This window comes from Marinomonas hwangdonensis (genome assembly GCF_003721245.1).
GTDB classification, from domain to species: domain Bacteria; phylum Pseudomonadota; class Gammaproteobacteria; order Pseudomonadales; family Marinomonadaceae; genus Marinomonas; species Marinomonas hwangdonensis.
Map to the genome: position 1 here is coordinate 1 of NZ_RIZG01000007.1, position 57,671 is coordinate 57,671.

General features: G+C 45.1%; 52 protein-coding genes (1 of these 52 running past the window's edge). 37 read left to right on the top strand and 15 right to left on the bottom strand.

The window, feature by feature from the left end; translation table 11 throughout:
* Positions 1-556 precede the first annotated feature (556 nt).
* The 8 genes from EBI00_RS11715 to pssA all read left to right on the top strand — a co-directional run bounded on the left by EBI00_RS11715 (position 557) and on the right by pssA (position 8,980).
* Positions 557-1,540 carry a LacI family DNA-binding transcriptional regulator gene (locus tag EBI00_RS11715; RefSeq protein WP_123096122.1) on the top strand — a complete coding sequence of 328 codons (984 nt, stop codon included), beginning with the start codon at positions 557-559 and terminating at the stop codon, positions 1,538-1,540.
* Between the two features lie 2 nt (positions 1,541-1,542).
* Positions 1,543-2,814: an ABC transporter substrate-binding protein gene (locus tag EBI00_RS11720; protein ID WP_123096123.1), complete on the top strand. Its 1,272-nt coding sequence runs from the start codon at positions 1,543-1,545 to the stop codon at positions 2,812-2,814.
* Between the two features lie 62 nt (positions 2,815-2,876).
* Positions 2,877-3,752 (top strand): carbohydrate ABC transporter permease, encoded by an 876-nt coding sequence (locus EBI00_RS11725; protein ID WP_123096124.1) that lies wholly within the window; start codon positions 2,877-2,879, stop codon positions 3,750-3,752.
* 10 nt (positions 3,753-3,762) lie between these two features.
* Positions 3,763-4,587 (top strand): carbohydrate ABC transporter permease, encoded by an 825-nt coding sequence (locus EBI00_RS11730; RefSeq protein ID WP_123096125.1) that lies wholly within the window; start codon positions 3,763-3,765, stop codon positions 4,585-4,587.
* Positions 4,588-4,592: 5 nt separating this feature from the next.
* On the top strand, positions 4,593-6,005 hold the full coding sequence (locus EBI00_RS11735; RefSeq protein ID WP_123096126.1) for a glycoside hydrolase family 32 protein: 1,413 nt from the start codon (positions 4,593-4,595) through the stop codon (positions 6,003-6,005).
* A gap of 15 nt (positions 6,006-6,020) precedes the next feature.
* The gene (locus EBI00_RS11740) at positions 6,021-7,115 is read left to right on the top strand and encodes an ABC transporter ATP-binding protein (RefSeq protein ID WP_123096127.1); all 1,095 of its coding nucleotides are present in this window, start codon (positions 6,021-6,023) and stop codon (positions 7,113-7,115) included.
* Between the two features lie 200 nt (positions 7,116-7,315).
* Positions 7,316-7,525, top strand: a complete 210-nt coding sequence (locus EBI00_RS11745) for a hypothetical protein (protein ID WP_148039076.1) — start codon at positions 7,316-7,318, stop codon at positions 7,523-7,525.
* Positions 7,526-7,618: 93 nt separating this feature from the next.
* Positions 7,619-8,980, top strand: coding sequence for a CDP-diacylglycerol--serine O-phosphatidyltransferase (gene pssA / locus EBI00_RS11750; RefSeq protein ID WP_123096129.1), 1,362 nt, complete (start codon positions 7,619-7,621; stop codon positions 8,978-8,980).
* A 6-nt stretch (positions 8,981-8,986) separates the two neighbouring features.
* Here the strand turns inward: pssA and EBI00_RS11755 are convergent, their stop codons facing one another.
* The 4 genes from EBI00_RS11755 to EBI00_RS11770 form a co-directional block, all read right to left on the bottom strand.
* A complete protein-coding gene (locus EBI00_RS11755; protein ID WP_123096130.1) occupies positions 8,987-9,265 on the bottom strand; it encodes a hypothetical protein in 279 nt (92 codons plus the stop codon).
* Positions 9,266-9,267: 2 nt separating this feature from the next.
* The gene (locus tag EBI00_RS11760) at positions 9,268-11,073 is read right to left on the bottom strand and encodes a Na/Pi cotransporter family protein (protein ID WP_123096131.1); all 1,806 of its coding nucleotides are present in this window, start codon (positions 11,071-11,073) and stop codon (positions 9,268-9,270) included.
* A 150-nt stretch (positions 11,074-11,223) separates the two neighbouring features.
* Positions 11,224-12,327, bottom strand: a complete 1,104-nt coding sequence (locus EBI00_RS11765; RefSeq protein WP_123096132.1) for an ABC transporter ATP-binding protein — start codon at positions 12,325-12,327, stop codon at positions 11,224-11,226.
* A 17-nt stretch (positions 12,328-12,344) separates the two neighbouring features.
* Complete coding sequence (locus EBI00_RS11770) at positions 12,345-13,127, bottom strand: IclR family transcriptional regulator (RefSeq protein ID WP_123096133.1); 783 nt, start codon at positions 13,125-13,127, stop codon at positions 12,345-12,347.
* Positions 13,128-13,364: 237 nt separating this feature from the next.
* Between EBI00_RS11770 and EBI00_RS11775 the strand changes: the two genes are divergently transcribed.
* The 15 genes from EBI00_RS11775 (at position 13,365) to EBI00_RS11845 (ending at position 30,910) form a co-directional block, all read left to right on the top strand.
* The gene (locus EBI00_RS11775) at positions 13,365-14,240 is read left to right on the top strand and encodes a carbohydrate ABC transporter permease (RefSeq protein ID WP_123096134.1); all 876 of its coding nucleotides are present in this window, start codon (positions 13,365-13,367) and stop codon (positions 14,238-14,240) included.
* A complete protein-coding gene (locus EBI00_RS11780; protein ID WP_123096135.1) occupies positions 14,240-15,091 on the top strand; it encodes a carbohydrate ABC transporter permease in 852 nt (283 codons plus the stop codon). Before EBI00_RS11775 ends, EBI00_RS11780 begins: the two co-directional genes overlap by 1 nt.
* Positions 15,092-15,096: 5 nt before the next feature.
* On the top strand, positions 15,097-17,247 hold the full coding sequence (locus EBI00_RS11785) for an alpha-galactosidase (RefSeq protein ID WP_123096136.1): 2,151 nt from the start codon (positions 15,097-15,099) through the stop codon (positions 17,245-17,247).
* On the top strand, positions 17,248-18,984 hold the full coding sequence (locus EBI00_RS11790) for an IlvD/Edd family dehydratase (protein WP_123096137.1): 1,737 nt from the start codon (positions 17,248-17,250) through the stop codon (positions 18,982-18,984).
* On the top strand, positions 18,984-19,757 hold the full coding sequence (locus tag EBI00_RS11795; protein ID WP_123096138.1) for an SDR family NAD(P)-dependent oxidoreductase: 774 nt from the start codon (positions 18,984-18,986) through the stop codon (positions 19,755-19,757). The genes EBI00_RS11790 and EBI00_RS11795 overlap by 1 nt, the downstream gene beginning before the upstream one ends.
* Positions 19,757-20,743, top strand: a complete 987-nt coding sequence (locus tag EBI00_RS11800; protein WP_123096139.1) for a 2-dehydro-3-deoxygalactonokinase — start codon at positions 19,757-19,759, stop codon at positions 20,741-20,743. Before EBI00_RS11795 ends, EBI00_RS11800 begins: the two co-directional genes overlap by 1 nt.
* 1 nt (position 20,744) lies before the next feature.
* Entirely contained in the window at positions 20,745-21,383 is a 639-nt protein-coding gene (locus EBI00_RS11805; protein ID WP_241557025.1) for a 2-dehydro-3-deoxy-6-phosphogalactonate aldolase, read from the top strand.
* A 47-nt stretch (positions 21,384-21,430) separates the two neighbouring features.
* Positions 21,431-22,309: an SMP-30/gluconolactonase/LRE family protein gene (locus EBI00_RS11810; protein ID WP_123096140.1), complete on the top strand. Its 879-nt coding sequence runs from the start codon at positions 21,431-21,433 to the stop codon at positions 22,307-22,309.
* A 3-nt stretch (positions 22,310-22,312) separates the two neighbouring features.
* A complete protein-coding gene (locus tag EBI00_RS11815; RefSeq protein ID WP_123096141.1) occupies positions 22,313-24,283 on the top strand; it encodes a beta-galactosidase in 1,971 nt (656 codons plus the stop codon).
* 113 nt (positions 24,284-24,396) lie between these two features.
* A complete protein-coding gene (locus EBI00_RS11820) occupies positions 24,397-25,620 on the top strand; it encodes an ABC transporter substrate-binding protein (RefSeq protein ID WP_123096142.1) in 1,224 nt (407 codons plus the stop codon).
* 229 nt (positions 25,621-25,849) lie between these two features.
* A complete protein-coding gene (locus EBI00_RS11825; protein ID WP_123096143.1) occupies positions 25,850-27,403 on the top strand; it encodes an ABC transporter substrate-binding protein in 1,554 nt (517 codons plus the stop codon).
* Positions 27,400-28,335, top strand: coding sequence for an ABC transporter permease (locus tag EBI00_RS11830; RefSeq protein ID WP_123096144.1), 936 nt, complete (start codon positions 27,400-27,402; stop codon positions 28,333-28,335). Before EBI00_RS11825 ends, EBI00_RS11830 begins: the two co-directional genes overlap by 4 nt.
* Positions 28,332-29,120: an ABC transporter permease gene (locus EBI00_RS11835; RefSeq protein WP_123096145.1), complete on the top strand. Its 789-nt coding sequence runs from the start codon at positions 28,332-28,334 to the stop codon at positions 29,118-29,120. The genes EBI00_RS11830 and EBI00_RS11835 overlap by 4 nt, the downstream gene beginning before the upstream one ends.
* Positions 29,117-30,505, top strand: coding sequence for an ABC transporter ATP-binding protein (locus tag EBI00_RS11840; protein ID WP_123096146.1), 1,389 nt, complete (start codon positions 29,117-29,119; stop codon positions 30,503-30,505). Before EBI00_RS11835 ends, EBI00_RS11840 begins: the two co-directional genes overlap by 4 nt.
* Positions 30,506-30,658: 153 nt before the next feature.
* A complete protein-coding gene (locus EBI00_RS11845; RefSeq protein ID WP_123096147.1) occupies positions 30,659-30,910 on the top strand; it encodes a hypothetical protein in 252 nt (83 codons plus the stop codon).
* Positions 30,911-31,039: 129 nt separating this feature from the next.
* Here EBI00_RS11845 and leuA read toward each other — a convergent pair whose 3' ends face one another.
* On the bottom strand, positions 31,040-32,713 hold the full coding sequence (gene leuA / locus EBI00_RS11850) for a 2-isopropylmalate synthase (RefSeq protein ID WP_123096148.1): 1,674 nt from the start codon (positions 32,711-32,713) through the stop codon (positions 31,040-31,042).
* Positions 32,714-32,905: 192 nt separating this feature from the next.
* Here leuA and EBI00_RS11855 point away from each other — a divergent pair, with 192 nt between their 5' ends.
* Positions 32,906-33,379, top strand: coding sequence for an Lrp/AsnC family transcriptional regulator (locus EBI00_RS11855; protein WP_123096149.1), 474 nt, complete (start codon positions 32,906-32,908; stop codon positions 33,377-33,379).
* Positions 33,380-33,381: 2 nt separating this feature from the next.
* Here EBI00_RS11855 and EBI00_RS11860 read toward each other — a convergent pair whose 3' ends face one another.
* Genes EBI00_RS11860 through EBI00_RS11885 form a run of 6 tightly spaced genes read right to left on the bottom strand, consistent with a single transcriptional unit; the run spans position 33,382 to position 40,372 of the window.
* Positions 33,382-35,208, bottom strand: a complete 1,827-nt coding sequence (locus EBI00_RS11860; RefSeq protein ID WP_123096150.1) for a BatD family protein — start codon at positions 35,206-35,208, stop codon at positions 33,382-33,384.
* Positions 35,202-36,944, bottom strand: a complete 1,743-nt coding sequence (locus EBI00_RS11865; protein WP_123096151.1) for a vWA domain-containing protein — start codon at positions 36,942-36,944, stop codon at positions 35,202-35,204. The genes EBI00_RS11860 and EBI00_RS11865 overlap by 7 nt, the downstream gene beginning before the upstream one ends.
* The gene (locus tag EBI00_RS11870; protein WP_123096152.1) at positions 36,941-37,963 is read right to left on the bottom strand and encodes a vWA domain-containing protein; all 1,023 of its coding nucleotides are present in this window, start codon (positions 37,961-37,963) and stop codon (positions 36,941-36,943) included. The genes EBI00_RS11865 and EBI00_RS11870 overlap by 4 nt, the downstream gene beginning before the upstream one ends.
* Positions 37,956-38,444: a DUF4381 domain-containing protein gene (locus EBI00_RS11875; RefSeq protein WP_123096153.1), complete on the bottom strand. Its 489-nt coding sequence runs from the start codon at positions 38,442-38,444 to the stop codon at positions 37,956-37,958. Before EBI00_RS11875 ends, EBI00_RS11870 begins: the two co-directional genes overlap by 8 nt.
* Entirely contained in the window at positions 38,444-39,370 is a 927-nt protein-coding gene (locus tag EBI00_RS11880) for a DUF58 domain-containing protein (RefSeq protein ID WP_123096154.1), read from the bottom strand. The genes EBI00_RS11875 and EBI00_RS11880 overlap by 1 nt, the downstream gene beginning before the upstream one ends.
* Before the next feature lie 33 nt (positions 39,371-39,403).
* Positions 39,404-40,372: an AAA family ATPase gene (locus tag EBI00_RS11885; RefSeq protein ID WP_123096155.1), complete on the bottom strand. Its 969-nt coding sequence runs from the start codon at positions 40,370-40,372 to the stop codon at positions 39,404-39,406.
* Between the two features lie 129 nt (positions 40,373-40,501).
* On the opposite strand from EBI00_RS11885, the gene EBI00_RS11890 reads away from it, so the two are divergent.
* The 5 genes from EBI00_RS11890 (at position 40,502) to EBI00_RS11910 (ending at position 45,590) form a co-directional block, all read left to right on the top strand.
* Positions 40,502-40,723, top strand: coding sequence for a DUF2835 domain-containing protein (locus EBI00_RS11890; protein ID WP_123096156.1), 222 nt, complete (start codon positions 40,502-40,504; stop codon positions 40,721-40,723).
* Positions 40,724-40,834: 111 nt separating this feature from the next.
* Positions 40,835-41,875 (top strand): quinone-dependent dihydroorotate dehydrogenase, encoded by a 1,041-nt coding sequence (locus tag EBI00_RS11895; protein WP_123096157.1) that lies wholly within the window; start codon positions 40,835-40,837, stop codon positions 41,873-41,875.
* A gap of 124 nt (positions 41,876-41,999) precedes the next feature.
* On the top strand, positions 42,000-44,168 hold the full coding sequence (gene rlmKL / locus EBI00_RS11900; protein ID WP_123096158.1) for a bifunctional 23S rRNA (guanine(2069)-N(7))-methyltransferase RlmK/23S rRNA (guanine(2445)-N(2))-methyltransferase RlmL: 2,169 nt from the start codon (positions 42,000-42,002) through the stop codon (positions 44,166-44,168).
* Positions 44,169-44,266: 98 nt separating this feature from the next.
* Positions 44,267-45,124: a formyltetrahydrofolate deformylase gene (gene purU, locus EBI00_RS11905; protein ID WP_123096159.1), complete on the top strand. Its 858-nt coding sequence runs from the start codon at positions 44,267-44,269 to the stop codon at positions 45,122-45,124.
* 202 nt (positions 45,125-45,326) lie between these two features.
* A complete protein-coding gene (locus EBI00_RS11910; protein ID WP_241557026.1) occupies positions 45,327-45,590 on the top strand; it encodes a formyltetrahydrofolate deformylase in 264 nt (87 codons plus the stop codon).
* 166 nt (positions 45,591-45,756) lie between these two features.
* Here the strand turns inward: EBI00_RS11910 and EBI00_RS11915 are convergent, their stop codons facing one another.
* Positions 45,757-46,719: an integron integrase gene (locus tag EBI00_RS11915; protein ID WP_123096160.1), complete on the bottom strand. Its 963-nt coding sequence runs from the start codon at positions 46,717-46,719 to the stop codon at positions 45,757-45,759.
* 382 nt (positions 46,720-47,101) lie between these two features.
* Between EBI00_RS11915 and EBI00_RS11920 the strand changes: the two genes are divergently transcribed.
* From EBI00_RS11920 to EBI00_RS11930, 3 genes are all read left to right on the top strand, one after another.
* The gene (locus EBI00_RS11920) at positions 47,102-48,121 is read left to right on the top strand and encodes an IS110 family RNA-guided transposase (RefSeq protein ID WP_123096161.1); all 1,020 of its coding nucleotides are present in this window, start codon (positions 47,102-47,104) and stop codon (positions 48,119-48,121) included.
* A 270-nt stretch (positions 48,122-48,391) separates the two neighbouring features.
* Positions 48,392-49,096 carry a hypothetical protein gene (locus EBI00_RS11925; RefSeq protein ID WP_123096162.1) on the top strand — a complete coding sequence of 235 codons (705 nt, stop codon included), beginning with the start codon at positions 48,392-48,394 and terminating at the stop codon, positions 49,094-49,096.
* A gap of 138 nt (positions 49,097-49,234) precedes the next feature.
* Positions 49,235-49,837, top strand: a complete 603-nt coding sequence (locus EBI00_RS11930; protein WP_123096163.1) for a GIY-YIG nuclease family protein — start codon at positions 49,235-49,237, stop codon at positions 49,835-49,837.
* Position 49,838: 1 nt separating this feature from the next.
* On the opposite strand, the gene EBI00_RS11935 is transcribed toward EBI00_RS11930, so the two are convergent.
* Positions 49,839-50,960, bottom strand: a complete 1,122-nt coding sequence (locus EBI00_RS11935; RefSeq protein ID WP_123096164.1) for a DNA cytosine methyltransferase — start codon at positions 50,958-50,960, stop codon at positions 49,839-49,841.
* 480 nt (positions 50,961-51,440) lie between these two features.
* Between EBI00_RS11935 and EBI00_RS11945 the strand changes: the two genes are divergently transcribed.
* The gene (locus EBI00_RS11945; RefSeq protein WP_123096166.1) at positions 51,441-51,863 is read left to right on the top strand and encodes a hypothetical protein; all 423 of its coding nucleotides are present in this window, start codon (positions 51,441-51,443) and stop codon (positions 51,861-51,863) included.
* 110 nt (positions 51,864-51,973) lie between these two features.
* Positions 51,974-52,717: a hypothetical protein gene (locus tag EBI00_RS16060; RefSeq protein ID WP_174714924.1), complete on the top strand. Its 744-nt coding sequence runs from the start codon at positions 51,974-51,976 to the stop codon at positions 52,715-52,717.
* Between the two features lie 218 nt (positions 52,718-52,935).
* Here EBI00_RS16060 and EBI00_RS11950 read toward each other — a convergent pair whose 3' ends face one another.
* A complete protein-coding gene (locus EBI00_RS11950) occupies positions 52,936-53,823 on the bottom strand; it encodes an AraC family transcriptional regulator (protein ID WP_158600753.1) in 888 nt (295 codons plus the stop codon).
* Between the two features lie 171 nt (positions 53,824-53,994).
* Between EBI00_RS11950 and EBI00_RS11955 the strand changes: the two genes are divergently transcribed.
* Positions 53,995-54,906 carry an aldo/keto reductase gene (locus EBI00_RS11955; RefSeq protein ID WP_123096168.1) on the top strand — a complete coding sequence of 304 codons (912 nt, stop codon included), beginning with the start codon at positions 53,995-53,997 and terminating at the stop codon, positions 54,904-54,906.
* A 525-nt stretch (positions 54,907-55,431) separates the two neighbouring features.
* On the opposite strand, the gene EBI00_RS11960 is transcribed toward EBI00_RS11955, so the two are convergent.
* On the bottom strand, positions 55,432-56,502 hold the full coding sequence (locus EBI00_RS11960; RefSeq protein ID WP_123096169.1) for a DUF3549 family protein: 1,071 nt from the start codon (positions 56,500-56,502) through the stop codon (positions 55,432-55,434).
* Between the two features lie 126 nt (positions 56,503-56,628).
* On the opposite strand from EBI00_RS11960, the gene EBI00_RS11965 reads away from it, so the two are divergent.
* Entirely contained in the window at positions 56,629-56,970 is a 342-nt protein-coding gene (locus EBI00_RS11965) for a YqcC family protein (RefSeq protein WP_123096170.1), read from the top strand.
* Positions 56,967-57,671, top strand: the 5' portion of a protein-coding gene (locus EBI00_RS11970) for a DUF1853 family protein (RefSeq protein ID WP_123096171.1). It continues 159 nt past the right edge of the window; only the first 705 of its 864 coding nucleotides appear in the window; the start codon lies at positions 56,967-56,969; its stop codon lies beyond the right edge, outside the window. Before EBI00_RS11965 ends, EBI00_RS11970 begins: the two co-directional genes overlap by 4 nt.

The following is a 57,671-nucleotide window of genomic DNA, read 5'->3' on the forward strand; positions in this document are numbered from 1 at the left end:
ATAATCTGACTTAATCGCACGTTCCCTAGCTAGAATGTATTCTTGTCTAAGGAAGATGGCTATTAAGACAGACTGAGATAGTTTTGCTGACCCCATCCTACGAAGCCTTCTCTTCGATATGAAGCAAGTCCCTTTCGCAGACACTGAGTTGACTAGTAAGCGCCGCAAGATCCTTCCCCACTTGTTGAAAAGGGATGCTGAGCTTCCATTCTAGAGTTCTCCTGTATCAATGCTTCACCAATCTGTTTAACGGCTAATGCAGCCTCAAGTTTCAGTTTTCATCGATGAATAGTTATGACGATGATGCAAAACAAGTCATCAGCCATAATGCAGGTTAAAAGCCTCCAGTGGCGGTCTGTAGGGACGTTTACGGTAATTTCTCAAATCAATGGCAGGTTTAAGGGCAAAGAAATGTAACAAAAATGCTTTGTTACATGCTTTTTTTCAGTGTTTTGCTGATTTTTTTGGGTTGTTCACCGTTATGCTTCTAATCAGGCTATACAATTTTAGCTAAGCGTTTTTATAATCTTTTAAATATAAAAAAAAAGGTGTTTTTATGTCCACGGTTCGAATTATTGCTCGTCATACTGGTTTTTCAATTGCGACCATTTCAAGAGCTATTAATGAACCGGATACAGTCTCGGTAGAAACGCTTGCCGTTGTTAGAAAGGCAATGCAAGAACTAAACTATGAAAAGAAGAAGAAAATCAAAAAAAAGAGCAATATTTTTGGTGTTATTTTTCCCAATATCTCTAATCCTTTTTTTTCGGAATTACTAGGGGTTCTAGAGAATGAGGCGTTTCATAATGGTCGATGCATTCTTTTTTTCAATAGCCGTCATAACCTACACCAAGAGAAAATCGCCTTTGCTGAGTGCAAAAGTCATGGGGTTGATGGGGTTTTTTTAGTGCCTCATACAACATCGCCAGAGTATTTAGAAACAATTAAAAACCTTTCATTTCCAACCGTGTTACTAACACAAACCTCTTCCATCCTTCCTAGCGTTGGTGTTGATCATATTGAAGGAGGGCGTTTAGTAGCAGATCACTTTTTTTCTTCTGGTCATATCAATATAGGGTATATAGGCCCAATTTCTAAGCAGGAAGGGAAGTATGTTGGCTTTATAAATAGACTTAATGAACTTGGTATTAATATTAGTGAAGAGTTCCAGTTCAATGCAGTGGAAGGTACTGTTCTAAAAGGATTTATTAATAGTTGTATAGATGAAAAGCAAAATTTAAAGATATCAGCCTTATTTTGTATGAATGATATGGTGGCGCAAAAGGTAATTGAAATATTGACAGAATCTGGATTCGTTATTCCAAGAGATCTTGTGGTTGTCGGTTTTGATAATACTTTTAGTTCAAGGATACTGGGGATAACAAGTGTTTCTCAGCCGATGCAAGAGATTGCACACGTTGGTTTTCAAGAAATGCTCAATTTAATAAAAGAAAATAAAAAATCTGAAAATTATTCTGCGCAATTATTATTGCCTAGATTGGTGCTGAGAGAAAGTTCTCTACAATTGAAAAGGAAATAAAAATGAAAAAAATAAAAATTCCATTATTAACCGGACTTCTAGCTTTAACTGCTCCTGATTTGCTACACGCGAAGCAAATAACGGCATGGGTAGTTGATGGTGAATCAGAACGCCAATATTTTGTACAAATGGAAAAGGATTTTAATGAAAAATTTGCAGGACAAGATGTTTCGCTAAAAATTCAACCTATACCTTCTTATGATGATGCAATCCGAGCTGCTTGGATGTCAAATGACTTACCTGATGTGGTAATGGTTGATGGTCCAAACATGGCCAACTACATTTGGTCAGGTATGTTACAACCTATCGGGAATATGCTGGATAAAGAGGTGATTGATCAAATTCTGCCCGGTGTCATAGCTCAAGGAACTTATAGTCCAGATAACAAGATCTATATGTTAAGCCAAGGTGATTCATCGGTTTTGTTGTGGGGAAATAAACAGTATTTAGACAAAGCGGGCATCGTTGTTCCTAAAACAATTGAGGATACTTGGGATTACGACCAATTTACTGAAGTGCTGAAAAAGTTGTCTAAAGTTGATGGCGTGAAATGGCCGCTTGATTTTAAATTAGGCTATGGTGGGGAATGGAATACTTATGGTTATTACCCCTTCATTAAATCCGCTGGTGGAGATATTATCGATCAAAAAACCTGGAAAGCAGACGGAACAATTAATAGTAAAGAAACCAAATCCGCTATTAATAAAATGAAAAGCTGGATAGATAATGGCTATGTTGTTCCTGCGACCGCTGGCGATAACCGTTTTTTTGGTGATAAAACAGCGGCTTTGTCTTGGGTAGGTAACTGGATGTGGCGTTCTCATTCGCAAGCATTGGGTGATGATCTTGTTTTAATTCCTGCACCTAAATTTGGTGAGCGTTCATATGCACCAAATGGCGGTTGGGGATGGGCTGTGCCATCTTCATCAGACAATACAAAAGATATTACTACTTTTTTGAACTTTGTGTTGTCGGCTGATCAAGTTGCGAAGTGGAGTACTGTTACTGGTTATATCCCTGCTCGTAGAGATTCAATAAAAATGACACCCATGTTTGCTGAAGGTGGTAAAGCTGAAATGTTAGCCTTGCAAGCACAAAAAATTGCAGTAGTACGCCCAGTACATCCTGCCTATCCGGTCATTACCAGTGAGTTTGGTAAAGCGCTAAAGAATATTTTCGAAGGCGCTGATATAGATACCGCATTAAACCGAGCTGCGATGGCGATTGATGATGATATCGAAGACAACATGAATTACCCACCATTTGATAAATAACATTTAAATTGTTGGCAATACTTTATTGCCAACTTCCTTTTTAAATTTCACGGACACTTATTATGAAAAGTTATAGACGCTTTTTACCTGAAGTGGGGATGTTATTGCCTGCAATTATATTAATGGTTGTTTTTATTTTCATTCCATTTTTCTTGTCAGGGTATTTTTCATTCACTAACGAGCGATTAATGCCGAGGCCGATTCCAACACAATGGATAGGGTTAAGAAATTACGAACGTATATTGGCCGATAGTGAATTTTGGATGTCAGTAAAAAATACACTGTATTTTGCTATTGTTGTTATTCCAATTCAATTGAGTTTGGCATTAGCGTCTGCAATTTTATTAAACAGTAAGCTTAAGTTTATTGCGGTCTTTAGAGGTATTACTATTTTACCAATACTGACCCCTATCACTGTTATTGTTGTCATTTGGGCTGCTATTTTTCAAACGCCAGATGGATTGTTAAATGGCATTTATCAATGGTTAACTGGCTCTTCTGATTACATTGATTGGTTAGGTGATGAAGCAATCGCAATGTTATCTATTGTTCTTTTATCAATTTGGGCTTCGTTTCCATTTCAAATGTTAATCTACTTAGCTGGTTTGCAAGAGATTCCAAAAGATCGCTATGAGGCAGCAGAGATTGATGGTTTTAATAAATGGCAGCAGTTTAGATATATCACTTTTCCTGGTTTGAGAAATACCAATATTTTTGTGGTCATCATTACCACAATTGGGGCATTAAGCCTGTTTACTCAAGTGAATATTTTAACTGGAGGTGGGCCAAATGGTTCTACCACAACCATTATTCAGTATATGTTTAGTAATGGTTTTTCATCTCAAAAAATTGGCTATGCTTCTGCAGTATCCGTCATATTTTTTATTGCAGTTGCCTCACTTGGTTTGCTTCAACGTCGTCTAATGAGAAATGAATAGGAATTGAAGAATGCAATATTTTAAATACTTTTTAGCATTTATACTGTCTATGTTTATTCTAATTCCATTAATGATGGCAGTAACAATTAGTTTAAACCCATCTAATACTGATATTTTGGCGAATATGGGGTCTTGGAAAAGTTTTATTCCTCAGGTGTTTTCTTTTGATAACTATCGTGCCGTTTGGTCAGATCCTTATCACCCTTTTGGTCTCTATCTCTTTAATACCTTTCTTATTACTTCAATATCATTAACCTTATCGTTGGTGGTTAACTCTTGTGCGGCTTTTTCGCTAGCATGGGGAGAGGGGAAATACCGGAAGTATATATTAGCTGCAATTATTTCTGTGCTAGCGATTCCCGGAGAGAGTTTAGTTTTACCGCAGTTATTAATGGTAAGTAAAGCCAACCTTGTTGATACCTATGCAGTACAAATTCTACCGGGACTTGCCAATGCGTTCTTTATATTCTTGTTTTATCAATTCTTCAGCAAGATACCAAAAGATCTCATTGACGCAGCAAGGGTGGATGGTTTTAGTCTATTTCAAACCTACCTGAAAATTGCTTTACCTTTATCAAAACCAGTGTGTGTCACTGTTTGTATTTTGCATTTTCTAGGTATTTGGAATAGTTATCTATGGCCCATTATGGTAACTCGTGGTCCAGAAGTTCGTCCATTATCTGTCGCTATGGCTGCATACTTTGGTAGTAATCAAACTCAATGGGGTAACGTTATGGCATTTGCTGTTTGCATGGCCATACCTGTCATTATCTTCTTTTTAATTATTCAGCGTCAATTTATCGCTAGTATTACTGGTTCATCTGTAAAAGGTTAATTTTAATGTCAAGTAAAAATGATTTATATAGACCCGCGATACATTTCTCTCCCGCCTTTGGTTGGCTAAATGATCCAAATGGTTTGGTTTATTCTGAGGGGCAATGGCATATGTTCTACCAGTATTATCCAATGGATACTATTTGGGGTCCAATGCACTGGGGACATGCAGTCAGTCAAAACTTGGTAACTTGGCAGCATTATCCGATTGCTTTGGCTCCTGATGAATTAGGTAATATGTTTTCGGGATCAGCGATTGTAGATAAAGCTAATACAAGTGGTCTTTTTCAGAAAGAATCTGAGGCTAATTTGGTGGCTTATTATACTGCAAGCTTGCCGAGCTCAGATACTTCATTGGCTGATTATCAGACGCAATGTTTAGCTTATAGTGATGATCAGGGTTTGAATTGGATAAAGTACGAGCAAAACCCTATTTTAAATAATCCTAAAATAGAGTGTTTCCGTGACCCGAAAGTATTTTGGTTTGATCAAGCTAAGCACTGGGTGATGGTGATTACCCATGGACAATCGATTGGTATTTATTACTCTCAAAATATGATCGACTGGGAATTAAGTTCAGATTTTGGTGCAGAAGAGGGGCACCATAGTAATGGACCATGGGAATGTCCTGACCTGTTTCCATTGACAGCGCAAAATGGCGTGACTAAATGGATAATGGTTGTCGGTATCGGCGACGGTTGTTATGCCCCTGGCTCTGGCACGCAATATTTTATTGGTGATTTCGATGGTAAAAATTTTACTAACGAAGCCCCTGCCGACAAAGTATTGTGGATGGACTATGGTCGAGATTATTACGCTACACAAAGTTGGTCTAATGCACCTGATAATAAAAGAATTGCTATTTCTTGGATGAGTAACTGGCGATATGCTCGTCAAACTGAAACAAAAACATTCCGTGGTATTATGACTTTACCAAGAGAATTTAGTTTGATTTGTAATGAAAGTGGCCATTATATTTTGAGGCAGTCATTTTGTGAGTCGGTATCTGATTTTTTCAATGAAACAATGCCAAATGATAATGTTGGTGTTTTTCGTGTGAAAGGCAAAATGATGCTTGAAATAGGCGAGGAAATTGAAATCAATTTATTTGAAGAAGATTGCCCTCAGTTTATATTCAAGAGGCTTGATGCGAAAACAATTTCTATTATTAATAATCGTCTTTATCTAGGCTCAGACAAAGTTATGGAAGATGAATTTCCACATAACTATACCTCAAATATCACTAATGAAAAGTTTGAAAATGGTCTTGAGATAATAGTTGATAAAGGCGCTGTTGAACTTCTTTTCGCTGATGGTACCTTTAGTATGACTCAACTTTATTTCCCCGATAAAATCGAAAATAAAATTCAAATAACTGGCTCTGGTCAATTTTCATCTATCACTGAAGATACCAAATAATATAAGAGTAATAATATGTCAAATTTGAAATTAAGTGGAATAAGTAAATCTTTCGATGGCATTAAAACCATTCATGATGTTGATCTAGATATTAAAGATGGTGAGTTTGTTGTCTTTGTTGGCCCATCCGGTTGTGGTAAATCTACATTATTAAGATTAATTGCCGGACTTGAAAAAGTTACCGAGGGCGAAATTAATATAGGAGGCAGAGTTGTTAATGATTTAGAGCCTTCTAAGCGTGGTATATCGATGGTGTTTCAATCCTATGCGCTGTATCCACACATGACAGTTCGACAAAATATGAGTGTTGGTCTTAAAGTTGCAGGTCTGAAGAAAAGTGAGATTGAAAGAAAAGTTAATGAAGCGGCTAAAATTTTACAATTAGACGATTTAATGGAGCGTAAGCCGGCACAATTATCTGGAGGTCAAAGACAGCGTGTTGCTATTGGGCGCTCTATTGTTCGTAATCCAGATGTATTCTTATTTGATGAACCGTTATCAAATTTGGATGCCGAGTTGCGTGTAAAGATGCGTTTAGAAATTACTGCATTGCATGAGCAACTTAAAAGTACAATGGTCTATGTTACTCATGATCAAGTTGAAGCCATGACCATGGCCGATAAAATCGTCGTACTAAAAGAGGGTAGAGTCGTGCAAGTTGGTTCTCCTCTGGAATTATACAATAATCCAGTTAATCAATTTGTTGGTGGTTTTATAGGCTCACCAAGAATGAATTTCATTGCTGCTTCTTTTCATAAACAAGAAGGTAAGAATATTACATTAAAAACAACGGCTGGTGAAAATGTTGACTTTGCCCTGGACACGGATACGACACTAAAAAATACTCCATTATCAATCGGTATTCGTCCTGAACATATTGCTTTAGGAAGTAAATACTCAGTCAAAATAAGACTGAAAATAAAGGCTATCGAATTGCTTGGAGGGACAAGTTATGTTCATGGAAGTCAAGAAAATGGCGAAGACTTGATTGTTGAAATAAAATCAGAAAATATGCTGGAACGTCATAAAGAATATGATTTTTCTTTTTGTCCATCACAATGCCATGTTTTCGACCATTTAGGTAACGTCATTAAACTTGTTAGAAATTAATTTCATTTAACTTAGGGCGTTAGCACCCAAGGAGAAGGGGTAGAAGGCATTACGGAAGATCCCGCCCCCCAATACCTTGGTAATCAGTTCGGTGCCGTCGTTTTCGAGTCGGTGGTTGGTATCGCGCTTGGGGCGCTTTCAAGCGCAGGAGCCGGAGATTAACCTTTGCCTGAGTCCGAGTATTGTTTTGTCAGCCATTGATGATTGATATACGGCAGCCGATTAAAGAGCAGTCAATTACTATTCCTATGATTACCGGTATTGGGCCAGATGTTGCGCCAGCGCCGCATTTTAAGTATCAAAAAATCATGACGTTCAAACGCTGGATTGAGCACGAAGTGAAGGCGATTGATTCGTCTTGGGCGACATATTTAAAAATGCATCCCGAGATGAGCGAGGTGACTGTCTAGTGTTTAAAGCCAATATGGATTATTTTTAGGAAAAACGGTGTTGAATTTGTTACAGTCTGTCGTTAGTCAAAAATAAGGTTGCGTCTCTGTATTATGCCCATTAGAAATTTAGTTGAATCACAGCCTACTTTTGCTCTTCATCCAGAACAGTTTCACGTTTTACCGTCCGCGCTTGGGTACCGTGATTATTTACTGAATGCTATTCGTGATGCGATATCCCGGGTTTATCTTGTGGCCTTGTATCTTGAAGATGATGAGGCGGGTAGGGCTGTTCTGACCGCCACCTATGAAGCCAAGCAGCGTAACCCTAAGCTAGATATAATTATTTGTGTTGATTGGCATCGTGCGCAACGGGGTCTCATCGGTTCAGAAAACCAGGGGATGGAAAAAGCGGCCGGCAACGCAGCTATGTATCAGGCTTTTGCGGAAAAATACGAGCACGCTATTCCTATTTATGGTGTACCTGTGCGTAACCGTGAGATTTTTGGTGTTTTGCATTTAAAAGGTTTTGTCATTGATGATACGGTGATTTACAGCGGTGCCAGTATCAACAATGTTTATTTGCACTATTTGGATCGCTACCGTTTTGATCGTTATCACGTCATTCAGGATGCGCCCTTGGCAAACAGTATGGTGGATTTTGTGCAAAATCAGATGCTGTGTCATGGTGCTGTGACCAATCTATCTCAGTCTCCTTTGCCAACGACCAGAGAGTTAAAGCCTGCAATCCGTGCGTTTCGTGCATCTTTAGGGCAGTCGTCTTACAGAAAAGTGGGTGTGCAGACAGAGGGTTCTCATCAGGGGGATATTCTGGTGACGCCATTAGTGGGCATTGGCAGGCGACACAATGCATTAAACCAACGTATTACAGATTTACTGGCTTCTTCGCAAAAAGAAATTGTGCTTTGTACGCCGTATTTTAACTTTCCTAAAGTCGTGTTGAGAGAAGTAAAGCGAGCCATAAAACGCGGTGTTAAGGTACACATTATTGTCGGTGATAAAACCGCGAACGATTTTTACCTCGCTCCTGATCAGCCTTTTAAAGCCATTGGGGGCTTGCCGTATTTATACGAGATAAATTTGCGTAAGTTTGCCATCGCCAATGAGTCTCATATTGCCACTGGGGGCTTGTCGATTCATTTATGGAAGCACGACCACCACAGTTATCACTTAAAGGGGCTTTGGGTAGATCAGCAGACCATGTTGCTGACAGGGAACAATGTCAATCCTAGAGCCTGGGTGTTGGATTTAGAAAATGGCTTGCTAATAGAAGACCCTAAACAGCGGTTGTTGGCTAAGTTCACTGCTGAGTTCGAGAACATTTATCAGCATACCCAGCGAATGACCTCTTCGGGTCAACTAGAGACCTTGCAGGATTACCCGGATAAGGCGCAAAGTCTGCTAAAGAAAGTCATTCGGTCACGGGCAGATCGCTTACTAAAGCGCATTTTGTAGCAGACATTATTTTTTCAAGCTGACTTTTAAGCTATTTAGTCGTTCTATGCCTTTTTTACGCTGCAGATGAATGACTAAAATCTTTTCTTCAAGCTCAGTAAACGCCTCTCCTTGGGGGAGGCTTTTGAGTTTTTCCTGCCAGTCTTTTTCTTTTGCCTTGAGTTGTTTTAGCAATTTTTTTAATGCGGCAATTTCTCGCTTTTTGCCCTGAATATTGTCATCAAAAAAAAGACTCAACTTGGCCAGTAGTGTTTTCGCTTTCATGGTCACCTCTGTAAGGCTCAATATTACTCTTTTGGCGATTCTGCCAATTGCTGAATTTCGGCGTCATTTAACTGCATGTGTTGGGTGGCACTGTGATGATGGTGAGTCAGCAACACCCTGACAGCTTGCAGTAAACTGTTGGCGATGTCATTGACATAGGTATCATCATTCATGATTGATGTCGCAACAGACGCGCTAATGCGTTGATGACGAATCATATCGTCCAGTTCATCGAGCAGGGTTTGGCTCATTTTCTCTTGGGACACTTTAAGAGCATCCAGCGATAACGCCATGACGTCAGATGATGAATGATCCGCTTGTTCTGTGAGTAAGCGCAATTCACGCAGCAGTTTGGCTAAGCGTAAGCGAATATGATCGTAGCGTTCCCTGATGGCCGGGTTCGTTGAGATGCCATAGCGTGATACGTTTTTGTGAAGGTGTTTCATGCCTTTCACGGCGACCACAATGTGGCGGCTGGCTAACCTGAGTGCATACAGGGCTTCACTGCTTTGATGGGGTGTTTCTCGTACCTGTGCTTTGCCGATAAAGCTGATGATCTCGCTGTGTAGGCTTTTGATTTTGTCTTCGTAGGCGTCATCGACGTCTAGCTGCACAATGCGACGAGTATTGTGAACCGCCTCAGTAAGAGACTCGTCTGAATCAATGGTTTTACGACTCAGACTTAACCCGTGGGCAAGCAAACCATAGGCATTGTCGAACAAATGCAGCACTTCTTTGTGAACGGCGGTCACAGCGGTTAATGGCGTTTGCAGCGCAGAAGCTTGTAGATAAAGTGGCTGCTCGATACTGGTCGGAGCGGAGCGAATGAATCGGATCAAAAAACGTTCGATGTAACTCATAAACGGCGCAAGCAAGAGCACTCCCATCACGTTGAATAAGGTGTGAAACAGCGCCAATTTGAGTAAGTAATCGTTGGGCGCGATGCCTAGCCCTTTCGCCAATAGGTCGACCAACATGATCAGGTAATCGATCAAAGCGATAGACACCACAGCCGTGACAATATTAAAAATAATATGCGCGCCCGCTAAACGGCGGCCACCTAAGTTGGCTGCGATGGCGCCGAGAATGGCAGTGATGGTGCTGCCGAGATTGGCACCGATGGCTAATGCGATGGCGTTTTCATAGGATACTTGACCGGCCGCGAGGGCAGAAATAATGATGAGCAAGGTGGCGTGGCTGGATTGCATAACCACGGTAATCAGCATACCGATGAGGGTAAAAATCAAGATGCCAAGTAAACCTTCAATACTGTATTGGCTAAGATCAAAACTGTTTTGAAAAGCGGCAAAGCCGTCTTTCATGTAATGAATTCCCAGAAATAAAAAACCAGTCCCCAATAATAAATAGCCACTTGCTTTGCGTAATTTGGGCTTTTGCATCACCAAAATAACACCAAAGATCAGCATCGGCATGGCATAAGCCGCAATATCGACCTTAAGACCTAAGCCCGCAATTAACCATGCGCCTGTGGTGGTGCCAATATTCGCTCCCATAATGATTCCAATACCGGCAACGAGGCTGATCAGTTCTGCACTGACGAAGGAGATGGTAATCAAAGACACCAGTGAACTGGATTGCATGAGCGTGGTGCTGGCCGCACCAAAACAAATACTCTTAAATTTGGTATTGGTGGACTTACGCAAAATGCCTTCTAGTGTCCCCCCAGTAAAGGCATTAAAGCCATTTTCGAGGCAGCTCATACCAAACATAAATAAAGCAATGCCAGCCGCGATCTCAACCAAGTCATTGCTCAGCCACAAGCCAACCGCCAACACCACCAAAACAACTGGGAACAACAAACGCCGCATGATTAACCACCCAAAAATACCTATCCTTTCATTCACTATAGCGGGTTGCTCAGTAATGGGTAAGGGGCGGGGAAGGCTTTTTGTTTTAAAACAGAGCAGCACATCAACAACATAGCGTTGAATGTGCTGCAAGTGACAGGAATGGGTGAGTTAGCGCACTGGCACTGGACGGTCAACAAGTGCATCGCCATTGCGATTAAATAAGTAGCAGTCGGCTTTTTTGATGCCCACTTCAACACTTTCCCCATGGCGGGTTAAGTTGGCGCCACTGACTTCAATAGTGAGTTTGTGACCTTTAAATTGTCCATATAAATAGGTTAGACCGCCTAGGTGCTCGGCCACATCGATATCAATTTTAAGCACTATGTCTGCGTCTTGAATGGTTTCTTTAACGTGCTCCGGACGAATCCCCAGTTTGACGGTTTCGTTTACCGATATTTTAGTGCCGTCTACTTCGAGTTCGATTTTTTGTCCTGCGATGTCAATGACGGCCACATCTTTGTTGTCGATACTGATGACTTTGCCATCTAAGAAATTCATCTTGGGGGAGCCGATGAAGCCTGCCACAAACTCATTGGCGGGATTGTGATAAAGCTCCAGGGGCGATCCCACTTGTTCCACATTGCCCGCGCGTAAGACGACGATTTTATCGGCGAGCGTCATGGCTTCCACTTGGTCGTGGGTAACATAAATCATGGTGGCTTTGAGGCGATTATGTAATTGGGCAATTTGAATGCGCATGTCGACGCGTAATTCAGCGTCTAAATTAGAGAGAGGCTCGTCAAATAAGAAGACTTCTGGCTGGCGTACTATGGCACGTCCAATGGCAACCCGTTGACGTTGGCCACCCGACAATTGTTTGGGTTTACGGTTCAAAAGCTCGTTTAATTGCAAAATATTCGACGCGTTAGCGACTTGCTCTTTGATTTTTTCCGGTGCGACGCCATTCATGCGAAGACCAAAGCTCATGTTTTCCTCGACGGTCATGTGCGGGTAGAGCGCGTAGGATTGAAATACCATGGCAACGCCGCGATCAGCGGGCGCGACCTTATTCATGTTGACGCCATTAATTTCCAATTTACCATCGGTAATGTCTTCAAGCCCTGCAATGAGTCGTAAAAGGGTGGACTTACCGCAACCAGATGGGCCCACAAACACCACAAACTCACCGTCTTGTAGATCTAAATTAACACCATGAATGGTTTCAATATCTTGAAACTGTTTGATGACGTTTGTTAGTTTTATCGTCGCCATAATGCACTTTCCTATGATTAGTTAGAGGCCATAGCCCCCATTCGGATGGATACTTTCTTACAAGCCTCTTTCACCAGTGCTTGAAAGTGTTGAAAACGCGCCTCGTCTACGCGAAATTTGGGTGCGGTAATACTAAGGGCCGCAATCGGTTCGTTTCTGTGATTGAGAATCACTGACGCGGCACATTGAATGCCTTCTTCATGTTCTTCTAAATCTAGGGAGACTTTACTCTCACGAATTTTTATCAAGGCGTCTCTTAGCATGGCTTCGTTTACCAGCGTGGTGTCTGTGTGTTTCACGAAGCTTTGTTCTTTGATGGCTGCGGCCAGTTGCTCTTCATTCAAAAACGCCATCATGGCTTTGCCAACACCCGTGCAATAAGCAGGACCTTTTTTGCCTACCGCAGAGAAAAGGCGCAAGCTTTTCTGGCTTTCTAGTTTATCGATGTAGATCACATCACCACGGTCTAACACCGCAAGGTGAATGGTCTCGCCTGTTTCATCCCATAGGTGTTTCATTTGATCGGCGGCGATGTCGCGCACATCAATTTTCGACCAAGCCTGATGGGCTAATTCCAATAGACCATATCCTGGATGGTAAAGCTGGGTGGCCTCGTCAAAGCGTACCAAGCCTCTTTCGGTTAAAGACATCAATGTGCGGTGGGCGGTTGCTTTGGGTAAATCGGTTTTTTCGACTAGCTCAGCAAAGCGCAATGGTACTGTCGCCACACAGACTTCTTGCAGAAGAGACAGCGCTTTGTCTAACGATGAGCCGCCGCTCTTGTTGTCTGGTTGTGTCATATTAAGGCGTCCTCTTTTTGTTAAGTTGTGTTTTAGCTTGCGTTTTTTCGTCGAATTTTTCAAACGACGTTTGTGTGTTTTCAAGGCAGAAAAAAGGGCCTGAGAAAATGTTCTGAATTGAGTATTGCAAAAAATGGAACTTTATTCCATTATTTTATTAAGTGAGTTGTCGGTTCTTAAAGTAAAACACTAAGCGTGGCAATTTTTACATTAATAAAAATAAGAGGTATGTAACCCATGCAGAAGTTGCATAGCAAACAGCAGCAATGGATGCCGGTTTTGTTTCTAGCGCCAGCCGTCATTATGTTTGTGGTCTACGTTATTTTTCCGATTCTCCAGAGCATCTGGTTGAGTTTTTATGAATGGGATGGGATCGGTGATAAAACCTTTATCGGTTTGAGTAACTATGTTGAGTTGTTTGATGACTATCAGTTTTGGATTGCCTTAAAAAACAATCTGTATTGGATGGTCTTTTTCATGCTGGCACCACCGATTGGGTTAGCCATTGCGCTTTTTTTAAATCAAAAAGTCATGGGCATCCGTCTTGTTAAGTCGATGTTTTTCTTCCCCTTTGTTATCTCACAAGTGGTCGTTGGCTTGGTGTTTTCTTGGTTCTACGATCCGTCATTTGGTTTGTTCAATAAAGCCATTGGCCTATTTGGTATGGAGCCAGTCGCGATACTGTCAGATGAGAATTGGGTGACCTTTGGCATCATAGTGGCGGGGCTGTGGCCGCAGATTGCGTATTGCATGATTTTGTATCTCACAGGCTTAAATAATCTTAATCCAGATCAAATTGAGGCGGCTCGTTTGGATGGCGCCTATGGTTGGAAAATGTTGCGCCACGTGATTCTTCCACAGCTACGCCCCGCGACGTTTATTGCCGTAGTGGTCACTGTAATTGGTGCATTGCGCAGTTTTGATTTGGTGGCGACCATGACCAGTGGTGGTCCGTTTGGTTCTTCCAGTGTCCTTGCCTACTTCATGTACGAACAGTCGATCTTTAACTATCGCGCAGGTTATGGCGCTGCGATAGCAACGGTTCTGTTTTTGATTATGAATGTTTACATTGCCTACTTTTTGTGGCGCATGCTGAAGAGTGAGAAAGCCTAATGTTTCCAACGCCTATAGAAAAAAGATCATTACCTTTTAATCTGTCTTACCGCGTGGCGATTTGGATTGCCTTATTGCTTTGGTTGTTGCCCTTGATTGCTGTGATGCTGACGTCAGCGCGTTCAACAGCCGATATCAATGCGGGTAATTATTGGGGAATACCCTCAGAGTGGATGTTGTTTGAGAACTACATGTTGGTGTTTACGGAAACACCGATGTTGCAGTATTTAATGAACTCCATCTTGATAACGCTGCCTGCGGTATTTGGTGCTGTTACCTTGTCGACATTGGCGGGTTATGCCCTTGCCAAGTTTAAATTTCGCGGAAATGTGGCGCTGTTTGCGGCGTTTATTGCCGGTAACTTCGTACCCTTTCAAATTCTGATGATTCCGGTGCGCGATTTAACCATCAGCATGGGTTTGTACGATACCGCAACAGGCTTGATTCTTTTCCATATCGCTTTTCAAACCGGCTTTTGTACCTTGTTTATGCGCAACTTTATTGTGGGTTTACCCGATGAGTTGATCGAAGCGGCGCGTGTGGAAGGGGTGAGCGAATGGCAAATTTTTTGGCACATCGTATTGCCATTGGTTCGTCCTGCGCTTGCGGCCCTGTCGGTACTGATTTTTACCTTTATCTGGAACGATTACTTCTGGGCGTTGGTGCTGGTGCAAAGCGATGAAGTGCGTCCGATTACCGCAGGGATCAGTGCGCTAAAAGGTCAATGGATGGCGTCTTGGCAGTTGATTGCGGCGGGCTCTATTGTGGCCGCTTTGCCTCCGGTTATTTTGTTCTTTGCCATGCAGAAACATTTTATTGCAGGCCTAACATTGGGCGCGACCAAGGGGTAAGAGTGATGTCTGACGAGTTAAACATGTTTTTTTATCGACAAGATTTACCAGAGCAAAACAAGACCTTGGTAATTACTTGCCCAAAACAGGGTGCGCCAGAATTGTTGTATTTTGGTGATGCTTTACCCAAAACGACCGATTTAAACAGCCTCTATTTGTCACAGCAGGCAGCCATACCGCAAGGCATGATGGATAAACCTACCCCTATGTCGCTGATTCCTGAAGCGGGCCGCGGTTGGTTGCAAACGCCAGGAGTGGAAGCCATGGCTGCAGATCGGCCAGCGTGGGCAGCTTGCTGGACATTAGTGGATGTGGAAGAGCAGCAAAATGGCTTTTTGATTCGCTTAGAAGACAAGGTTGCGCAGTTGTCGGTGGCTCTGAATATTGGCTTGTTGCCGTCTGGTCTATTACGTCAGCAGTTAACATTGAGCAACCACGGTCAAGCCGATGTCACGGTGCAACGTTTGGCTTGTACTTTACCCGTTGCCAGTAAATGTACTGAACGAATGGGATTTTATGGCCGCTGGTGTCAGGAGTTTCAGCAAGAGCGCAGTGATTGGTACGCCACTTGGTTGCAAGAAAACCGCAATGGTCGCAATTCTCAAGCGAACTTTCCGGCCGTTATTGTGGGTGAACAAGGCTTTGGTGAGCAACAGGGTGAGCTTGTTGGTGCGCATCTAGCGTGGAGCGGCAATCACAGATTAAAAGCTGATTACACCGCCGAAGGTCATCGCTATTTGCAAGCCGAAGTTTTGTATTTGCCGGGGGAAATCGTGCTGGCGACGAATGAGTCGATCACGACGCCAGAATTCTTAGCCGCACACAGTGCATCTGGTTTAAACATCATGAGCCAACAGTTTCATCAAGAAGCGCGTCATCGTTTGAAGTTAACTAAGCCTCGTCCTGTTCATCTCAATACTTGGGAAGCCTTTTACTTTGATCACGATATGACCAAGCTGAAAGCACTGGCGAAAGCCGCCGCTGAAGTAGGTGTCGAGCGTTATATTCTTGATGATGGTTGGTTCCGTGGTCGTCACCACGACAAAGCGGCGCTGGGTGATTGGTTTGTTGATGTCGGCAAATACCCAGAGGGTTTAATGCCCTTGATTCGTTATGTGAAAGACGACTTAGGTATGGAGTTTGGTTTGTGGTTTGAACCTGAAATGGTCAATCCAGACTCTGATCTATTCCGTGCGCATCCGGATTGGGCATTGCAGTTGCCTCAGTACGAACCTGCTTTGGCACGTAATCAATTGGTATTGAACTTAGCCAAACCAGACGCTTATCAATATATCCGTGAGCGCTTATTTGCCTTGTTTAGCGAATATCCGATTGATTATGTGAAATGGGATATGAACCGAGACTATACCCAACCAAGCGGTGATATTGCGCCACAGGCTCATGCGCAAGTTGACGCCTTGTATCGTTTGTTGAGCGAGCTCAATCAAACGTTTCCTAATATGGAAATTGAGAGCTGTTCGTCTGGCGGTGCGCGAGTGGATTTTGGCATTTTAAATTACACCAAACGTTTTTGGGCGTCAGATTGCAACGATGCCTTAGAGCGTCAAAGTATCCAACGCGGTTTTAGTTATTTTCTGCCACCAGAGGTAATGGGCTCTCATATTGGCCCAGACAAAAGCCATACCACCAGTCGAGTGCATGACGTGACCTTTCGAGCAGGAACCGCCATGTTGGGGCATTTGGGCATCGAATGGAATTTACTAGACGCTAATGAAGAGCAAAAAGTAACGATTGCCAATTGGCTCTCTCATTACAAGCAGTACCGAAGCGTGTTGCATAAAGGCAACAATTGGCGTTTGCCCAGTGCCGATGGCCGAGCACAAACCCAGTGGGCGTTGAGCCAAGATCGCCTGCAAGGCTTGGCTGTTTATAGTCAACTCGCCATGCCAAAACAAGCGCAAACCTTGCCTGTTTGCCTGCCGAATTTATTACCAGATCAACTCTACCGAGTAGAGGTTCTGGAACACAGCCCATTACCAGGCCATCTGATGAAAGTCTTGCCTGCGTGGTGGAAAAAAGACCTTATTTTAAACGGTGCGAGTTTGAGCCAAGTTGGCTTACAGCTGCCTATTTTTGACCCTGAATCTCTCGTATTGCTAGCGATTCAAGCCGTACCTTTGATGGAGAAACATTGAATGAGCGACAACAATAATAAAGATAAAAAACCATTACGCAGCCAACAATGGTACGGCAAGTTAGATAAAGACGGTTTTATTCATCGTAGTTGGATGAAAAACCAAGGTTTGCCAGATCACAGTTTTGATGGTCGCCCCATCATTGGTATTTGTAATTCATGGAGTGAATTGACGCCGTGTAATTCGCACCTTCGTGAATTGGCGGAATACGTAAAGCGTGGCGTGTGGGAAGCGGGCGGTGTGCCTTTAGAGTTTCCCGTGATGTCGCTGGGTGAAACTCAAATGAAGCCGACGGCCATGCTGTTCCGTAATTTGATGAGTATGGACGTGGAAGAGTCCATGCGCGCTTACGGCATGGACGGTGTTGTTTTGCTGGGCGGTTGTGACAAAACCACGCCAGCGCAATTAATGGGCGCGTGCTCAGTGGACTTACCGACTATCGTTGTGTCTTCTGGCCCAATGCTAAACGGTAAATATCGCGGTAAAGACATCGGCTCTGGCACCGATGTATGGAAATTCAGTGAAGCGGTCCGCGGTGGCAAAATGAGCCTTGATGCTTTCATGCGCGCGGAATCGGGCATGTCTCGTTCTCGTGGCACTTGTATGACCATGGGAACGGCGTCGACCATGTCGTGTCTGATTGAAGCTTTGGGCATGTCGTTACCAGAAAACGGTACCTTGCCAGCAGTAGATGCCCGCCGTCAGGCGTTGGCGCATATGACAGGCGCTCGCATTGTCGAGATGGTCAAAGAAGATCTAAAACCGTCGGATATTTTAACCAAGACTGCGTTTGAAAACGCCATTCGTGCCAATGCTGCCATTGGTGGTTCTACCAATGCGGTGGTGCATTTGTTGGCGATTGCGGGGCGTGTTGGTGTGGAGTTGACCTTAGAAGATTGGGATCGTATCGGGGCGGAAATTCCTTGCTTAGTGGATTTGATGCCATCGGGTCGATTCTTGATGGAAGACTTCCATTACGCGGGCGGTTTTCCAGCGTTAATTCAGCGCTTGAGCCATCTGTTTGATATGACTGCCAACACAGTGTGTGGCGCTACCTTGGGTGAGATTACCGAAGGCGCAGAGTGTTTCAACGAAGAGGTGATTCGTCCTCTTGATAAGCCATTACGAGCGAACGCGGGCATTGCGGTGTTACGCGGTAACTTGTCGCCACTAGGCGCGATTATTAAACCGAGCGCAGCGACACCGGCGTTGTTGCAACATACAGGCAAGGCCGTGGTGTTTGAAAACATCGAAGACTACAAAGCCCGTATCGATACGCCAGAGCTGGAAGTCGACAAAGATTCGATTCTGGTGCTGAAAGGCTGTGGACCAAAAGGTTATCCGGGTATGCCAGAAGTGGGCAACATGGCCTTGCCAAGTAAGTTGTTAGAACAAGGTATTACCGACATGGTGCGCATCAGTGATGCGCGCATGAGTGGCACGGCGTTTGGTACTGTGGTGCTGCATGTGGCGCCCGAATCGACTGTCGGCGGGCCGTTGGCCTTGGTTCAAAACGGCGATGAAATCACCCTTGATGTAGAAGGTCGTGGTTTGCATTTGCATATTTCTGATGAAGAAATGGCGCGTCGTAAAGCCGCATGGCAACCAGAAGAAAGTGAATATCACCGTGGCTATGCCAAATTATACATTGACCATGTTATGCAAGCGGATCAGGGAGCCGATCTAGACTTTCTTGTTGGCAACAGTGGCTCAAAAGTGAGCAGGGAGTCCCATTAATGACACATCATCAAAATAAAACGGTTTTTCCCAGTTTAGCAGGGCGTCATGCTCTGGTGAGCGGGGGAGCGTCTGGCATTGGCGAAGCCTTGGTGCGAGCGCTGGCTCAGCAAGGGTGTTTGGTGAGTTTTTTCGATATTGATCAAGTAGCAGGCGATAGCCTAGCAAAAGAGCTGAATGATCAAGGATTAAAAGCCCATTTTAATCTAGTGGATTTGACAGAAATAGACACGCTTCAAAACGTCATTGCGGAACGAATGGCGGATTGGGGCGCGATTCGTATCTTGGTAAACAATGCCGCTAATGATCAACGTCATACCTTACAAGACATGACGTCAGAGGCGTTTGACCAATGCATGTCAGTGAATTTAAAACACCATTTCTTTGCAGCTCAAGCGGTGGCGCCAGCCATGGCTGAAGCCGGTGGCGGAAGCATCATTAATATGAGTTCGAACTCTTGGATGTTGGGGCTGGCTGGTTATCCGGGCTATGTGACCGCAAAAGCCGGTATTTCAGGCTTAACCAAAGGCTTGGCCCGTGAGCTTGGTGGGCAGAAAATTCGTGTTAATACGGTACTGCCAGGCTGGGTGATGACGGAAAAGCAAAAGCGTCTGTGGCTGACCCCAGAAGCGGAAGCTGAGCTGATGACACAGCAAGCGCTGAAAGAAAAAATCGAACCAGAAGATGTCGCCGATTTAGTGTTGTTTTTGGGCGCAGATGACAGCCGAATGATCTCTGGACAAAGTTTGATTGTGGACGGAGGGCGTGTGTAATGACGCCATTAACTCCAGTTTCTCATACGGTTAGAGATCACCCCCGCTTTATTGCTGTTGATTGGGGAACGACCAATTTACGCGCTTTTTTGATGAATCAGGATGGCGATATTGAAGAGCAACGAGACAGTGATCGCGGCATGCTCAAGCTCGGCACAGCGGATTTTGAAACCGTTTTATCCGAGTTGTTAGGCGACTGGCTCACGTCTGATTTACCCATCTATATGGCGGGCATGGTGGGCAGCCGAGGTGGCTGGCAAGAAGTGCCATATCAGCAATGCCCAATCAAGTTGGATGATTTAGGTGACCACCTGGTGTGGTTGTCGACCTCATTGCCCAATCGTGTGGCTATCGTTCCTGGGTTGCAAGCCATTGGCATAGCGGGTCACCTTGATGTAATGCGTGGTGAAGAGACTCAGCTACTGGGCGCAATGGATTGGTTAGAGGCTGAAGGTCGCGGTAAAGATGCGCCGCTATTTTGCTTGCCAGGTACCCACTGTAAATGGGTACAGATTACCGATGGGCAGGTAGTGCAATTTTCTACCTCGATAACAGGTGAATTATTTGCACGATTGGATGATGAATCCAGTCTAGTAAAGGGCTTGCCTAAGTCGGATCAGCTGAATGAAAACGCCTTTAACAAAGGCGTGCTCGCCAGTCAGCAAGCAGGTGGTATTTTGCATCATTTGTTTAGTGCTCGTAGCCGTTTTGTTTGTGGCGAACTGAGGGCCGATGAGGTGCGAGACTACCTGTCTGGTGTGGTGATTGGTCATGATGTAAACGATGTGTTAGCGACGCAGGCCACATCAACAAGCCCCGTTTTGATTATTGGTAGTCAGGCGTTAAGTGAACGGTATGCTTTAGCCTTGTCTTCTCGAGGCCTTAACGCTGAGTTTTTAGCGGCGAACGAAGCCAGCATTCGGGGCTTAAAACGCCTAGCAAATCGTCAAAATACGTTGAAAAACCGTTCGGCTATAGGAGCTTAACATGATGACACACTCTTTTAATGCATTGATGCATGAATTCCCCATGGTCGCCATATTGCGTGGTGTTACACCAGATGAGGTGGTTGAGCATGCTCAAGTTTTGCTGAATGCTGGTTTTCGTTTGATTGAAGTGCCGCTTAATTCGCCCGATGCGTTTACCAGTATTCGCACATTGCAAGAACGCTTTGGCGATCAAGCCTTGATCGGTGCGGGCACTGTATTGACTATGCCTCAATTAACCGAACTGGTCGCCACTGGCGCTAAGCTGATGGTCTGTCCGCACACGGACGTCGAGCTGATTAAAGCGGCAAAAGTGGCTGGCTTGTACGCCATGCCGGGCTTTTTTACCGCGAGCGAAGCGTTCGCAGCACTGCATGCGGGCGCGGATGCGGTGAAACTCTTTCCGGCCGAAGCCTTACCAACGATCAATGTGGTGAAAGCCTTGGGCGCCGTGATTCCTGCCGAGACGTGGTTGTGTCCCGTTGGCGGCGTAACGCCAGATAACGTGAAAGAGTATTTGAATGTGGGTGCCCGTGGTTTTGGGCTGGGGTCCGCGTTGTATAAAAAAGGTCAGTCTGTAGAAACCACTCGTGCCAATGCAGAGGCCTTTATGGCCGCGTGGAAAGCGTATCAGAAATAAGGCTCTTATTAAGTTAAGTCGTTAAAACAGGTGGGAGAATAACAATAATGCATCAAATCAGTACGCAGCGCCATCAACTGGCCGAAGGGCCATTTTGGAGCCAGTCAGAGCAAGCCCTTTACTGGGTCGATATTCCGGCCTGCCAAGTGTGGCGTTGGCACCAAGCGTCAAATGAAACTCAACATTGGACTTTGCCGAAAAAAGTGTCCGCGGTATTTACCACGCAAAGTGATCGATTATTGGTGGCCTTGGCAGATTCCGTCGCGTACTTAGACAAGTCTACTGGCGAATTAGAGCCATTGTGTGATTTGGATACAGACATTCCTGGTAATCGCAGTAACGATGCGAAATGTGACCCTAATGGGGATCTTTGGGTAGGCACCATGGACGATGCCGAAGAGCAAGCATCGGGTCGACTCTGGAAAGTGACACCAGAGGGCAAGAAGACCTTGATGCTGGAAGGCATTGGTATTTCCAATACGTTGGCGTGGGATGAGTCTCGTGGACGGTTTTACTTTGGCGATTCCATGACGCGCAAGGTACATGCTTTTCCTTACCCGGAATTTTACGATGTGCGTAGCCAAAAACCGTTTTTTGCAGTGAAAGAAGGCATTGGTGCCGATGGTTCTTGCATCGATTCTGAAGGGTGTTTGTGGAACGCCAACTGGGATGGTTCGCGAGTGGTGCGCTACAACCCAGAAGGTGACGTATTACAAACCATTGAATTGCCTTTTTCAAAACCCACAAGCTGCGCATTGGGTGGCCCAGACGGCAATATCTTATTCATTACTTCTGCCAGCGTAGCTACCACTGAAGACGAATTGGCAGACAAACCTTTGTCTGGTCATGTGATTGCCATCGATTTAAACAGCGCAATGGGGCTGGATGTTACTGGTGCGCCAAGTCAGCCTTTTGCAGGAGCATAGAATATGAAATTAGGTGTATGTTATTACCCAGAACATTGGCCAAAAAGCCGTTGGGTTGAAGACGCTAAGCACATGCAGCGTATCGGTATTGAATTCGTGCGTATTGGTGAGTTCAGCTGGAGCAAAATCGAACCCACTCCTGGGGAATTTCATTGGGAATGGTTAGCAGAATCCTTGGATATTTTGCATGCCCATGGTTTGAAAGTCATTTTAGGAACGCCGACCGCGACACCACCAAAGTGGCTGGTGGATCGTCATCCATCGATGTTGGCGAAAGACGAGCAGGGCCGAGTACGTCACTTTGGTTCGCGTCGCCATTATACCTTTGCCAGCCTTGAGTACCGTGAAGAATGTCGTCGTATCGTTACTTTGATGGCACAACGATATGGTCAGCATCCGGCGGTAGCGTCTTGGCAAACCGATAATGAGTATGGCTGCCATAACACCATATTAAGTTATGCCGAAGCGGATTTGGCTGCGTTTCGTCTTTGGCTGGCAGAGAAATACGGAACAGTTGCCGCCTTGAATAAAGCCTGGGGCAATGTGTTTTGGAGCATGGATTATCGGTCTTTTGATGAAATTGAATTGCCAAACTTAACCGTGACCGAAGCCAACCCATCCCATCGTTTGGACTTTCAACGTTGTTGCTCAGATCAAGTGGTAGCCTTTAACAAGCTGCAAGTGGATATCTTGCGTGAGCATTCCACAGGCCGTGATTTAGTGCACAACTACATGGGATTCTTTACGGCATTTGATCACCACAAAGTGGGTCAAGATCTGGATGTGGCGAGTTGGGATACTTATCCGCTGGGCTTTTTGGATCAAGAAGCGATCTATACCGCAGAAGAAAAACACCAGTACATGCGCGTTGGGCATCCCGATTTTGGTGCTTTTCACCATGACTTATACCGTGGCTGTGGTAAAGGCCGCTTATGGATAATGGAGCAGCAGCCTGGCCCTGTGAACTGGGCGCCACATAATCCCACACCTGCCAATGGCGCTGTGCGCTTATGGACATGGGAAGCCTTTTCTCACGGTGCGGAATTGGTGTCGTATTTCCGCTGGCGTCAGGCGCCCTTTGGGCAAGAGCAAATGCACGCAGGATTGCTGCGCCCAGATGCCGAAGAAGCCGAAGCCGCTCAAGAAGCGCGTCAGGTTGCGGAGGAGGTGAAACGTTTATCGGCGTCTTTGGGGCTGGATGCAGACGAGTTAATGTCGCTTCCCAGCGCCGGAAAAGTGGCTTTAATGTTTGATTATGATGCCTGTTGGTCATTGGATATTCAGCCTCAGTCTCGTGCTTACCGCTACCTGTTTTGGTGCTACCGCATGTATGAAGCGCTACGTGAACTTGGATTATCAGTCGATATTATTCCAAGCAATGCCTCTTTAGATACCTACGAGCTACTTGTGTTACCTGCTCAAGCTCACATTTCTCCTGAGTTACATGACAGGTTAGGTGCGTATCAAGGCGTGCTGTTTGCGGGGCCAAGAACGGGGAGCAAAACCGACAGTTACCAAATACCTGAAAACCTTGCTCCGGGTCCATTGGCTAGTTTATTACCATTAACGGTAGAGCGAGTTGATGCCTTGCCTGAGCATACCCAGCCCGCCGTATCGGGTCGTTGGGGGGCAGGTAACCTCAAACACTGGCATGAACAGATAAAGACGACATTGCCGTGTTGGTTAAAAGATGACGGAGGGAATCCAGTGCTAATGGGAGAGGGTCGCCATTATTATCTTGGCTCTTGCATTGATACTGAGGTGTTAAAGGCCAGCTTGGCGAAGCTTGCTGAGATGGCGAATTTACCTACTTATTATTTGCCAAAAGGGGTACGCGTTCGGGAGCGAGGCAATGTCATTTTTGTCTTCAATTATGGGGTAAGTCCGGTATTTTTTGCGCCAGAAAACGCCGCGTTATTGATGGGTGACCCGATGATAAAAGCAGCGGGCGTTTCAATCTGGAAGAAAAACTAAATAAAGTGGAACTGAGTTTCTTTTATTGTGTTTTAGTGGTTGATAATTCGTCAAACTTGATTAATACTGAAACCCAGTTCCAATTAATAAAAAAGAAAAAGAGGGCTTACTAAATGAAAAAATTACAATCCATGTTGATAGGGGCAATGGCACTGGGTGCTGTCTCTATGGTGAACGCTGGAACCTTGGTGATTAATTCGGATCAAGCCGATCCAGCACCTAAAAAAGCGTTTGCTGAGATCATTGAAAAATTCGAAAGTGAAAACCCTGATATCACCGTCAAATACAATTTGTACGATAAAGAAGGCTACAAAACTGCGATTCGTAATTGGCTAGCGACAACGCCACCTGACATCGTTTTTTGGTACGCGGGTAACCGTATGAAAGCGTTTGTTGATCGCGGTTTATTTGAAGATGTCAGTGATATTTGGGACGAGCAAGAGCTGAAGGTAAACATGGCGTCAGCGGCGCCTGCCATGACCATTAATGACAAGCAGTGGGGCGTTCCATACACCTACTATCAATGGGGCATTTATTACCGCAAAGATATTTTTGACAACCTAGGGTTGGCTGAGCCTAAGACGTGGGAAGAATTTATAGCGGTAAACGACACCTTAAAAGCCAACGATATTGCACCCATTGCGATTGGTACTAAATACTTATGGACCGCAGCCGGTTGGTTTGACTATTTGAATTTGCGTACCAATGGCTTGGACTTTCATATCGATTTGATGGATGGCAAGATTCCTTATACCGATCCGCGTGTGCGCCAAACCTTCGAAAATTGGAAGGTGTTGATTGATAAAGGCCATTTTTTAGACAATCATGCGTCGTACTCTTGGCAAGAAGCACAGCCCTTTATGTACAACGGCAAAGCCGCTATGTACTTAATTGGTAACTTCATTGTGCCGAATTTCCCGAAAGAACTGGACGGTAAAATGGGTTTCTTCCAATTCCCACAGATAAATCCTTCAGTTGGTATGGCGGAAGATGCGCCGATGGACACCATTCATATTCCAGCCAAAGCGGCCAACAAAGAAGATGCGCGTAAGTTCTTGGCCTTTATGGCACGCGCGGACAACCAAACCTTGGTGAATGAAGCCTTGTTGCAGATCCCGCCACATGCCAAAGCCAAAGCGCCAGATGATTTCTTCTTAAACAAAGGCGTTGAAATGTTGAATAACGCTTCCGGTACCGCTCAATTTTATGACCGTGATACAGACCCCAGCATGGCACAGGAAGGCATGAAAGGTTTCCAAGAGTTTATGGTTAGACCTGAGCGTATGGATGCTATTTTGAAACGTTTAGAAGGCGTTAGACAGCGTGTGTTTAAATAATCACATTCTAATAGGCCACAATGCTTCTTTTTGATCTAACGCTTTAAGCGAATAGCCAATTAAGCAACTAGCAAAGTAAAAAAACCAGTTCAACCTTCGTTGAGCTGGTTTTTTTTTGGATTTTATACAGAGATTACTGGGGGTTAATGAAAGTTATTATCAAGTGATTGTCATGTGTATTTATTATGTTATATCATAACTTTTTGTCATAGTTGTGAGTGAGCAAATAATGATCTCTTGTGGTTTGAAGCGTGTTTTGTCCTGTGTGTTGGTGGTTGGGGCTTTGTCGAGTGGGGGAGCGATTGCGCAACCGACTCAGTCTAATACCTTGTCGATCAGTGCGGCGTTTGAATTTACCAGTTTAGACCCGTCTAAAAATGGTTTTATTTACAGCCGTATGCAGGTGTTGGAAACACTGCTGGATGTGGATGAAAAAGGGCTGTTGATTCCCGCGTTAGCTGAGCGTTGGGAGATCAGTGAAGACGCAAAAACCTGGTCTTTTCATTTACGGGAAGGGGTGCGTTTTCATGATGGTGCCTTGATGGACGCGGAGGCGGTCGTCAATAGCTTGTCTATTGCTCAAGCCAAACACGGTGCACTACGAAATGCGCCTATTGAAAGTATTCAAGCCGTTGATAAAAACACGCTAGTGATTCGCTTATCTCGGCCTTATACGCTTTTAGGGGCGGTATTAGCCAATTATGCCAACGGTATTGTGTCACCAGAAGGGTATGGTCAAGACGGTGAAGTGTTAGCTTTGTCTGCAACGGGGCCTTACCAGCTGCATCAGTTTGCTCCGCCACACAAATTGGTCGTGGAAAAATTTGACGATTATTGGGGAAAAAAAGCCACAATTCCCTATGCGAGCTATTTAACCGGTCACCGTGTTGAGAGCCGCGTGTTGCAGGCGCGCAGTGGTCAGGCAGATATCGTGTTTGGTTTAGACCCTGCCAGTATTCCTTCTCTGAAGCGTTTACCAAATTTAGCTCTGTATTCCAATGCGATTCCTCGAACCATTGTTTTGAAGGTAAACAGTGGTCACCCATTTTTAAACGATGTGAGTGCGCGTCAAGCCCTGAGCATGGCGATCAACCGTCAAGGGATTGCGAATGGCATATTGCGCACGCCCGGGTCGGAAGCCGAGCAGCTGATGCCAGCCTTTTTATCCAATTGGCACCTCAATCGTTTAGACAATGACAATCAAGCTCAGACAATTAAGCCAGATGCTTTATTGGCGTCATTAGGCTGGAAAAAGAATGCCCAGGGAATGCTGGAAAGAGACGGACAGGCGTTTGAGTTAACTCTGATCACCTATGCAGACCGTCCAGAGCTCACCACTGTCGCTACCGCCATCCAAGCTCAATGGCAGGCAATTGGTATCAGCACCAAGGTTCAGGTAACCAATTCCAGTGCCATTCCGATGGGCCATCAAGACGGCTCCTTAGAAGTGGCTTTAATGGCGCGTAACTACGGCTTCATTGCCGATCCGTTGGGGGTAATGTTGTCGGACTTTGGCGCTAACGGTGGCGGTGATTGGGGGGCAATGAATTGGAATAATGCGGAATTGAGCCAGCTTTTGTCATCGCTTGAGCACACAGCAGACCCCAAGCAATACCGAGACATTGCCCAGCGTAGTGCGCAATTGATCTATAACGAGCGTCCAATGATCCCTGTTACTTTTTATGTGCAGCAAACGTCGGTGAATAAGCGTGTCGCAGGCTTTCGATACGACCCTTTTGAGCGCAGTTTCTTTTTGAATGAAATGGAGTTTGTTAAGCCATGAAGGCCATGTTGTTAAAAAGAGCCTTGCAATTAGTGACCGTGGTTTGGGGTGTTGGCACCTTGACCTTCATCCTAATGCGTTCTTTGCCGGGAGACATGGCCTATCGGATCGCAGCGAGTCGTTATGGTCAAGACAATGTGAACTCAGAAGCAGCGGCTTTGGTTCGAGAAGAGTTGAGTTTGGATCAAGGCGCTTTTGCAGCGTATTGGCATTGGCTGCTGGATTTATTGCAACTGAACTTAGGTCATTCTTTGGTGAGCGGCGCCCCTGTTACTGAGATTGTGAACCATATGTTGGGACACTCACTGTTGCTGGCCTTGGCGGGTTTATTGGTGTCGATACTGATTGCGGTGCCAGTGGGTTTGTTGTGCGCTTGGCGAGGTAATCCGCTGGATTCGGTGTTCATGGGCTTGTCGAGCTTGATACGAGCCATTCCTGTGTTTGTGCTAGGTGTTGTATTTATCTTGTTGTTTGCTTTGCATTGGAATTGGTTTCCGGTGGCAGGATTTGGAACACCAGCGCATTTAGTGCTGCCTGCATTGACGTTGGCGCTGAGCTTAGCGGCGGTGTCAAATCGCGTGGTGAGGGATTCTGCTAAACACACTTTCCAAGCAGCATTTTATCAATTCTCCAAGGTCAAAGGTTTGTCTGCTTGGCAAACCTTTCGGCGGCATGGGGCGCGCAATATCGCCGTGCCTGTGGTGGCGTTTTTTGGTATTCAATTGGTGAGCATGATTGAAGGGATTGTGATGATTGAGTCTTTGTTTTCTTGGCCGGGAATTGGTCATGGGTTGGCTCACGCTATTTTTGCCCGAGACATTCCTGTCATACAGGGGGCGGCTTTGGTAATGGGGATCTTGTTTGTCGCCTTGAATACCTTGGTGGACATGCTGTGCTTGTGGATTGACCCAAGGGGAGTAAGACAGTCATGACGCGAACAATGACAAGATCTCAATGGGCGGGCTTGAGTGTATTGCTTGGCTTATTGGTGTTTTCTTTTATGGGGATGGTCTTCTCGCCGTATAGCATTTCTCAGCAGGATTTAAATGCCGTTTTAGACCCGCCTTCTATGGTTCATTGGCTTGGTACCGATCACTTTGGGCGCAGTATGTTTACGCGCATGGCGCACGCGGTGGGTTTGTCATTTGCCTTGGGTGTGTTGTGTGTGGTGACGTCTTCTTTACTAGGAACGGCCTTGGGCGTTTGGGCCGTCTGGGGGGGTAAAAAAGTCGATCATGCCTTAGGCGTGGTGGTCAATATTCTATTGGCCTTGCCTGGGTTAGTGGTCGTGCTTTTGTTTGCGGCTATTGTGCCAGGGTCGTTCTGGATACTGTATTTGGCGATCTCACTGGTGCAATGGGTGGAGTATTTTCGTGTGGTTCGCGCCATTACGCAAAATGTCATCGAAAGCCCAGCCAGACAGTCATCTCACATGATGGGTTTTGGTCGTTGGTATCAATTTAAACGCCATATTTGGCCAGCCATTGCCCCTTCTGTTTTTACCTTGGCGGCGTTTGGCGGTGCGAATGCCATTTTAACTATGGCGTCTTTGGGTTTTGTGTATGTGGGGATTCAACCGCCATTAGCCGAGTTGGGTCTGATGACAGTAGAATTATTTCCATTTTACAGTGATGCCCCTTGGTTATTGGCGCAACCCTTAGTTGTCATTGCCTTAATGGTATTTGGGTTTCATTTGTTGGCAGGGAAACGGGTATGAGTGTATTGCTAAAATTAACCGATGTGGCCGTGTATGTGGGTGACACTTGTTTGCTGGAGCCGATATCGCTTGAATTAAAACAAGGGGTACCGCTCACGATTTTAGGACAAACCGGTTCTGGTAAAAGCTTGTTAGCGCAAGCCGTTATGGGGTTGTTGCCTGCCACCTTGTCACTTCGAGGTGTGGTTGAGGTGTTTGGAAAACCACTGCCTCTCAGCGAACGCCAGTCATTATGGGGGCGAGAAATGGTTATGCTCCCCCAAGAACCTTGGCATGCGTTAGACCCGTTAATGAAAGGCATTCATCAGGTGGCTGAGGTATATCAGCACGTACAAGGCCAATCTTATCAGCAAGCCATGGCGGGTGCGGCGCAAGATTTACAGCAAGTAGGCTTAGCCGACAGTGCTCACAAACGGCCCGGTCAGTTATCCGGTGGTATGGCGCAGCGTTTGGCTATCTCGGCCGCAACGGCGGGCGGTGCTCATGTGATTTTGGCGGATGAGCCGACAAAAGGGCTGGATGTGTCTCGCCGTGACGGAATTGTGCGTTTGTTGCAGTCCCGTTCAGCACAGGGCAGCTTATTAACCATTACCCATGATGTGGCGATTGCTCGCCAGTTAGGTGGTGAACTGCTGGTGATGAAAGAAGGACGATTGGTTGAGCAGGGTAAGGCCGTTGAGGTGCTTGATCACCCACAAGACAGCTACACACAGGCACTGATCGCTGCGGAGCCTATCGCTTGGCGAGAGGTTGCGCGACCTTCTCGGGATCAGGCCGCAGAAACGGTTTTGATGGCAGAAAACATCGCCATTGCGCGAGGAGGGCGAACCTTGTTTGAAGGCGTGTCGTTTTCGGTTAAGAAAGGTGAAGTAGTTGGTGTGGTCGGTGACAGTGGCTGCGGTAAGTCTTCCTTGGGCGATGCGTTGCTGGGGCTGTTGCCAGTGTCGGCTGGAAAAATAACGCGATCGAATAACACAGCAAAACCCTATCAATGGCTAAAATTGTATCAAGACCCACCTTCTGCGTTTACTGCCAGTGTGTCATTGGGCACGTTATTAAACGATTTAGTCCGTTTGCATGGTATAGCGCAAGAGCGTATAGCGCCCTTGATGACGCGGTTGAATTTGCCTGAAACCCTGTTGCAGCGTTCGTGCTTGGAGGTGTCCGGCGGCGAATTGCAGCGTTTTGCTATTTTGCGTGCCTTGCTGCTGGATCCGGTGTTTTTGTTTGCGGATGAGCCAACGTCACGTTTGGACCCGATTACGGCAAAAGACGTGACCCATTTATTGGTTGAATTGGCGAGAGAAACGGGGTGCGCTGTGCTAATGGTGAGTCATGATCCTGACCTGGTGCAAAAAACCTGTGATCAAGTCATCGCTTTGTAATGTCTTAAAGGGGCACCATAAATAAGTGAACCGCTTTTCATCTGTTTATGGTGCTGCTAAATAGTCAAATACCGAGCACGGACTGTGCTTTGTGTTTCACTTTTTAGCCACCTGTGGTCTAATTTTTAAAGATAACTTTAATTAGGAAAGACCATGTCGCCAAAGATCTTATTTTCTGCTGCCTTGATTGGGCTAACGAGTTTTTTTGTTTCCACTAATGCGTTTGCCTTTGAGGACTATTGTACCCCTAAGCTAAACACCTACTTGGAAAGTGTACAAAAGACGGTGGATTCAAAGTATGTTGCTCAGCGTCAAAAAGACGTCGCACAAAAAATATTGGATAGAGTAAAAAACAGCCGTAATGACACGGAAGATTGTGTTTTATTGTCTAAGTTGTTGCCATAGTTTGCTATTCATTCAAGGCTCGTTGATCTGCTTTGTTGATTTCATAAGCAAAAAAAACCGAAAATGTGAATTTTCGGTTTTTTTATGTGCTTCTTGCGGATTAATTACGCAATAGCCGCATTTTTATCATCAAGCAACAGCGGCGTCTTTGTTTTCAGCAACTTTTTGGTTCACTGTGGCCAATAAAGCCTGAATAGACGCGGAAACAATATCGTAATCAATGGCAACACCGTTGTAACGATCACCGTCAATGTTGGCCTGAACATAGGCAATGGCTTGTGAGTTACTGCCCACTGTCAAGGCGTGTTCTTGATACTGAATAATGTCGACGCGCATATTAAAGTGGCTGCCTAGCGCCTCGCTGAATGCAGACAAAGCACCATTGCCATTGCCTTTAATGCTTAGCTTGCCATCTTCACCGATCAATTCCGCTTTGACTGTGTCCACGTCGTCTTTTGCAAGGTCATATTTGCCTAATTTGTAAGGCGTGTCCCCTGTCATAAAGTGGGTTTCGAATAAATTTTTCATCGATTCGGCATCCACAACACCACCGTCTTTTTCTGCAAATGCTTGCACGATTGGGCTGAATTCTACTTGCAACCAGCGAGGCAAAGCCAAACCGTATTCTTGCTCAAGAGTATAAGCGACACCGCCTTTACCGGACTGGCTGTTTACACGAATGACTTCTTGATAGCTGCGTCCCACATCGCGAGGGTCAATGGGCAAGTACGCCACATCCCAAGGTTTGTCGTCGGTTTGGTTAGCCAAACATTTTTTAATCGCATCTTGATGAGAGCCAGAGAAGGCGGTGAACACCAATTCGCCTGCGTAAGGGTGACGCGGGTGAACTTGTAACAAGGTGCAAGCTTGAACCACACTTATGATGCGGTCCATATCGCCCAACGCCAACTCTGGATCAATACCTTGGCTGTATATGTTCATCGCCATAGTGACGACGTCCATATTGCCTGTACGCTCGCCGTTACCTAGCAATGTGCCTTCGATACGGTCTGCGCCAGCCATAACGCCTAATTCTGCGGCCGCTACACCACAACCACGGTCATTGTGAGTGTGTAGGCTTACAATCATGCTGTCGCGCTGTTTAACATTGCGGCAGAAATATTCAATTTGGTCTGCATAACGGTTAGGAGTAGACACTTCTACGGTTGCAGGCAAGTTGATAATAATTTTGTTTTCAGGTGTGGGTTGCCATACATCGGCAACAGCATCTACCACTTCAATGGCGTAATCGATCTCTGTGCCTGTAAAGCTTTCTGGTGAATACTGAAAGACCCATTCTGTTTCTGGGTGCTTTTCGGCGTGTTCTTTGACGCATTTGGCGCCGTTCACTGCTATTTGTTTAATGCCTTCTTTGTCCATGCGGAAAACTTGTTCACGCTGTGTGGTGGACGTTGAGTTATACACGTGAACGATGGCTTTCTTAGCGCCTTTTAAAGACTCGTAAGTGCGAGCAATCAATTCAGGGCGCGCTTGAGTCAATACTTGAACGTAAACATCGTCTGGTACTTGGTCTTCTTCGATCAACCAACGAACAAAGTCAAAGTCCAACTGAGACGCCGCTGGGAAACCGACTTCGATTTCTTTGAAACCAACATCCACTAGTAGGGCAAAGAACTGTTTCTTTTGTTCCACTGTCATGGGTTCAACCAAGGCTTGGTTACCATCACGAAGGTCAACACTGGACCAGATTGGCGCTTTGGTAATGGTCTTGTCTGGCCAGGTGCGATTTTCAATAGCAACAGGCTTAAATGCTGTGTACTTAGTATGATCAAAAGAAGTCATGATCTTTCCCTTATTCTTTGATGGAGCCGATAAGCTCACGTTGTTATTTGGTTCACTTGGTTAAGTGACTTGCTATGACTCTATCATAGCGAATTTTATTGGGTAAAAGATTGCGTTTTTTATAGCAATTGCAATATTAATGGCATTAAATTGCGCAATACAAGTAAAAATTAGCGAAAGGGAGTGCCTGTTATGGGTTTAGATAAAATAGATTTGAGTATCTTGCGTGAATTACAGCAAGATTCTAGCTTAACTAATCAGGAGTTGGCAGATCGTGTCGGTTTGTCTGCCTCACCTTGCTTGCGTCGGGTAAAGGCGCTGGAGGAAAGCGGTGTGATTGATAAAAGTGTGACCTTGTTAAATCAAAACAAACTGGGGTTAAAGCTGACCGCGTTCATACAAATTAGTATGGACAGACACACTCCCGACCGCTTTGAACTGTTTGAATCGACCCTAGAGTCTTTCCCTGAGGTGAAATCTTGCAGCCTAGTCACGGGGCAGTCGGCGGATTATCTGCTTGAAGTTGTGGTGGAAGACATGGAGCGCTACCAGGAATTTCTCCTTGGTAAGCTGACTCGTATTCCAGGTGTTACCGGCGTGCATTCGAGCTTTTTATTGCGCAGAATCATCAGCCGAACATCTTTGCCCTTAGACCATCTGAAATAAGGTTAAAAATTCGGGTACAGAGTTTTCAGTTGGCTGGCTTGGGATGGCCTAGCTTGCCCACTGGTAAATTCTTCCAGTGCTTCTGCGAGTGGTTCTCCTTGCCATTCGTGAGCGGGATTGTTGGAGTACATCATGAGTTCCGCTTCCATCAGCAATTGAGTTATTTGCACGGACGTCAGGCGTTTTATGTCGTCTACACTGCGTATTTCCTCGTCGCCCCAGCGATGGCGAGCCCATTCCAGCAGAATGGGCCTTAGGGAATGAAGCTGGTTTTGCTGGCAACAGTCGACCAAGACTTGGTAAGCGCTGGTTTCATTTTGTGTACTGAGTGGCGCAAATTCTTGCAGGGTAGGGACCTGCGCTTCGTCTTCTACCGGGTCTTTTTTGCGTTTAAACCAGAGCAAAGACCAAACCCCTACCATCACAAGGGCAAAAAGAAACAATCCCGCCACCAAATAATGACGTAGTGAGAAGTCACCGCTGGACTGGGTTAGCGCAATGTCGACATTGGCCGGTGAGGGCATTGGTGTTTCTTCTGTTTCAAGTGGTTTTTTCGCCAACGAAATAGGCGCAACCGAACGTGGCTGGGCGGGAAGAGGTTGGTTAGTGACAGACGTTCTGTTGCTCGCGCTGTTATTTCCAGAGTTCGACGGTAAGGCGGCAATTGTCATCGCTTGCGTTGCACGCTTGGCGGTGCGCATGATTCTTTCTTCTGTATCCCAATAGATGATGTCGATTTCGGGTAAGGTCAAATTCCCTTCGGTGGTAGGCACGACTTCAATGGTTATGGTTTGAATGCCGGTGACACCACTGGCGTTTTTCTGCGTGTCGAATTTAGGGGGTTGAGGATACAGTTTGTAATCCCGTGTGCTGTTTAAACTCACGAGGGGGATTTGTTCTGGCAGAGCGCCTTTTGCTCTGATGTCGATTGTCCAAATCAGGGTATCACCGACTTTGGGCGTATCGCTGGTCGTGGTCAATTCTGTTGCGATACTGACGTCAGAGCTGGGCAGCCAATTATCGCCAGTGTAGCTGGCTGGGATAGGCAATACTTGAAGACGAAGTGGCTCGCTTTGCACCTTGATCATTCGGCGCCCTGTTGAGGTGTTGACCATGGCTTGAATACTTTGTGGTGGAATGGTTAACACACCGCTGCGCTGTGGAAAAACAAGGTAATCACGAGTGATGACTTGGTATTCTGTGCCGTTGACCGTTTGGTAGTCTACCTGATCGTCTATTAATCTCTCGATGACAAGGTCTGGATGAGACGGCACCGAACGATTGGCATTTTGTAATGACACTGAGGTAAAGAGCTGAACACTTAAAATCACTTCTTGTTGCAGATAAGGCTCTATTTCAGAGACATCCATGCGCATTAAAACAGGGGGATTACCGTTACTGTCCATCAATTGGGGCGCATTTCGGACCACTAAACGAATGGGCTGAGATTCATAATTACCAATTTTAATGGCCGGGATTTCCACGGTACCCACGGATTTAGGCATTAAAGACACAACCCAGAAATTTAGCGCCGTGCTGGTGCCTAGGTTAAAGCTAAACTGGCTGTTTTGACTTTTGCCTAATATTTCAAAATCGCGTTCTAACGGAGTTAGGTCTGGGCCATTTCCTGTATCTGAAAAATCCGCTCGCAATGTCAGCTGGACGACTTCGTTTTCCGTGACGGCGTTTTTATTCAGCGACGCGGTGACACTGGCCGCATAAAGCGTTGCTGATTGCGTGATAAAAAGCATTATCGTCAATAATGAAGCCAACAAGGCAGGCAGCCTGTTGGACGTTAGAAACGAAAATGAAGATTGCTTTCTTACCATGGGTTTTGCCCATCCTTCTGTGTATATCGATTGTCACTGCGTTTTTCTTGGTGTAAATGCCACAATTTACGCTGTAATAATAAGCCTGGATCGTCTTGAATTTGTCTTAGCCACTGATTCAACGCCTGTGCTTCTTCGTTGTTGAGCTGGGTGTTTTCAAGCTCGGCTGACGGTTGTTCATTTGCGTCTGGTGACTCGCCATTATCCTCAGGTGTTTTGGTGTTGTCTTGTTTTTCGTTCTTTTTATTGTCATTTTTTGCGTCAGTGTGTTCTTTGGCGTCATTTTGATCTGTGTTGTCGGATGAATTTTCTTGATTATCCGTTTGGTCTTGTGAATTTTGTTCTGACTTTTCTGCGTTATTTTCCTGTTGAGAGGCGTCGTTTTGTTTTTCTTGGTACTGTCTTAAGTAATCAAGGTTCTCTTGAGCGACGCTCAAGGAGGGATCTTGTTCTAAGGCTTTTTCATAGGCGCTTATTGCTTCTTGAACATTCCTCAACAGCGCAAGCGCATTGCCTAAGTTGTAATTATCGGCGGCGCTTCGCTCAATGCTCTGTAAGGCTTCCGCTGTGGTTGGGTAGTTTTCCAGAGCATAAGAAGACGCGGCTTTCCAGTTTGGTTGCTGGAAATATCGGTCGGCGGTTTGCCAATCTCCTTGATCAACGGCCTGTTGGCCTTTTTGGTCTTTTGTTTTGAACCAGTCGAGTGGCGATGCCTGCACTTTTTCTGAGGGCAGGGTGAATAAGGTAAGCATCATCATCAACAGCATGCCTTTTCTAAATTGAAAGGCCAGCCAAATAACAAAGGGCAGAGCAAACCAGTGGCCTTGCTCGATCCACTGAATGCTTTTGTTTTGTGCTTGTTGAATGCTCTGATTATCAAGCGATACATCCGTAATACGTGAGACATCATCAGGGCTTAAACGTCCCTGATAAAATCGGCCCCCAAGCGACTCTGTGAGGTTTGTCAGCTCTTGTAAGGGAGTAACGGGCAGTATATTACGGCCATTTTGTCGTAGAATTTGCCCATCAGGCAGGGTGATAATGGCGGGTGTTTCTGTGCCTACCGCGATAAGATCGAGTTGCGTGTTGCGATTTTTGAGTAAGGCCGGAATTTGGACTTTATCTTGCTCGCTGAGGTCGTCGGTGAAGACAATAAGATGCAGCGGAGAAGTATCGTCGTTACTGAGCGACAGCGCCGTTTCAATACCACTGCTCAAATCGCTGCCATACACGGGCATTATGATGGGCTCAAGAGCCAGCAGGAAGTGGGTGATTGTGTCTCTGTCTTGGCTAAAGGGGCTAATCACAAAACCTTCACCGGCAAAGGCAACCAAGGCAATGTCGCCTTCTTTGCTCTGGGTTAAAATGTCTCGCACGCTCTGTTTGAGTTGAGTTTGTCGATTAGGTTTGATGTCAGTGGCATACATAGACAAAGACTGGTCAACCACCATGACGGTTTTGCGGGTGTTCTCAAACTGAGTGCTTGGGGCTTTCGTCCAGCTAATACCAGCCAAGCCAAGACACAGCGATATCGCGACCGCTAACCCAAGCCATTTATTAAGGTGGCGGGTGGCGTCTTTATAGACAAGATGTTGTCGCAAATTTGGATCAATCAGCTTGTTTATGCGGTTGTTTACTAAAGGGTTCTTGTTCACGAACAGAGTCAATAACACAATGGCCGCAATCAATACCAACCAATAAGGGCGCGTAAAATGAATCAGGTCAAACAGCGTCATGATTGGCCCCTTTTCGTTAGGTCGGTGAGGCCTTTTCGGTTAAAAGAAAGGGCATTGCTAGCGAGCAGAGCCAGAGCTAAAAAGGCCAATGAGCCAAGCCCCAACCAATGGAATAAGCTGGTTAACGGTCTTTGCCAAATGTCTTCGGAAGGCGTGGGTTCTAAGGCATCTAGGGTTTGGTAAATAGCTCGTAACTCGTCCGTACTCTTTGCTCGAAAGTATTCTCCACCGGTTTGCGCCGCGATGTTTCTTAGTAAGGTTTCGTCTAGATCGCTGGATGGGTTAACGGCTTTTGGACCAAAGAAGCCTTGCACTATCATGCTGTCTGCGCCGATACCAATCGTATGTACCCGAACGTTTTGAGTCGCAGCAAACGCGGCGGCTTGCAGAGGTTGTACACGACCCGCGGTGTTGGCGCCATCCGTCATCAAAATCAATACCTTTTGGTCGGAGGGGCGATCTTCAAGGCGCTTGATGCCCAAACCAATTGCATCGCCAATGGCGGTCTGCTCCCCCGCAAAACCAATTTGTGTTTCTTGAACCAACTGGTTAATGGTTTTGGTGTCAAAGCTTAACGGTGCCTGCAAATAAGCTTTGGTACCAAACACAATAATACCAATACGATCACCGCGGCGTTCTTGAATAAAATCTGACAGCACCGATTTAGCGGCGTCCAGTCGATTGGCTGTTTGGTCGTTAAGTGTCATGTCGGTTACCTGCATGCTGCCAGACAAATCTAGAGCGATCAGTAGGTCGCGGCCAGACGGTGTCACTTTAGTGGGCTCTCCAAACCAAACGGGTCTGCTGATTGCCAGTATCAATAACACCCAAGCCATGAATAAGCACACATAAGACCAAGATAGGCGCCCCGACATCACCTTGTTGTCTTGATATTGAGCAAGCTGGGCACTATTGCCCCACCAAATACCTTCCCCTTTGGGTTTTGCGCTGGGTAAAAAGTACATGATGATGGGTGCAGGCAACAGAAGCAGAAACCAAGGCCAAGCGAGTTCAAGCATGGTGTTTCCTTATCCAATATCGGGTGGTTTTTAACATAGAGTCCCGTTGTTCGGGTGTCAGCGTTAGCTGCTGGCGGTAGATGCCATGAATAAAATCGTCGCCGAGTAGCGAAAATCGTTTTTTGGCCGGCATTTCTTGGTCCAGCGTTTCAAACAGTGTCTGGCTAGGTAGGGCGGCGACTTGCTGTTTTTCCTCGCTGATTAGGCAACGACGAACCATTTCATGGCAAAGTAAAATGCAGGCTTTGTCGCTGACGTCGTCGGTTTTCGTGAGGCTGGAGATAGACAACCCCGCCAAGGCTTCACGACGATAAGCGCGGGCTTTATGGCGGCGATTCACATACACCACAAGACCGATCAGGCACAAAATAAGAGCGGCAACGACCAACCAAGTCCACCATACCGGCGGCCACATAGGGATGTTTTCTGGTAACAAATACCCTTTGTTGGGCAAGTCTATTTGTGTTTGAACGGGGTCCATTAGTGCAATGCTCCTTGTGATAACAAGTAGCGAGCAATCTTCTCTGGCGATTCGGTTAAATCAAACAACTGATGGCGAATCCCCATACTGGCGAGTTTTTCTCGAAGCCGAGCGTTATCTGACAAAAACGCCGCTTTGGCCTGCTGCATGCTTTGTTGGCTAATGGTGATCTGTTGAATCCCCCGATGGCTGGCCATGGGGTATTGTCCTGGTGGTAAGTTATACGCGTTACTGTCGAAGATTTGCACCCAGTGAACTCGGTTGTGTTGGGCAAGTTGCATTAGGGCAGCGTCTTCTGAAGCGCTCCAGTGCTGTTTGTCCGTGAGTATGATGACATCCTTGTTGTGCGATTTACCGATCAGAGACGTGTTGGCGAGTTGCCCATTAGACCAAATGCTGTTTGGATTGCTGCCATCGGCACGGTGTTTCAGCTGTGAGGCCTCTTTCAGCTGGTTAAGTAGGGTGGGCAAGGTGCCTGATTTGTTACTCGCGTGTTCCTCGCGACCATAGGTCATACGATAGGATAAGGTGTCGCCTTTTTGCTTTGAGCGCCAAGCAATGATGCCCGCCAACTGAATAAAACGCGTAGAAATAAACGTATGACGAGTGCCAAAATACGCCGCGCTGGACAAATCCAATAAAAGCAAACGCTGATGATCGTTTTCTTGCGCATACAGCCTGGTATGAGCTTGGCCGGTTCGAGCGGTCACGCGCCAGTCGATGTGCCTTAAATCATCACTGGCCTGATAGGCGCGCAGCTCAAGCATTTCCATGCCGTGGCCTTTTTGTCGTGAGCGACGTTCGCCAGTCTGGAGAGCAAAGCGAATGGCCTTAGGCGCACGGCCCAAATGCTTGGCGTAGTTCGCCAACAAAGCCAGCTGTGCGTCGTCCAGCTCAGGAGAAGGAGGAGATAATAATGGGCTCATGGTGCTCTTTGCCTTATCTTATCAATGCTCAAGTTAAAGCGCCGGAACATGGCTAATTAATCGTTTTAATAAATCGTCGACGGATAACCCCGCTGCTTGCGCTTCAAACGTGGTAATGATGCGATGACGCAATACGGGCAGGGCAATTTGACGAACATCATCGGGTGTCACAAAGTCTCGGCCATTCAGTAATGCATTCGCACGTGCGCAACGGTCTAAGGCCAGCGTGCCTCGTGGGCTGGCACCAAACTCAATCAGATTCGTGCCTTTACCGGCTTCCCCCAAATAGAGCTCAGGTTGTCGAGTCGCCATCACAAGTTGCACGATATACTGCTCAACGTTCTCTGACATATATAAAGATAAGGCTTGATGCTGCAGCTGAAGAATGTCGTCAGGTTTGCAAATGGGCTGAGACTGGCCCGCTGAGGTTTTGTGTAAATCTTGCTGTCGAACTAAACGCAATACCTCCAACTCGCTGGCAGCACTGGGGTAACCCAACTGTATCTTCATCATAAAACGATCAAGCTGGGCTTCTGGTAGTGGATATGTGCCTTCTTGTTCGATGGGATTTTGTGTCGCAATAACGAAAAACAACGGGGGCAGAGTGTAGCTATGATTGCCAACGGTGACTTGCCCTTCGCCCATGGCCTCAAGTAAAGCAGACTGTACCTTGGCGGGGGCGCGGTTAATCTCATCCGCCAGCACTATGTCATTCATGATGGGGCCAGGAATAAAGCTGAACTTCCCTGTTTCTTGTTGATAAATATCAGACCCTGTTACGTCACCGGGCAATAAATCAGGGGTAAATTGAATGCGTTGAAAGCGGCTGTCTATGGCGCCTGCCAATGCTTTGGCCGCCGTGGTTTTCGCAATACCTGGCGGTCCCTCTAACAGAACATGGCCATTAGCGATAAGAGCGACAAGCAATTCATGGGTTAAGTCAGGTTGGCCAACAACGGCGCGATTTAGGTGGTCTTTTAATTGCTCAATTACAGTTACCATCGAACCTTGGATCCTTATACTTCTGTCAAAAAAAGTGTCAACGCAATATAATAGTCCTCATCTTATCGGATTCAAAACTTTACGCACAGGGCGATATCTGTAAGGGTAATGTAAGTACAGGACGAAAAAATGGCAAAAGTGGTATTAAATGTGGCGCTGTCGGCATTTAAATATGAAGCTATGTATACGGGTTTGGTGAAAAACTTGGTGGCGAGCAGCTTAGATGGGCGTAAAATTCAGCTGCCTTTGTCGGCATTTCAACGTTTTGTCACGCACCAAGGCATTCATGGCCTGTTTGAAGTAGAATTTGATGACAAGAATAAATTAATTGCGGTCACTCGGCTTCAATAAAACAGTCTCTGCATCAAGCTCTTCATCAAGGAAATAGACAGCACAAGCACAGTAAAAAAACACAGTCAGATTACGCATCAAATTGATTTTAATAGCCTAGGAGCCTTGATTATGTACCAACTTGCTCGCTCGTTACTTTTTAAACTGGACTCTGAAGTGTCCCATGATTTGTCATTGGATCTTCTTGCGGCAAGCAGTCGATTGGGGTTAACCAAGTTTCTAGGTGGCCTGCCTTCTACGAATCCTGTTGAGGTAATGGGGCTGCGTTTCCCTAACGCCGTTGGTTTGGCGGCGGGTTTGGATAAAAATGCGGATGCGTTTGAAACTCTAGGTGCGCTAGGCTTTGGGTTTGTTGAAGTGGGCACAGTGACCCCCAAGGGCCAAGGGGGAAACCCGAAGCCACGTTTGTTTCGTTTACCAGAACACGAAGCCATCATTAACCGCATGGGATTCAATAATAAAGGCGTAGACCATTTGGTATCACGCATTAAATCCCGCCGTTATCCTGGTGTACTGGGCGTCAATATTGGCAAAAATTTGACCACGTCTGTTGAAGACGCCGCCGCCGATTATTTGGCGTGTTTAGAAGCTGTGATTCCTTATGCGGATTATATTACCGCCAACATCAGCTCACCCAATACCCCAGGGTTACGCAGTTTGCAGTTTGGTGAAAGTTTAGGGCAACTCATTGCGCCTTTAATCGTTGCCCGTGATCGCTACGAAGCCGAGCAGGGTAAGCGCGTTCCACTGGCGGTAAAAATTGCGCCCGACATGACCGATGACGAAATTAAAATGGTAGCGGACACCCTAGCAGAACAAGGTGTAGATGGTATTATTGCGACTAATACCACTTTGTCCCGTGATGCCGTTGCGGGTCATAGATTTGAGACAGAAGCTGGCGGGCTGAGCGGTGCGCCCGTTCGCGATGCGTCGACCCACGTCGTAAAAGTCTTGGCAGAGCACATGAAAGACAGCTTACCCATCATAGGTGTGGGCGGTATTTCCAGCGGTGCCGATGCGGTAGAAAAACTGCAAGCAGGCGCGCGTTTAGTACAGATTTACTCAGGTTTTATTTATCATGGTCCTGAATTGATAAAAGAAGCCATTGCCAGTACAGACGCCTATTACCGTCAACAGGATTTAGGCATCTAATAAGATCGAATTGAAAACAGTGTGTCTAGATTTAGGCAGGCTGCGCGGTAGGCGGGACGCATTCCCGCCTACTTTTTTTTATATCTCGGAACATTCATTGAATTTTTAAAAAAGTATTTTACAAATGAGCACGATATTACAGACACCGGATTCAGCCAGTCAGGTTTACGCATTAGAAATAACCTGTCCGCTTGGATTGGAAAATGTCTTAGAGAAAGAACTGCACGGCGAAGGCTTAACGCAAACTCGATTGGGCGAAGCGCAAGTAAAACTGACCACAAACTTAGAAGGCATGTATAAAGCCTGTCTTTGGTCCCGTGTGGCGACACGCGTGATGTTGCCGATTGCCAATTTCAAGATCGAATCGGCGGACGACCTGTATGATGGCGTAAAAGCCATCCAATGGTCTGACCATATGAACGCCACCAATACCATTGCCATAGATTGCCACGGCACCAATCACCACATTCGCAATACTCAGTTTGGTGCCGTGCGTGCCAAAGACGCGATTGCCGATTATTTTGTGGCCTTGTCTGGTGAACGTCCTAACGTGGAAAAAGAGCAGCCAGAAGTGCGCATTGCTTTGCGTATCAAGCGTGAAGTGGTGACGGTCAGCATCGACTTGTCAGGCGAAAGTATGCATCGCCGTGGCTACCGTCAACAAGGCGGTATGGCTCCCCTAAAAGAAAACCTCGCAGCGGGACTTTTACTGCGCGCAGGGTGGGGGACTGACTGCGGGTTGACGCAATTAATCGACCCTATGTGTGGCTCGGGTACCTTTTTAGTGGAAGCTGCCATGATGTCTTTGGACATCGCACCCGGTTTACGTCGTTCCTATTGGGGATTCAAAGGCTGGAAACAGCATGATCACCGCATGTGGCAACAGCTGATGGACTTCGCGAAGAACCGCAAAAAAGACCCAGCTACATTAGGTATCCGTTTCCAAGGCACAGATCGCGAGCAAAAAGCCATTGCCTCTGCGCGAGAAAACATCAAACGCGCCGGATTAACCGATGTGATTGACGTTAGCATGTCATCCTTTCAGGAACACGAGTTTGACATCAAGCCAGATGTGCCCGGTTTAGTCATCACCAACCCACCTTACGGTGAGCGTCTTGGGGATGAAATGGTCTTGATCGCCTTGTATCGCCAGTTAGGCGAATGGGTAGTGACCCATGTGCGTGGCTGGCAGTTTATGATGCTCACCAGCAACGATCATTTGGCGCGTCAAATTCCCGCTCGACCCGAAAAAAGCACCCGAGTGATTAACGGCGGCATCGAGTGTCGTGCGTATCAGTTTCCTTTATTGGCTGGCAGTATAAAAGAAGACGTGGTCGCGCAATCCGTGATGACACCAGGCGCACAAATGTTCGCCAACCGTCTGCAAAAAAATGCCAAGAAAATGAAGAAATGGGTCGATAAAAACAAGATCCAGTGTTATCGCGTGTACGACGCAGACATGCCAGAGTATTCTGTTGCCATCGACATCTACCAAGATTGGGCGCACGTTCAAGAATATCAGGCACCAAAAAGTGTCGACCCTGAAAAAGCCAAACAACGCTTGTTTGAAGTGATGTCGGCCATCCCGACGGCATTGAACATTGCCGAGTCTAAGGTGATTTTGAAGCAGCGTTTGCGCCAATCAGGCAAAGAGCAATATGAAAAACTCGATCAATCCAAGCACGAAATGATCGTAGAAGAATACGGCTGTGACTTCATCATCAACTTGAAAGACTATTTAGACACAGGCTTGTTTTTGGACCACCGCCCCGTGCGTAAACTGATCCAAGACAAAGCCAATGGAAAGCGTTTCTTGAATCTTTTTTGTTACACCGCCACTGCTACCGTACACGCTGGTCAAGGTGGCGCGCGCAATTCACTAAGTGTCGACATGTCAAACACCTACACCGAATGGGCGCGTCGTAATATCGAACTGAATGAGTTTTCTAGCCTTCACCATCAAGTAGAGCGCGCCGACTGTATCGAGTGGCTAAAACAAAGCCGCGACACTTTTGACTTGATCTTTATGGATCCGCCAACGTTTTCAAACTCGAAGAAAATGGCCGATGTGCTGGATATTCAGCGCGACCATGGTGATCTAGTGCGTTTGGCCATGGCAAGACTGGCCAAAGGTGGGGAGTTAATCTTCTCCAACAACTACCGTCGCTTTGTGCTGGATGAAACCCTAGAGCAAGAGTTTGACGTGCAAAACATTACTCGCGAAACCCTAGACCCGGACTTTGATCGCAATGGTAAAATTCACCAGTGCTACATAGTCAAACACAAGCAATAAAAGGGTGAGTCAGCAGACGAATCCAGTATCATTGTCTAACGATGTAAAAGACTAACACAGTGTTTAGTCTTCTTTTTTAAAGGTTATTGGTTTTTAGTATGAAAAAAACATTTCGACTTGTGATTAGTTGTCCCGACAGAGTGGGGATTGTGGCGGCCGTGAGCCAGTTTTTGAACGAGCGTCAAGGCTCTATTTTAGAAGCCAGCCATCACACAGATTTAGAACAAAAATGGTTCTTTATGCGTCACGACATTGATGCAGACAGTCTAAACATTGACGTGGCGACCTTTCGCAAAGAATTCGCCCCCATCGCAGAAGAATTCAACATGCAATGGTATGTCAAAGACAGCGAAGATCGTCCTAAAGTGGTGTTATTGGCCACCAAAGAATCTCACTGCTTAAACGACATCATGCACCGCTGGCACACAGGTGAGCTAAATTGCGAAATCGTCGGCGTTATTGCCAACCACGAAGACCTTCGCTCCATGGTGGAATGGTACAAGATTCCTTACTTCTGCATTCCCGTGCCAAAAGAAAACAAAATGCCTGCGTTCCAAGAAATTGAAGCCTGCATTGATGCATCTGGCGCCGACACCATAGTCTTGGCTCGCTACATGCAGATTTTCCCTGAATACTTGTGCGAGAAATACCGCCATCGAGTCATCAACATACACCACAGCTTCTTGCCGTCTTTCATTGGTGCGAAACCTTACCACCAAGCCGCGGTTCGTGGCGTGAAACTGATTGGCGCCACCTGCCACTACGTGACCGCAGACCTAGACGCCGGCCCGATTATCGAACAAGACGTGATTCGTGTTCGCCACAGCCACGCCGCAGAAGACATGGTGCGCCTAGGCAAAGACATCGAAAAACTCGTATTGTCACGTGGCCTACGCTACCACCTAGAGGACCGCGTATTAGTTCACGGCAACAAAACCGTGGTGTTTGCGGAATAATACCCGCACCGCAAAGAGAGCGATAAAGGGAAGACTCATGCCTTCCCTTTTTTTATTTTTTGTCATCTTAATGCCGTAAAATTTTTGTTCTTGGAAAAAGTGTCTATAGTTACTAAGAGAGTTACTTAAGAGCGTTTTTTTATTAAAGAATGCTGCAATCAGAAGACAACGAAAAAAACAAATAAACAGCTGGGTGAGGTGAATGATGAAACTCAAATTAACCCCAACTCAAAACCTGTGTGTGGGCTATTTAGAATCCGGTTTTGAACTGATTCAACAAGACGATCAATACTTCTTCATCAAAGGCCAGCGCCGCCAAAAGGTACTGCCCAAAACCCTAAACGCCCTCGTCAGCCGAGGCGCCCTTGCACACACAGAACAAGGCGACTACAAACTCAGTGACGAATTCATCGAACACCGCAAACGCATGCAAAGCCCCAGCAAAACCAAACCAACGCACCATTAACATACTTGAAAGCCATAGACCCCAAGGCTCATGAGGAAGGCACGACCGTAATAAGGCGTTCAAAACTTGCAGTGACAACATACCTCATCGCAGCGCCATTTAACTCTCCGCATCCTCAAATGTAGGTCGTGCATTTATGCCGACAACGTAATAATTTCCTCATGGTTCATAAGATCTGATCAAGAGGGCTATTGGTTCCCGCAAAATGCTGGCCGATGACATGGGTATAAATTTGTGTTGTCGACACATCGTTATGGCCGAGCAATTCTTGAACGGTTCTTATGTCTCGCCCTGCCATGAGTAAATGGGTCGCAAAAGAGTGGCGAAAAGTATGACAATTTACTCTTTTTTCATTAATTCCCGCGTCATTGACCGCTTTCTTCAACGCCTTACGAGGCACTGAATCATGTAAATGGTGTCTGCATAACTCACCAGTTAAAGGATGCGGACTAATTGACGTAGAGGGAAATAAAAACATCCAACTTAATTGACGAAAAGCATTAGGATACTTTTTAGAAAGCGCAAATGGTAAAGAAGGGCCATATCCGTTTGAATTGTCGTTTTGCTGGATTTTTTGAGCATATTCTTTTTGTTTATTTAAAGCTTCGGCTAACTTGCGGCTAAGAATAGTGGTTCTGTCTTTATTGCCTTTACTGCATCGCACAGCCAAACTGCCTTGATCCAAATTAATATCTTGAATGCGAATGCGTAAACATTCGCTAATTCTAAGTCCCGAGCCATACAGTAATGAAAAAATCAAATGATCCCGTTCATTCAAACAGCTTAGGACTTTTTGAATTTCGTTTGCGGCTAGAATAATGGGCAGACGTCGACCTTGTTTAGCATGCTGAAACCCTAAATCTCCCAATGGTTGATCCAGTAACTTGTTGTACAAAAAGGCGAGGGCATTCAGGGCCGATTTTTGAGTATTGATTGCGACATGTTGCTCTACGGCCAGAAACGATAAAAATGCTCTTACCTCTTCAGCGCCCATGTTTTGAGGGTGTTGCAACTTATGGAATCGAATAAAATATTTAATCCAATACAGGTAAGACTTCTCTGTTTTTAGGCTATAGCCGCGTAGCCGCAGCTCATGGCGAATAAAATTGAGGAAAGGGCTGGAAGACATCACACACTCCTTGTGGATAATTGATAAAAACTGTACAAATATACAGTCTATTTTTATGGTTGCCAACTTTTGGCTCGGTTTGCCAGTTTTGAATAGTCCTATTTTGCGTATTTGTACTGGTAGTAAGCCAGAAAGACCTTTAGTATCAATGGATAAGAATATCAGTAGCCGAAATAACAGGCTGTGAATAAATGTGTAAACCCGCATGCTCGGATTTCCAGTTTCATATGCTGTGGGAAAGTTTAAAAAGTGCCGTAGAATCAGTTTTTTACAGGGATTTATATGGAAATTAAAAACTATGTAGATGCGCATGCGCACTATTAAAATAATGAAATGGACACCCCCTTCTATACTGAGTAGGTCAGTTTAAAAGGAGGACGTTATGGATACGATTCATACAATTGGTATTGATTTAGCCAAATCAGTTTTTCAGATATGCGCTTTTAATCGAGCTGGAAAAAAACTGTTTAATAAAATGCTACGTCGCAATCAACTTCTTCGTTTCTTAAGTAATATAGAGTCATGTTTGATTGGAATGGAAGCATGCGGTAGCTCCCATTATTGGGCTAGAGAGATAGGTAAACTAGGCCATACTGTGAAGTTGATGCCACCACAATATGTAAACCCTTGTGTTAAAACGAATAAGAATGATGCAGCGGAAGCCGAAGCCATTTGTGAAGCGGTTAGCCGACCAAATATGCGTTTCGTTTCTGTTAAAAGTGAAGAGCAGCAAGCTTTGCTTTTACTCCATCGAGAACGAGATGGTGTTGTACGAGACCGAACGGCTTTAATTAATAGAATTAGGGCAAGTTTGCAGGAGTTTGGTGTCAGTATCCCAGCAGGAAGGTTTCGTTTACAGATATGGTTTAGAGAGGATTTTGCCTTAGTTGAAGATTGTCTGCCTAAGATGTTGTGTAATCTTATTAAGTCAATGCAATCTAGATTAATGGATTTAGAGAAATACCTAGATGGCTTAGATACACAAATTGATAGAGCGAGCCAAGAAAGTCGCCAATGTCAGGCTATTAGAGAAATTCCAGGTGTTGGTCGATTAACCTCATCAGCGTTAGTGGCAAGTATTGGTGATGCAAGAGAATTTGATTCTGGTCGTCAACTATCTGCTTGGTTGGGTTTGGTGCCGAGTCAACACTCAAGTGGAGGAAAGTCACTTTTACTAGGTATTAGTAAACGAGGCGATTCGTATTTAAGGCGAATGTATATTCATGGTGCTAGGGCGGTTATAAGACATAGTAAACCGGGAAAACCTTATTATGAGTGGATTACAAACCTGTTAAACAGAATGCATAAAAACAAAGTCATTGTGGCATTAGCCAACAAATTGGTAAGAGTTGTTTGGGCGATACTTGCACGAGATCAAAAATATCAGGCTCAAACGGTCTAAATTTAAAAGAGTGATACACCAAGTTTTGCTTAGTAAAAAAGAGTGATGACAAGATAGGTAAGACCGTGACTTGGAAATTCTGGGACTAACATCGTTTCGTTGAAAACGCCAAAATGATTAGAACCAAGTCAGCGGAGTTCATCAGGGATAAAAGCTAAAAAAGCTTTACGAAAAATCCGAATAGATGGCTGCAAAACTGTTCTTGTTAGATCTTGATTTTACTTGCAAAAATCGGGGTGTCCATAGATGTTAGGCATTCAGGAGATACCAATGGAATTCGATGTAGGAAAGTGGCTTGGTAAAATACTTTTTGAGTCGGGCAACTTTGAAGTTCTATATGAATACTCTTCGAATGAAAAGTACTTGATGGAATATATTGGCAATAGAGAAATAATGGGTTCAAAAGGAACAGAAAAAATTTCAAACTTGTCAAGTTCGTATAAAGATTCGATTGTTGACTCACTCTCTTCATCTGTCAGAGAAGCGTTAGAGACAATGTGTAACAACATGAATGTAATTGCCGTGGCATTTCTAGAGGGAATGATGAAAGAGCTTGCTGTGAGTGTATTTGTTAAACACCCAGTCAGAATGTATAAATATATTGGAGAGAATGAGGCAGGGTCGGTTTCCTTGAAGTTAATATTAAACGAAGAGACGAAAGAAGCATTGATATTGAATTTAGCTAACATGGCCGCTTCGACTCTTTTGAAAGGGAAGTTTTCTTCCAACATTAAAAATCTCGAAGAAATCACAAAGTCTACCGTACCAGAAAGTCTAAAAAAATGTCTTATAAAAATAGTTCAACATCGAAATGAATTCGTTCATGAAAGCAAAGTTAAGACATTAACAAACTTAGATGTCAAAAAAAACTTTGACGATGTATATGAGTTTTTAAAATGGATGGGCATAGCAGCTTTAAGTCAGAATGTACCTGTTAATGACCCGGCTAATCTGGTTATTTCAGAACATGCCTAACAAGGTTGTCAACTCGGACAAAAAACAGTTGGCTGTTACGCTTCGCTTCACATTTTAGCCAACAATTTTTTGCCGGTTACAACGGCGTTATACGCGGGCTAATCCGTCGCATTTTTTAACCTATTAACAAGAAGAAATATGGATATAAAAGCAGTAAGAAAAGAAATGTTGAGTGAGCTGACTGATCAAGTTGGTGTTTACGCTTTATGTGATTTAGACAAAAATCCAATATATATTGGGCAATCTACCGATGGAATAAGAACAAGGGTAAACCGCCATTTAACGAGTGCTAGAAGCGATGTTATTGCGAATAGACAGCTTGATATTTGGGAAATCTACGAAGTTTGGGCATGGCCAGTAGGAGAAAAACTCCCTAAAGCAACACCCAAAGCGGAGAAAGATAGGCAAAAACAGAAAATAACAAGCTTAGAGAACTATTTAATAAGTTATTACAATTCAATTAGTCCATTAGTAAACGGAAAGCTACCAGTATCTACTGAAATAACTCCAGAGGTACCCGTTAAACAAACTGTACCGATTATGCATGAAGAAGAGCGCTTACAGCGATTGGAACCATCGCGCAGATTACCGCGACAAATGGAGCACTTAACTAATCTATTTAGCCACATTCTTGAGGTAAAAAATAACCCAGAACAAAGACGTATGCTCAGGGTTCATTTCAATAGGACAGACAAATATTACAAAGGCTTTATGGCAGACTCAGGAGAAGACGAAGTGTAGATTATGAGGCCTCTTGGATAGGTTTGAGCAAATGCTTTTCAATCCAAGAAACAGCTGGAACTACTAAGCCATCACCAAACACATGATATGCATCATTATATTTGCTAGGTAGCTTATAATTATCCGGGACACCCATTAGTCTAGCGGCCTCTCTGCGAGATAGCAGTCTAGCTTTCACTTCGCCATTCTCAACCAGAACTAAGGTTTGTCTGCTAGAGCCACCAGTGGGGGTTCTTAAGCACCCTGCGGTGCCATCAAACCTCACTTCAGCTCTTTGAAGTTTTTCTCCATTCTTTTGTTTTCTTACCCTTTTGTACAATCCTCCGACAACCAATCCATTTTCCCTTTTAGCTTGATTAAGTTTTTCTAGATTTGTTTCGCTCATCATTGAGATGAGCTTCTTTACTTCTCCAGTGCCAAGCTCCTTAACATCAGTTGGATTTTCTTCAACAATATCAACTAAGTTTTTATCTCTATTAGGAGGAGTTGGCATAGACCACCAGACCCACTTTTTCTGCAATTTTTCTGGTAATGCAGAATGGGCTTTAATCAAATTAGAAGGGTGCCACTCAGGGTTAGGTTCTTTACTAATTAGAGTGAAAAATCGTGTTTTAGGGGTTTTTGTCGCGATTACAAACAGTCTAGGTCGTGATTGAGGTACAAATGAAGCACCATCTACTACAACGCACCCAGTGTAGTACCCCAGACTTGAAAGTGCCTCAATTATAGCTTCAAAGTCTTTACCACCATGCGAAGTAATAGCGCCGACAACATTTTCAAGAACAATGAGATTTGGTTGCCGCTTTTCTACCTTAAGGTCCTTTATAATCGACATTAGTTTTTTAAAGGTTCCACTGCGCTCACCATTTAAGCCAGCTCCGTTACCTGCTAATGACAAGTCCTGGCATGGGAATGAGCCCCATATAAGGTCTGCTTTACCGGGTAGATTTGATGCATTCAGTTTATAAATGTCTTCTTTTAAAATCTCATCATCTCCAAAATTTTCTATATAGGTAGAAACTTTTTTAGCGCAAATATCATTGGCAAACTGGCATTTCCATTCACCACCTAATCCGAGGCGCGCCATTCCTCCTCCTGAAAAAAACTCAAAAAATTTAGGCATCGCTACTGCCCTTAATTTTGTATTCAGCAGTGAGTTCACATACACAATTGTGGACTCTTTCCTGATCATCAGTGCCAACAGGATAAGATGGGCATTTGCGACCAGAGACTACGCCATCATATGAAATTTGAACTTTGGATACAGGCTTAAATTCACCGTCTCCCCAGTCCTCTAGACCTACAGAAACTTTGTATGAAGTGCCCTTGGGATGCGGGGGGCTCGCCTCTATATCTTTCGATTTTTGGGGGTAGAATGTTCTGGGCACAGAGGTATAGACCTGAGTTGTAAATGATTGACGTAATTTACTATAGAGGCCTATAGGAGTCTATAGTAAAATTTAGACTAAAAACGTATAACAAGGCGCTGCAACCGACCTCCGGTATTTGTCACTTTGGTTGCAAAAATCCGCAAATAAAGTGCCAAGTACCTCCGGCGGCTGAGCGCGGCGTTATGGAATCAACGTTTCTTCGGTAATTTCTGATGAATCAAAGAGAAAAGAACGTCAAGATGATGATTAAAGTCATCAAAGACTGCCAAGAACACAAGAAAATGAGAACTCCAAACAGAGTCTGGTCTACATACTTTCGCTATGCGTTAAATGAACTTGAAAAGGGCTCAGTGTTAGTATCAGAGGCTGTAAATGAAAATCTAAATGAAAAATTCATTATTGAGCACACATTTCCATTTAGATTGCTCCGCGACAAATTAATGAGCCTTGAAAACGTTGATTTTAGATCAGTTTCAAACATTTTGGATAGATTTCATGTGGTAACTAAAATTACTTACGAAGAGGACCAAAGATTGAAATTAAATGGTCTTAACCGTGACATGCCAAAGGATTGGGATCAAAAAAATCCGTTTGCTAGGTACGAGGTGGCAGGAATATCAATTTATCCAGACTAGGAACATTCATAACAAACCGCTTAAATTTGTTCCGGCCACAAAAAAGCGTGGCCTCCACCGACTCGCTAACTCTCGCCGTTTAGCGGGGCGTTATATTTTTCGAGAAAGTGATGAGTACAGTTAGAGTTCAATTAGAATATATATTCGAGTTTTTAAAAGGTAATCGGGACTTTAATCTACGTTTGCAGGAGCAGTTCTTTCTTCCTGTATTATCTGTTAATCGCAGTATTAATACTAAAGTAATCAACCTGTTATACCATGTTGCTAACACTCAGAGTCAACCTAAAATAGATCCATTATCTGAGTTTTATCGATCAGTATATGAAGATATCGACAAAACACAGACGTTTGAAAGTTTTGTTGAGCTACTAACTGGAAAGAAAAGCACATCGTTCAATGACCTTTACCAAGGATTACGAGCACAAAAAGGTTGGGGGAAAAAGACTGCCGCTCTATTTACTAAGGTGGTATACCAAGCTCATAGTAAATTGAGTGAAGATTGTCATTTTTGGGCAGATACACCCAATAAAATCATAGGAAATGATGAAATATGGCTACCTGTTGACGCTGTTATCATCCATATATTTGAACGGCTAGGTATGGAAAGGCCTAGCTTCGATAAAGTCAATAAGTTAATAAAGCAGCACTACTCTGGCAATGACTTAGAGGTGTGGGATGATTTGTGGTTTTGGGGTTTCATTACTCAAAAAGGAACGGGGAGTAATCGGCAGATGGAATGGAACGAGAATAAGTATTGGTCGTTAACTCATTCTGATAAAAATCCATTGATTATTAATGAAATCAAAGAAAACTCACTAGAGTTTATAGGCTTATTTGAAAAATATAACAAGTAATTTAAGAGTGATTCGCAAAGCTTGGCAGTTTCGTTTCGCTCCAGTATAGCCAAGCGCCGCTCACACCTTAATGCGGGCGTTATGCAGCTAGGTGACACTGATCGCAGTTAGCTTTGCCACAGAGTCAATCGGTGCTGAGTAAATTGGTCGAGATATAACTTAAATAATACATTCACAGCGATAACTTCACCGCCCCTAAGAAGACTTTCCCCAAAAATCTAACTAATTCCAGCAGCAGTAGCTCTATCTTGTCGTGGCGATTTATCAAATTTTCTCGTGTATTCACGACTGAATTGAGCGGAGTTATCGTAGCCAACCTCAAAGCCAATCATGGCGATTGGGCGTGTACTTTCGCGTACTAAGGTTTGTGCTTTAAGTAGGCGTAATTCTTTGGCGTAGGTGAGCGGACTCATGCCTGTGATGGTTTTGAAATGTTGATGCAAGGCCGAGCGACTCATGCCAGATTCTTTGGATAACTCTGCGATGGATAGGTTTTTACTGAGATCGTCGTTGATGAGTTTAATGATTTTGGCCACTTGCGCCGATTTATCGCCATGCCATACCAAGCGCATTAGTCGATGGCCGATTTCTGAATGCAGCAAGCGCGCATGAATTTCGTCTTCAATTAAGGGCGCAATCATTGGCGCAAGGGTTGGCTCGTTCGCTAATTCAATCAATCGTTCTAGCGCCTGTGCGACTTCGTTTGGCACTTGGTGACAGCCAATGGCAGCGCCATCATCTGCCGGATGCGTGGTGTATGTTGGATCAGAATAACGCAATAATTTTTCTCGATCTAACGGCAAGATCACTGCAACATATGGCGTTTGCATTGATGCCTGAGTGATTTGCGAAATTACCGGAATATGATGGCTCACCAAAATCATCTTGGCTTGGTTGCAGCGTACTTGGTGCTCGCCGGCAGAGACTTGTTTCTCACCCTGTAGTACCAAGCACAACAGTGGTTGATACACCGAAGATTCAATCGGCGTAGGTGCGCTGAAAGAGGCTATCACTAATTTGCTGTAGTCAAATTGCAGGTAACCACCAAGGATATTCTGGCGCTGGATGCAGTTTTGGGTAAGGGTGAGTAGAGTGTCAATGGCCATCGTTCGCTTCACATGGTTTGATAAATACATACCATCAAAAATATAACGTGTATTTCGCTATAGATCTATAATTTTGGATTATTGTGCAAATAAAATGGAGTATTAGCCAGTTTATATCTAGTGATATGGATTATAAATACAGTCACTTTCATTCGATATTTGGGATTAATTATGGACATGTCACAATCAACTCTCAATAAACTGGGTATGCCGTTGGTAGGCTTTGGTACTTATCAACTTTCAACCGAGCAAGCGGAGATATGTGTACGCGATGCCTTACAGGCTGGATTTCGCCATATTGATTCGGCGCAGGGCTACAATAACGAGGTTGGTACGGGGAAAGCCATAAAAACCGCTGGCATTGCCCGCGATGAAATATTTATTACGACCAAGCTGTTTCCAGGTTATGCGCCGTGGGGTTCTGCAGAGAAAACATTCGACGACACCATTAATACTCTTAAGCACCAATTGTCCGAGTTGCAATTGGATTATGTGGATATGTATATGATTCACGCACCGTTCTCTAGTCTGAGATTAGAGCAGTGGCAAGCGTGCATGGAGTTAAAAAAATCGGGTTTAACCAAGCATATTGGTGTGGCGAATTACAACATTGAGCGCCTTGAAGAAATCATTATGACCGGATTAGCCTTGCCAGAAGCCAACCAAATTGAATTTCACCCGCTTTGTGCTCAAGTGAAATTGACCGAATTTATGCTCCAAAAGGGGATTGTGCCAATTGCCTATAGCTCGCTCGCACCACTGGCGAGTTGGCGAATGGAAGCCGGCCAAGGCGGCGAGGTGTTATCAGAAATCAAAGGTGAGAGCCAAATTGTGCTTAATGAAATGGCCAACCGCATGAAGGTGCCGCAAGCCAAATTATTATTAAGATGGGGCATGCAGCATGGCTATTGTGTGCTCACCAAAAGCAGCAAACCTGAGCGTATTCGAGATAACTTGAATATTTTTGATTTTAGTATTTCAGATCAAGACATGGCGCGCCTAGATCAGCTTAATCAAAACCAAGCTATCGCTTGGGCAGCAAATGGCTTAAATCCAATGGATGTTGCTGATCCGCTTAAATAGAGTGTTTTAGGGCTGGCAGATTGACAATGCTTTTGGATTTTTGCAAGACTTACGGGCTGGTTGCTTCAAAATAGCGTACAAGTGTTGCATAAATCGCATAACAATCGCATGTTGCCGGACTGGTTTTCCGCTGCGCTCCAATTTTACCGCAGAGCGCAGCGTTATGAATCGGCACGGAGAGAGCCAGCTAACAAGACACCCACCCACACAAACCATGCCAAGAGCCAGAAGTCAGCCAGTTAGTTTACAAGATACGCCTTACTATCACTGTGTTTCACGCTGTGTTTGTAGGGCGTTTTTATGTGGTGAAGATCCTGTCTCTGGTGCAAGTTTTGATCATCGCCGTGGTTCGGTCGAAAGGCAATAAAAAATGAATTTCACATAAATACCCTCTCTGGATATGGCTGTTTTGTATGATGAATACTGCTACTTAGTGTGGGTGTCTTAGTTAAAGCTTTCGGAGTCTGTCGCATTTTTGCATTCAACTGCCACAGACTCCATTTTTCCGTTACTTACTATTTCTCATCACTGAACAGATGTTGGCGTCTGTGTGAATATATAACTTACCGCTTGGGCCAGTTTCGGGCTGACGTGGCCGCTGCGTAGGAGTGTCCAAAGGGGTTGTTTGGCTTCAGGGTGTTGGCTGAGTTCGGCGGCGATTTGTTTGAATGCGATGTAGCCATCTTCTCGGTGTGCCAGTTTTTCCATGATGATTCGCAGTAGCTGTGGGTTTTGACCAAGCCAATGAGGGCATTTTGCGGCGAGGGCGACTATTTTGTGAAGGTCGTCATCCGTGCAGTCTGTCAGGCTGCCCAATAAACCGAACAAGGGCAGCAATAGGGTATCGTCTAAATCGGCTCTGGATAGGGCGCGTAGGTAGCTGGCTTGCATCAGTGCGTCTGGCTCGGTTTGTAGCCGTTGGATCAGGGTTGTTTGCAGTGAGTTGGGCAGTGTTTCGTGTTCAAGAGCGTGACATAAGGCGCTGACAAGGGGCTTGGCGGCTTGCTGAATGGCCTTTTGTATGAGTGCTTGGTAGTTGGTTTCGTTGACTCTGGCAGCGAGTTCGGCAATGCCTTGCAGGCCGAGTGTCTGCCAGCGGTCGCCTTGTTCACTTAGGTCTGACGAAAGGTGCTGAACCACGTCGTCAAAGTAGTGCGACGGTGCTTGGTGAAGATTCTTGCCAAGAATAGCGTGAAAACTGGCCATGCGTTCTTGATCGGGTTTGAAAGCATAAGGGCTGTCTTCGAGGGCTTCGGATAAACCGGCTTCTTCACCTTTGTGCAGTATTTTATCGACGATACTCTTGATGAAGTGATCTCGCGTGCCTAGGTTTAAGCAGCCCGCTTCGTCGAGTGGCATTTTGATGAACCAAATGACACTAGCATTGGCACTGTCTTTTTTCGCAGTGTCTTTTGATTTTAACAGGCAGGCCAGCCAGGCGTGTTGACGAAAGGGAAAAGGGTAGGCTTGTTGTTTGCGGTCGAACTGTATGGCTTGCTGCGGAGTGATTTTGGTGATATTACGCCCTAGGTCGTAGTAGCTCACGTCACAGCCGACCATATCAAATAAGTCAGAAAGCGATTCTATTTTGTTCATGATAAAATGTGGACTCGTTTTGTCGATAAAATACGGTGTTGTTCGAGTTACTGATCAAGCGATTGATCGGGTTATCGATTAACATAAAGATGCAGTATATTAACGTTTTTCACAGGAGAAATCAGGTTGGAAAAACCCTTTTCGGCGTATCATGTGTTGGCTGACTTGATTATGGATTTGCAAGTGGCGATGCAAAGTGCAGGTGTGTGGGAGTGCGAAACGCCATCTGACCTTGCTTTGCAAAGTGTGGAGCCTTTTTGTGTGGATACCATGGCCTTTGAGCAGTGGTTGCGTTTCGTTATGATTGAACGCTTTAAAATAATGATGGCGACAGGCGAGGCGTTGCCTAAACGTTGTCATATTGCGCCGATGGCAGAAGAGGCTTTTAAAAACCGTTCCCATGACAGTGTGCGTCAATTGGTTCACTGTTTAAATCGAATTGATCAGCATTTAAGTGGTCTATCGTGAGGTTAGATGCCTTTCGTCACCCTTTAGTAAGAGATTTGGCCTGGCTGGTGGAAGGGCATTATATAGAACGAGATTGTTGTCTTGAAGATTATTGGCTTGCTGATGTTGAGGCGCGTTTATTGGTCTTGGATCAAGCCCCAGCGCCTTTGATTGAGGCCTTGGCGCAGTGTAAGTCGCATTTTCTTGGCAGTTATTTTGAGACGCTGTTTTCGTTTGCGATTGAACATTTATCCTCTCTTAATGTACTAAAGGAGCATTTTCAGATCACTCAAGATGGCAAGACACTAGGGGAAGTGGATCTCCTAGTGGAAACGCCGGAGGGCGAGCTTGTTCAGTTTGAGATTGCGATTAAGTTTTACTTAGAGCGGCCGGATCTTTCGCCGCATCATTGGATTGGTCCGAACAAAAACGACAGCTTGCTCAAAAAAGTCACCCGAGCGAGGGAGCATCAGTTATGTATTTTGCAGACGAATGCGGGTTTGTCTGCGATTCAGGACATAGCTAAGGGGCGCGTGCCCCGCGAGTGTTTACTGATTTTTGGGCGTTTGTACCTTGAGTTGGGTGACGAGGCAAGTGTAACGGCTTGGATGGAACAGACGTACTATGGCGGATGGATCCGTGTGTCTCAGTTGTCCCTACTAACGCCTTACTTTTCCGATTTTTCGATCATTGAAAAGCCCCACTGGTTGGCACCGCGAAAT

Coding starts and splice junctions, on each gene's coding strand:
- EBI00_RS11715 (WP_123096122.1), top strand. CDS start 557: ATGTCCACGGTTCGAATTATTGCTCGTCATACTGGTTTTTCAATTGCG.
- EBI00_RS11720 (WP_123096123.1), top strand. CDS start 1,543: ATGAAAAAAATAAAAATTCCATTATTAACCGGACTTCTAGCTTTAACT.
- EBI00_RS11725 (WP_123096124.1), top strand. CDS start 2,877: ATGAAAAGTTATAGACGCTTTTTACCTGAAGTGGGGATGTTATTGCCT.
- EBI00_RS11730 (WP_123096125.1), top strand. CDS start 3,763: ATGCAATATTTTAAATACTTTTTAGCATTTATACTGTCTATGTTTATT.
- EBI00_RS11735 (WP_123096126.1), top strand. CDS start 4,593: ATGTCAAGTAAAAATGATTTATATAGACCCGCGATACATTTCTCTCCC.
- EBI00_RS11740 (WP_123096127.1), top strand. CDS start 6,021: ATGTCAAATTTGAAATTAAGTGGAATAAGTAAATCTTTCGATGGCATT.
- EBI00_RS11745 (WP_148039076.1), top strand. CDS start 7,316: ATGATTGATATACGGCAGCCGATTAAAGAGCAGTCAATTACTATTCCT.
- pssA (WP_123096129.1), top strand. CDS start 7,619: ATGCCCATTAGAAATTTAGTTGAATCACAGCCTACTTTTGCTCTTCAT.
- EBI00_RS11760 (WP_123096131.1), bottom strand. CDS start 11,073: ATGCGGCGTTTGTTGTTCCCAGTTGTTTTGGTGGTGTTGGCGGTTGGC.
- EBI00_RS11765 (WP_123096132.1), bottom strand. CDS start 12,327: ATGGCGACGATAAAACTAACAAACGTCATCAAACAGTTTCAAGATATT.
- EBI00_RS11770 (WP_123096133.1), bottom strand. CDS start 13,127: ATGACACAACCAGACAACAAGAGCGGCGGCTCATCGTTAGACAAAGCG.
- EBI00_RS11775 (WP_123096134.1), top strand. CDS start 13,365: ATGCAGAAGTTGCATAGCAAACAGCAGCAATGGATGCCGGTTTTGTTT.
- EBI00_RS11780 (WP_123096135.1), top strand. CDS start 14,240: ATGTTTCCAACGCCTATAGAAAAAAGATCATTACCTTTTAATCTGTCT.
- EBI00_RS11785 (WP_123096136.1), top strand. CDS start 15,097: ATGTCTGACGAGTTAAACATGTTTTTTTATCGACAAGATTTACCAGAG.
- EBI00_RS11790 (WP_123096137.1), top strand. CDS start 17,248: ATGAGCGACAACAATAATAAAGATAAAAAACCATTACGCAGCCAACAA.
- EBI00_RS11795 (WP_123096138.1), top strand. CDS start 18,984: ATGACACATCATCAAAATAAAACGGTTTTTCCCAGTTTAGCAGGGCGT.
- EBI00_RS11800 (WP_123096139.1), top strand. CDS start 19,757: ATGACGCCATTAACTCCAGTTTCTCATACGGTTAGAGATCACCCCCGC.
- EBI00_RS11805 (WP_241557025.1), top strand. CDS start 20,745: ATGATGACACACTCTTTTAATGCATTGATGCATGAATTCCCCATGGTC.
- EBI00_RS11810 (WP_123096140.1), top strand. CDS start 21,431: ATGCATCAAATCAGTACGCAGCGCCATCAACTGGCCGAAGGGCCATTT.
- EBI00_RS11815 (WP_123096141.1), top strand. CDS start 22,313: ATGAAATTAGGTGTATGTTATTACCCAGAACATTGGCCAAAAAGCCGT.
- EBI00_RS11820 (WP_123096142.1), top strand. CDS start 24,397: ATGAAAAAATTACAATCCATGTTGATAGGGGCAATGGCACTGGGTGCT.
- EBI00_RS11825 (WP_123096143.1), top strand. CDS start 25,850: ATGATCTCTTGTGGTTTGAAGCGTGTTTTGTCCTGTGTGTTGGTGGTT.
- EBI00_RS11830 (WP_123096144.1), top strand. CDS start 27,400: ATGAAGGCCATGTTGTTAAAAAGAGCCTTGCAATTAGTGACCGTGGTT.
- EBI00_RS11835 (WP_123096145.1), top strand. CDS start 28,332: ATGACGCGAACAATGACAAGATCTCAATGGGCGGGCTTGAGTGTATTG.
- EBI00_RS11840 (WP_123096146.1), top strand. CDS start 29,117: ATGAGTGTATTGCTAAAATTAACCGATGTGGCCGTGTATGTGGGTGAC.
- EBI00_RS11845 (WP_123096147.1), top strand. CDS start 30,659: ATGTCGCCAAAGATCTTATTTTCTGCTGCCTTGATTGGGCTAACGAGT.
- leuA (WP_123096148.1), bottom strand. CDS start 32,713: ATGACTTCTTTTGATCATACTAAGTACACAGCATTTAAGCCTGTTGCT.
- EBI00_RS11855 (WP_123096149.1), top strand. CDS start 32,906: ATGGGTTTAGATAAAATAGATTTGAGTATCTTGCGTGAATTACAGCAA.
- EBI00_RS11860 (WP_123096150.1), bottom strand. CDS start 35,208: ATGGTAAGAAAGCAATCTTCATTTTCGTTTCTAACGTCCAACAGGCTG.
- EBI00_RS11865 (WP_123096151.1), bottom strand. CDS start 36,944: ATGACGCTGTTTGACCTGATTCATTTTACGCGCCCTTATTGGTTGGTA.
- EBI00_RS11870 (WP_123096152.1), bottom strand. CDS start 37,963: ATGCTTGAACTCGCTTGGCCTTGGTTTCTGCTTCTGTTGCCTGCACCC.
- EBI00_RS11875 (WP_123096153.1), bottom strand. CDS start 38,444: ATGGACCCCGTTCAAACACAAATAGACTTGCCCAACAAAGGGTATTTG.
- EBI00_RS11880 (WP_123096154.1), bottom strand. CDS start 39,370: ATGAGCCCATTATTATCTCCTCCTTCTCCTGAGCTGGACGACGCACAG.
- EBI00_RS11885 (WP_123096155.1), bottom strand. CDS start 40,372: ATGGTAACTGTAATTGAGCAATTAAAAGACCACCTAAATCGCGCCGTT.
- EBI00_RS11890 (WP_123096156.1), top strand. CDS start 40,502: ATGGCAAAAGTGGTATTAAATGTGGCGCTGTCGGCATTTAAATATGAA.
- EBI00_RS11895 (WP_123096157.1), top strand. CDS start 40,835: ATGTACCAACTTGCTCGCTCGTTACTTTTTAAACTGGACTCTGAAGTG.
- rlmKL (WP_123096158.1), top strand. CDS start 42,000: ATGAGCACGATATTACAGACACCGGATTCAGCCAGTCAGGTTTACGCA.
- purU (WP_123096159.1), top strand. CDS start 44,267: ATGAAAAAAACATTTCGACTTGTGATTAGTTGTCCCGACAGAGTGGGG.
- EBI00_RS11910 (WP_241557026.1), top strand. CDS start 45,327: ATGATGAAACTCAAATTAACCCCAACTCAAAACCTGTGTGTGGGCTAT.
- EBI00_RS11915 (WP_123096160.1), bottom strand. CDS start 46,719: ATGTCTTCCAGCCCTTTCCTCAATTTTATTCGCCATGAGCTGCGGCTA.
- EBI00_RS11920 (WP_123096161.1), top strand. CDS start 47,102: ATGGATACGATTCATACAATTGGTATTGATTTAGCCAAATCAGTTTTT.
- EBI00_RS11925 (WP_123096162.1), top strand. CDS start 48,392: ATGGAATTCGATGTAGGAAAGTGGCTTGGTAAAATACTTTTTGAGTCG.
- EBI00_RS11930 (WP_123096163.1), top strand. CDS start 49,235: ATGGATATAAAAGCAGTAAGAAAAGAAATGTTGAGTGAGCTGACTGAT.
- EBI00_RS11935 (WP_123096164.1), bottom strand. CDS start 50,960: ATGCCTAAATTTTTTGAGTTTTTTTCAGGAGGAGGAATGGCGCGCCTC.
- EBI00_RS11945 (WP_123096166.1), top strand. CDS start 51,441: ATGAATCAAAGAGAAAAGAACGTCAAGATGATGATTAAAGTCATCAAA.
- EBI00_RS16060 (WP_174714924.1), top strand. CDS start 51,974: ATGAGTACAGTTAGAGTTCAATTAGAATATATATTCGAGTTTTTAAAA.
- EBI00_RS11950 (WP_158600753.1), bottom strand. CDS start 53,823: ATGGCCATTGACACTCTACTCACCCTTACCCAAAACTGCATCCAGCGC.
- EBI00_RS11955 (WP_123096168.1), top strand. CDS start 53,995: ATGGACATGTCACAATCAACTCTCAATAAACTGGGTATGCCGTTGGTA.
- EBI00_RS11960 (WP_123096169.1), bottom strand. CDS start 56,502: ATGAACAAAATAGAATCGCTTTCTGACTTATTTGATATGGTCGGCTGT.